Below are 57,671 nucleotides of genomic sequence, written 5' to 3' on the forward strand. Positions count from 1 at the left end.
AAGCTTAAAGATCACTCCCGACTTTTGTATTGTCGATGCGATGAAATTACCGATTGATATACCGCAAAGTTCCATTATAAAGGGAGATGCGAAAAGTTTAAGCATAGCAGCAGCATCCATTTTGGCGAAACATGCCAGGGATGAGTATATGGAACAACTACATGTCAAATTTCCTGTATACGGATTTGACCAAAATGCCGGTTATGGGACAAAACAGCATTTAACGGCACTCGAAGAATTTGGTTATATTGAAGAACACCGAAAAAGTTTTGAACCGATTAAATCAATGGTTGAAGCAAAGGGGCGGGCATTAGTATGACATCCACATCTTTTAATCCGATACAATTACAACAATCAACAATTGAACAAAGTCAACCTTTAGCATTAAAGCAAGGTCAAGTATTTCATGGGACAATCAAAAAACTCTATCCTGATCAGATGGCAGAAATACAAGTCGGACAGAACAAACTATTCGCCAAGCTGGAAACCCCATTAAAAGCCGGAGATTCGCATTTTTTTCAAGTAACGAACATGAACCCTCAAGCGGAGCTGAAAGTTGTCACAGGGCCAATGCAAAACTCTCAAACGACGGTTGTGCAGCTTAATCAGTTATTGGAAACAATGAATCTGCCGAAAACTGTGGAGATGCAGCAATTGATTGGTCACTTTGTGAAAAATCAAATCCCTCTATCAAAAGAAACCTTATTACAAGCTGAAAACTGGCTTAAAAGTTTACCGGATTCCATTACGAAGCAAGAAGCATTACAGGTGATACAAAAAATGGCGGAGTTGAAACTGCCCTTTACAAACGAAGTGTTCAAGGGCTTAATATTTGGCGGTAAACATAGCGGAATGTCGACATCAATTTCCCATTTAATGACGTTATTAACGAACGATACAAGCATTGACTCCCAAACAAGATCAACTATTTTACATCAATTGCAGATGATCTCAAAACCGTTCGGTCAAGAAATAGCCGGTACAATGCTGTCAAAGGCAGTCCATAGCCTGCTTGGTAATAGTGAAACAGCTGTTAGTAAATCGGAAATACTCAATCTATTAAAAAGTGCGGATATAGTACCAAAAAATGCTACAGCCGAAAATTGGCTATCCCAGAGTTTCAAGCAGCATCAAAATCTATCGAATGCGGCAACAACACAACCTGCTCGCCAGCATCTGCAAACTGCAATGCCTTCAAAACCATCTGATTCACCACAAGTTGGCCAGCTTTTGCAGGCTGTACTAGCCTCAAGATTTTCCAATCCACAACCGGTTATCCAGCAGGTACAAACTTGGATTGGTGAACAACCAAATTTAACGCAGGAGCAAAAAGCACAGCTGCTGCAGCTCGTTAGTCGTTTTGATGGATTACCTAAAAATCCTGCGACAATCGAAATGTTTGCAAAACAGATGCATGAGCAACTAGTAAAGGCTTTTTCAACACAAACCCATCAGCAGCAATCTTCTACTGGTCAAGTAAATACCTCCCAGAATGAACATTTACTTTCATTGCTAAAGCCTGAAGCTGCTAATTCTCAGGCTGCTCAGTCGACTCTTCTGAATTTAGTAAGAGCAGCTGGGGAGTCAAGCGCATCAACCGTGCAGACATTACTGCAGCAAGCGGATGCGGAGGTTTTATCGGCCCTCGATGGGAAAATGATGAAGCAGGCAATCACAACTGTTCTGAAGGGGTTAGGGATGAGCTATGAAGCGGCATTGAATAGTAGAATGTCGGATATACAGGAATTAGCCCAATCTTTAAAACCGCAGTTATTAACGCTTATTCAAGATTCCCAAATTCCGTCTACCGTTAGAGAGGCTGCCGACAATATTCTTGGAAGACTAAATGGGATGCAGTTAACTTCGGGAGAAAATGGACATCAACATCAATTGATCATGCAAATTCCATTGCAGTTTTTAGGCAAGAAGACCGAAGCCACACTTCAATGGAATGGCCGCATGAAGGAAAATGGCAAAATCGATGCAAATTATGCCCGAGTTTTATTTTATTTGGATATGGAGGCATTGGAAGAAACGATGGTGGATATGCAGGTGCAAAACCGTATTATCACGATTCATTTGTATAATAATCAACCACATCTTGAAGTATTGGCCGAACCCCTGAAAGCAACCTTGAAAAAAGGACTATCAGAAAAAAATTACCAACTATCTGGTTTATTTGTGAAACCGTTTGAGGAAAATGGAGCTCCACATAATGCCGCAAAGTTAAAATCCGATGAATACAAGCTTAAGAGTGGGGTAGATATTCGAATATGAACGGTAAAAAATATGTCCGAAAAGAAGCAATTGCATTAAATTACAATCCAGAAAATAATAGCAGCCCGAAAGTTATCGCCAAAGGAAAAGGAAAAATTGCCGACAATATCATAGAAAAAGCAGCTCAAAGTGATATACCTGTTTATGAAGATAAAAACCTTGTGGAACTATTGGGGAAACTGGATTTGAATGAAGCGATTCCAGAAGAATTATATGAAGTTGTCGCTGAAGTTTTTGCATTTATCTACCGACTTGATCGAAATTATGACACCAGTACAAAATAAATCTAAGAGAAAACTATAGACGTGAATGCATAAAATAGATAATATTGTAATAAAATAATCTATTTTTATACATGTAGTACAACGATAGACTTTGTCAGAAAATTTGTATAGAATGGGTTATGTCAAGAAAATAAGTTCTTAAAGGTTGGATTGGAGGATGTATCATGAATATCCATGAGTATCAAGGGAAAGAAATCCTAAGAAAGTATGGCGTAACTGTTCCAAATGGAAAAGTTGCATTTTCACCAGAAGAAGCAGTAAAGGTGGCAAAAGAGCTGGGTTCAAATGTAATTGTTGTTAAGGCTCAAATTCACGCTGGTGGACGTGGTAAAGCTGGGGGTGTAAAAATCGCGAAAAATTTGGAGGAAGTCCGAACTTACGCGAAAGAGTTGCTAGGGAAAATCCTGGTAACTCACCAAACCGGTCCCGAAGGTAAGGAAGTCAAGCGTCTTTACATCGAAGAGGGCTCGGATATTAGTAAAGAATATTATTTGAGCTTTGTTTTGGATAGAGCAACATCCCGTGTTACTCTAATGGGTTCGGAAGAAGGCGGAATGGACATTGAGGAAGTAGCAGAACATTCTCCGGAAAAGATCTTCAAAGAAGTGATTGATCCGGTAACGGGGCTACTGCCATTCCAAGCACGCCGGATGGCATTTAACATGAATATCCCAGCGAAGCTTGTAAATAAAGCGGCAAAATTAATGTTAGGATTATATGAAGCGTTTGTTGATAAAGATGCATCGATTCTGGAAATCAACCCGCTTGTTGTAACAGGAAGTGAAGAGGTTGTAGCTCTTGATGCGAAATTTAACTTTGATGCAAACGGATTATATCGTCATAAAGATATTGTTGAACTGAGAGATTATGACGAAGAGGATCCAAAAGAAATCGAAGCTTCCAAATACGACCTCAGTTATATCTCATTAGATGGCAACATCGGCTGCATGGTAAATGGGGCGGGTCTTGCTATGGCCACAATGGATACGATTAGTTACTACGGCGGTAAACCCGCAAACTTCCTTGACGTAGGGGGCGGTGCCACTGCAGAGAAAGTAACAGAAGCATTTAAAATTATTTTATCAGATCCAAATGTGAAAGGGATCTTCGTCAATATTTTCGGAGGCATTATGAAATGTGATGTCATCGCACAAGGGGTAATTACTGCTGCGAAGGAAGTAGGATTGGAAGTTCCTTTAGTTGTTCGCCTAGAGGGGACAAACGTAGGACTGGGCAAGGAATTACTAAATGCGTCTGGTTTAAATATTGTAGCGGCCGACTCAATGGCAGATGGCGCTGAAAAAATTGTGGAGCTCGTAGGTTAAGGAGGCTAATGACGATTCATGAGTGTTTATATTAATGAGGATACAAAGGTTATTGTACAAGGTATTACAGGGGAAACAGCATTATTCCATACAAAGCAGATGCTGGAATACGGCACGAAAATTGTAGCGGGTGTTACACCCGGAAAAGGTGGCCAAGTAATTGAAGGCGTTCCGGTATTCAATACTGTTGAGGATGCGGTGAAGGTAACAGGTGCAAATGTTTCGGTAATTTATGTTCCTGCTCCATTTGCAGCGGACGCGATTATGGAAGCGGTGGACGCTGAATTAGATCTGACAATTTGTATTACGGAACATATTCCGGTGTTGGACATGGTTAAAGTGAAACGTTATATGGAAGGCAAGAAAACACGTTTGGTTGGTCCAAACTGTCCAGGTGTGATTAGTGCGGACGAATGTAAAATTGGAATTATGCCTGGATATATCCACACGAAAGGTCATGTAGGTGTAGTATCCCGTTCAGGTACTTTAACTTATGAAGCGGTACACCAGTTAACGCAAGCGGGGATCGGTCAATCGACAGCTGTCGGTATTGGTGGGGATCCAGTAAACGGTACTAATTTTATCGATGTCCTTAGTGAATTCAACAATGATCCAGAGACATATGCCGTTGTCATGATTGGTGAAATTGGCGGTACAGCAGAAGAAGAAGCGGCTGAATGGATTAAAGCGAATATGACGAAGCCTGTCGTTGGGTTTATCGGAGGCCAAACTGCACCTCCAGGCAAACGTATGGGCCATGCCGGAGCAATCATTTCCGGCGGTAAAGGAACAGCGAAGGATAAAATTAAAGCGATGAATGAAGCGGGTATCGAAGTAGCACCAACGCCTTCTGTCATTGGAGAAACTTTAATTAAAGTCATTAAAGAAAAAGGTCTATACGAACAGTGTAAAACTCATTAAAATATAGGGTGTAGCAAAGTTATTGCTGCATCCTTCCTTTTTTTGCGGTCACTTTTTATACCAAGGCCTGTGCTTTGGGTGATGAAGAAAATTTCTTCTATTTAATAAGGAGTGATATGTTGAACAATTTAAAAGAAATCCTCTCGTTTCATTACGTTTATCCGCTTCCCCTTAACAAATTCCATATTCTGATGAAATCTATCGAATCCATGCATAATCTAGTAAATACTTCACCCGCAAAATTGGCTAAAATTCTATCGATTTCAACAAAAAATGCAGACAGCATTTTATTGAAATATCAAAAAGTATTGGACATAGATCTTGTAGACGTATATCATTCGAATTCGATAAGAGCCATTCCGTACAATAGTGAATTTTATCCGGAAAGCCTGCTTGATTTGATAGACCCCCCGACATTCCTTTACGCGAAAGGGAACATTTCATTACTGAAGCAACCTAGAAAAATTGCCATCATTGGTTCAAGAAAAGCAACAAAATATTCGGGCTTGGCATTGGAATATATCGTTCCACCGCTAGTTGAACAAAACATCGTCATCGTAAGCGGTCTTGCGAAAGGGGCAGATAGTTTGGCTCATCGATCAACAATACAGCACGGCGGCAAAACGATTGCAGTGCTGGGTCATGGTTTTAATCATCTATATCCACAAGAAAATAAGGAACTTGCTAATGAAATAGGACAGGGTCATTTGCTTTTAACAGAATATCCTCCATATTTTGGGGTCCAGAAATGGCAATTTCCAATGAGAAATCGTATTATAAGCGGTATCAGCAATGCGATTGTTGTAACCGAAGCATCTTTGAAAAGTGGGACACTAATAACAACTGAACATGCATTGGAACATGGTAAAGATATTTTTGTAGTTCCCGGCCCCATTCAAAAAGAGCAGTCAAAAGGAACAAATAGTTTACTGCGGGAAGGGGCTATACCAATCTGGAACGGTTATCAAATCATAGAGGAATTAAAATTGTTTTGAAGGTAAATATTGAAAAAAAGTTGCATTCTCGTAAAAACTGTTATACATTTTGCAACAGATACATTTTTTAGGGTGCTCACCATAGCACGACTAAACAAGATAAACAATTAACCTCTACAAGGGGGAAGAATATAGATGGCAGATTATTTAGTGATAGTAGAGTCACCGGCAAAAGCAAAAACAATCGAGAGGTATTTAGGGAAGAAATATAAAGTAAAAGCTTCCATCGGCCATGTCCGTGATCTACCGAAGAGCCAAACAGGCATAGATACGGAGAATAATTATGAACCGAAGTATATTACCATACGGGGCAAAGGACCTGTATTGCAGGATTTAAAGTCAGCAGCGAAAAAGGCAAAGAAAATTTATCTCGCAGCCGATCCCGATCGCGAAGGAGAAGCGATTGCATGGCATTTGGCGCAAGCATTGAATATCGAAACAACTTCAGATTGCCGTGTAGTTTTTAACGAAATTACCAAGGATGCAATTTTGGAATCCTTTAAACATCCCCGTCCAATCAATATGGATTTGGTGGACGCACAGCAAGCAAGGCGTATTCTGGATAGGCTTGTAGGTTATAACATCAGCCCTATTTTATGGAAAAAAGTGAAAAAGGGATTATCTGCAGGACGCGTTCAATCGATTGCTCTTCGGTTTATCATTGATCGTGAAGAAGAAATTAAAAACTTTGTCCCGGAAGAATATTGGTCTATTGAAGCCAATTTTGAAAAAGGGAAGAAGCAATTTGAAGCTTATTATTACGGCAATGGCGAAGAAAAGGTAAAACTTACTAATGAAGAGCAGGTAAAGGCGATTTTGGGTGGTCTTAAGAGCGATGAATTCAGCGTTGCTAAAGTTGTAAAGAAAGAACGGAAACGTAATGCTGCACCTGCCTTCACAACATCATCGCTACAACAGGAAGCAGCTCGAAAACTGAATTTCCGCGCAAAGAAAACAATGATGCTTGCCCAACAATTATATGAAGGTATTGATATCGGTAAAAAAGAAGGTACTGTCGGGTTAATTACATATATGCGTACAGATTCTACCCGAATATCCGATAGTGCCAAAGCGGAAGCGATCAATTATATAAGCGAAAAATACGGTAAAGATTATGTAGTGGGAGAAACAAAGCAAGCTAAAAAATCCGCTAATGCACAGGATGCCCATGAAGCGATACGTCCGACAAGCACAATGAGGACTCCTGAAGAGCTAAAAGCCGTATTAAGCAGAGATCAGCTGCGCCTTTACCGACTAATTTGGGAACGTTTTATAGCAAGCCAAATGTCACCAGCGATTTTAGATACAGTCACGGTCGATTTAATAAATGGAGATGTTCAATTCCGTGCGAATGGTTCTCATGTAAAGTTCCCTGGTTTTATGAAGCTTTATATTGAAGGAACGGATGACCAAACGGAAGAAACAACGAAACTACTTCCGGAAATGGAAGTCGGAGATATCGTGAAGTCATTAGAAATCGAACCGAAACAACACTTTACACAACCGCCGCCACGATTCACGGAAGCGCGTCTTGTAAAAGAGCTTGAAGAAAGAGGCATTGGCCGCCCTTCAACGTATGCGCCAACTCTGGATGTCATTCAAAGACGTGGCTATGTTCAATTGGATGCAAAACGATTTGTCCCTACTGAGTTAGGGGAAATCGTACATCAAGCAACTTTGGAGTTCTTCCCGGAAATCATCAATATCGAGTTTACGGCACAAATGGAACATGATTTAGATGCTATCGAGGAAGGCCAGAGAAGATGGGTGGAAGTCATTGATGCTTTCTACAAAGATTTTGAACCACGTGTGAAATATGCAGACGAGGCGATGGAGAAAATAGAAATCAAAGACGAGCCGGCTGGGGAAGATTGCGAGAAATGCGGTTCTCCAATGGTATTCAAGCTAGGCAGATACGGCAAGTTCATGGCGTGTTCGAACTTCCCGGAATGCCGGAATACAAAAGCGATTATGAAGCCGATCGGCGTAAAATGTCCAAGTTGTGATACAGGTGAAATTGTAGAAAGAAAAAGTAAAACAAAACGATTATTCTATGGGTGCAACACATATCCGGAGTGTGACTTTGTTTCCTGGGATAAGCCGATAAGCAGACCATGTCCAAAATGTAGCTCGCTTTTGGTTGAGAAGAAAATTAAAAAAGGTGTTCAAATACAGTGTACAAAATGTGATTACGAGGAAGCGCCTTCTCAATGATCCTCATCTGCTGTAATATGGTTGCTAACAGCGATTTAACAATAATTCGAAATTTTACGAATTCTCAAACGATATAATTGCCTTATGCCTCATTGAATTGTTATAATTTATGAGGCATTTTCTTTTGTACTAATTACCGTATATGTGGAAAATGTGTGAAAAAAAGTATGATTTTATGCTAAATGTTATAGGAGTAGTAGTGGTTTACACATTTTTTACAAATTTTATTTAATAAAGGCTTGATATCTGTTCAAGATAGGTTTAGTGTCATAATGTATGTTTTCTATATTCTATAATTAATTAGAGATATTGTTGAAAATGAGATAAGATTCATCTTCCTCATAAGAGCATGAAAATTCGCCTTATTTTCTTCTCATGTAATTTCATTGGAGGTGTTTTGCTATGTTTCTGACATTTGCAGAAAGCCTAGATAAGTTTCTCAAGTATATTCAGCTCGAAAAAAACTTCTCAGTACATACTGTAAGAGAATATGAATTTGATTTAAATGATTTTTTAAACTTTCTAAAATCTGAAGGTATTTCAAATCTGGCTGATGTTGAATATATTCATGCAAGGGTATACGTAACAAAACTTTATGATGAGAAGAAAGCAAGAAATTCAATTTCAAGAAAAATTTCTTCCATCCGCTCATTTTTTAAATACTTAAACCGTGAATTTAACTTGGATGATTCGTCCTTTCGTTCACTTTATCACCCAAAAAAGGAGAAACGGCTGCCAAATTTCTTCTATGAAGAAGAACTCTCACAATTATTCGAAAGAAATGTCGGACAGGATGACAAGTCGGTTCGAAATATGGCTTTATTGGAATTATTGTATGCAACAGGCATCCGGGTAAGCGAGTGCACGTCGATAGAAATAGAAGACATCGATTTTCACTATTCCATTATCCGAGTAATGGGGAAAGGTAGAAAAGAGCGGATTATTCCTTTTGGACAGTATGCACATGAGGCGTTAAGTAATTATATAGAAGTTCGTGTGAAGTTGATGAAAAATCAAAGTCATAAGAAACTGTTTGTGAATATGCGCGGGGGAGAACTTACTCCACGCGGTGTACGTTATATACTTGACGAGATGATTAAAAACGCGTCGATGCACACAAAAATCTATCCACATATGTTGAGGCATTCTTTTGCGACGCATTTACTCAACCAGGGAGCCGATTTAAGGACTGTTCAAGAACTCCTTGGCCATGCAAATTTGTCTTCAACACAGGTCTATACACATGTTACGAAAGAACATCTTCGAAATACTTATATGAATACTCATCCACGAGCGTGATTTAGGAGGAATGAAAATAATGGAACAATTCCATGCAACAACGATATTTGCCATACATCATAATGGGAAATGTGCGATGGCAGGTGATGGGCAAGTTACATTGGGCAATTCGGTTGTCATGAAACATACTGCTAGAAAGGTCAGACGTCTATTCAATGGAAAAGTATTGGCTGGATTTGCAGGCTCAGTAGCTGACGCATTCACGTTATTTGAAATGTTTGAATCCAAGCTGAATGAATATGGTGGGAACCTGCAGCGGGCGGCAGTTGAAGTTGCAAAGCAATGGCGGGGAGATAAAATGCTTCGCCAGTTGGAAGCACTGCTTTTGGTAATGGATCAGTCAACGCTATTGCTGGTATCTGGTACAGGGGAAGTGATTGAACCTGATGATGGCATCTTGGCAATCGGGTCAGGCGGCAATTATGCATTATCCGCAGGAAGAGCATTGAAACAATATTCTGGGGAACATCTCACAGCAAGTCAGATTGCAAAAGCTGCTCTTACAATAGCTGCTGATATTTGTGTCTATACGAACCATAATATTGTAGTGGAGGCGCTTGAAGAATGACAAAACAAAATTTAACGCCAAGACAGATTACTGAACAATTAAACCGTCACATTGTTGGGCAAAATAATGCAAAGCGTGCAGTAGCAATTGCTTTGAGAAATCGATATAGACGTTCCCTGTTAAGCGAAGAGTTGCAAAATGAAATCATTCCAAAAAATATCTTGATGATAGGTCCAACTGGTGTAGGGAAGACGGAAATTGCACGAAGAATTGCAAAATTAACGAATGCACCATTTATCAAGGTGGAGGCTACCAAGTTTACAGAAGTAGGCTATGTAGGCCGTGATGTTGAATCAATGGTGCGTGATCTAGTAGAAAGCTCGCAACGGCTTGTAAAAGACGAAATGATGGAGTCTGTAAAAGATGCTGCAGAACTGAATGCTAATGAAAAATTAGTAAAATTGCTTGTTCCATCAAAAGGCAAGACAAAAATGGCCCAAAACCCATTGGAAATGCTTTTTGGGCAAAATAATAGCAGTGTGGACGAGGATCGGACGGAAGATGAAACGGCAACGCGTTCAAAGCGTTCTCAAGTTGCCCAAGATCTAAAAGCGGGTAAACTTGAAGATGAATGGGTAACGGTTGAAGTTACTGAACAAAATACGCAGATTTTTGATTTAATGCCTGGTATGGGCATGGATATGGGATCTTCGGGAATGCAGGATATGCTTTCCAGTCTAATGCCAAAGAAAACGAAGAAACGTAAAATGAAAGTCAAGGATGCTCGGCGAGTACTGATTATAGAAGAAGCCAATAAGTTGATCGATTCAGACGAATTAGCTCAGGAGGCCATCCGTCGTGCGGAACAATCGGGTATTATCTTTATCGACGAAATCGATAAAATTGCTAGTCGTGGCTCAAGTTCGGCAGATGTGTCGCGTGAAGGCGTACAAAGAGATATTTTGCCTATTGTAGAAGGTTCAACTGTTACCACAAAATATGGCCCGGTAAAAACCGACTTTATGCTCTTTATTGCAGCTGGTGCCTTTCATATGTCTAAACCAAGTGACTTAATTCCTGAATTGCAAGGGCGCTTCCCGATTCGCGTCGAACTGGAAAAGTTGACGAAAGAAGACTTCATACGAATTTTGAAAGAGCCTGATCAATCACTCATTTTGCAGTATAAAGCTTTGTTGGAAACAGAAGGCGTGACCATCGAGTTTACGGATGATGCCATTGAAAGAATTGCTGAAATCGCTACGGAAGTAAATCAAGAGACGGACAATATCGGGGCGAGAAGATTGCATACAATATTGGAGCGTCTATTGGAAGAGTTATCATTCGAAGCATCTGAAATATCACCTGCACATATTGAAATAACACCAGCATATGTCGACAAAAAACTCGAAAAAATTTCAAAAAACAAAGATTTGTCACAATTTATCTTATAATTCGAGTTGAATTAGTTACAATAAATTGTAGAAACCTTTAGAATATTAAGTGAATTATTATAAGCACCCTTTAGGAGGATATTTTTAAAATGAATTTATTAGCAAAAACACGTAAGATCAACTCGATGCTACAAGCATCGGCAGGGAAGCCAGTTAACTTTAAAGAAATGGCTGACACTCTTGGTGATATTATAGATAGCAATGTATTTATCGTAAGTCGTAAAGGGAAACTGCTGGGTATTTCAATCCACCAACAAATTGAAAATGCTCGAATCCAAAAAATGGTTGAAGAGCGACAGTTCCCTGAAGATTACGCACAGCACTTATTCGAAATCACGGAAACTTCACCAAATATTGATATCAACAGTGAACATACAATTTTCCCAACTGAAAACCGTGACCTATTCAAAAATGGTTTGACGACAATCGTACCAATCATTGGCGGTGGTGAGCGTTTAGGCACGTTAATCTTGGGAAGATTAACAGATAGCTTTGAGGATGATGATTTAATCTTGGCTGAGTATGGAGCGACAGTTGTCGGCATGGAAATTCTTCGTGAAAAATCTGAAGAAATCGAAGAGGAAGCACGCAGCAGAGCTGTGGTTCAAATGGCGATCAATTCATTATCGTATAGTGAATTGGAAGCAATCGAACATATCTTTGAAGAGCTGGATGGCAATGAAGGCTTACTGGTTGCGTCGAAAATTGCAGACCGCGTGGGAATTACCCGTTCGGTAATCGTCAATGCTTTACGTAAACTGGAATCGGCTGGGGTTATCGAATCTAGATCTTTAGGGATGAAAGGTACTTACATTAAAGTGTTGAATGATAAATTCTTAACAGCATTAGCTGAAATTAAGATGAAATAAACCTGAAACAAAAATAAAGGTTCTGTCATATGACTGACGGAATCTTATTTTTTTGTCCCAAAAATATACAAAATTTACTGGTCGCAATTTACTAGATTATATTAGATAATAAGTCTACACTTGAAATTTTAGTAGTTTGTCCTGTCAAAATAGTGGAAATTGTGAAGAATTGTGAATGTTTATAAGACTATAATACGAAAAAATAGGTAATATTGACTATTAAAAAACAACAAATGCCAATAGACACTTTGTAGTATTATACTTTAAAATTAAGTTATCGAAATGAAATATAATGTAATATAAAAATAGATTTTGAGGTGAATAGTTTGAACTTGTTCGGAGGAACAATCAGTAAACTTGAAAGTGGACTGAATTATGCATCATTGAAAAATAAAACAATCGCTCAGAACATAGCGAATGTAGATACTCCTAATTATAAGGCGAAAAATGTCAGTTTTGAGAAAATGTTGTCAGATGCAAAGAAATCAACAATTTCTGCGGCTCGAACAGATATCCGTCACTATGATTTTGAAATCACACAATCCACGCCGGGTGTTTACAGTTATGAAAACTTCAACTACCGCAGCAATGGGAATGGTGTTGATATGGATGCAGAGCAAGCGAGTTTGGCAGAAAATTCAATTTACTATAATGCTCTAATCGAACGCATTTCCAGTAAATTCAATAGTTTGAACACAGTCATTAAAGGAGGCAGATAAATATGTCTATTTTTTCTAGCATGAATACAACTGCCTCTGCGTTAACGGCACAGCGGTTAAGAATGGACGTTATTTCATCAAATATCGCAAATGTCGATACGACTCGGGCTAAACAGGTGAATGGCGAATGGGAACCGTATCGCCGGAAATCCGTAACATTGACCGAAGACAATGGTCAATTCTCAGGTTTCTTGAACCGTGCGATGAGAAAAGAAGAAAACGCCGGCAATGGTGTTAAGGTAACAAAGATTAACGACGATACACAGACGCCTTTCAAATTAGTCTTCAACCCTTCTCATCCTGATGCTAACGAAGATGGATATGTAGAAATGCCCAATGTAGATTTGCTTACTGAGATGGTGGATTTGGTCTCTGCAACTCGTTCTTATGAAGCGAATATAACAGTATTGAACGCAAGTAAATCGATGTTAACAAAAGCATTGGAAATTGGTAAATAATTTATAAGTGGAAGGAATGAGTCAACTTGGCAATAACTCCAATAACATTATCTGTTGCAAATACTCAAACGATGGATGAAACAAATAGATTGAAAGTGGCTGCTACGCCATTTGAGGCACAGCAATCTTTTGCTAGTACATTAAAAGATGCAATTGCTTCTGTGAATAATCAACAAATTCAATCAGATGCAATGACACAAAAGTTAATCAATGGTGAAGATGTTGATTTACATGAAGTCATGATTACTGCTCAAAAAGCGGGTGTAACTTTAAATGCAACATTGGAAGTTCGCAATAAGGCAATTGAAGCATACCAGGAAATAATGAGAATGAGTATTTAACTTCATTTAGCAACTCTTTATCTGCACCATTAGATTGCCATAGGTGACAAGTTCAGATGCACCTAGGTGGGTTTGTTTGTAAGGTGTATTCACAAAAATCGGGGGATAGCTAATGAATGAACGTTTTACAAAAGTGAAAAGCGACTCAACACAATTTTGGAAGAGTCGGACGAAAAATCAAAAAGTTGCAATTGTTGGAACATTAATAGGTGTAATTGCACTTGCAACTATACTTACATATTTCTCAACGAGAACAAAAATGGCGCCGTTATTTACTGAACTTTCTGCCACAGAGGCTGGACAAATTGCTGAAGTACTAACTGCACAAGGCGTTACATATGAAATTGCTCCTGGGGGGACGAATATCCTGGTGCCGGAAGAACAAGTGGATTCTTTGACAGTATCCCTTGCTGCACAAGGATACCCTGAATCCGGAGAGATTAACAATTCCTTCTTTACATCAAATGCGGGATTCGGAATGACGGACAATGAATTTAATGTCATCAAGCTTGCTGCTACGCAAACAGAGCTGGCGAAGCTGATTAAACAAATAGATGGTGTGAAAAATGCGAATGTCATGATCAATATGCCTCAACAAGGTGTATTTGTAAATGACACAGGGCTAGAGGCGAGTGCATCCATCGTCCTGGATACAGAACCTGGCCATCAGTTTTCAAACGAACAAATCTCAACGTTATATAATCTGGTTTCTAAAAGTATTCCAAACTTGAGTACGGACAACATAGTTATTACCAATCAATACTCCGAATATTACGATTTAGAATCGGCATCGGGATCCAATTCGGTTGACTCGGTAGAAGGTCAGATGGCGGTAAAGAAAACGATTGAGCGCGACTTGCAAAGACAAGTGCAACAAATGCTCGGCACTTTAATGGGGAATGATAAGGTTGTTGTTTCGGTAACAACAGATATCGATTTCAAAAAAGAGAACCGTCAGGAAAATCTGGTAGTGCCTGTAGATGAGGAAAATATGGAAGGAATCGAAATCAGTGCCCAACGTATCACTGAATCGTATTCCGGAATGGATGCTGCTTCAGGAACACCGGAAGCAGGATCGGAAACAGATAATTTTGTGGATTATAACTCAGTAACGAGCGGTGATGGCGACTACGAAAAAGTAGAAGAGACGATTAACAAAGATGTCAATCGCATCACAAAAGAAATCCAAGAAAGTCCGTATAAAGTGCGCGATATCGGAATTCAAGTGATGGTTGAGCCGCCAAATCCGGATGATGCAGCGTCTCTTTCAGATGATGTAAGAAGCGATATAGAACAAATTCTATCTACGATTGTTCGTACAACAATAGATAAAGAATCGGCAGGGGACTTAACGAACGAACAAATTAGCGAAAAAGTAGTCGTTTCAGTTCAACCTTTCTATGGCAATGATGCGCCAATAGGTGAAGAAACAACAACCATTCCTTGGTGGGTTTGGGTAATCGGTGGAATCTTGGTTGCAGTCATTTTATTGCTCGTATTCTTCATCATACGTTCTAGAAAACGAAAAGAAGTTGAAGATGAGCTTACAATTATCGAAGAACAAGAAGCATTAAGAGTAAATGATATTAATGAAGAAAAAGAAACAGAAGGAACAATACGCCGTAAACAGCTTGAAAAAATGGCGAAGGAAAAACCTGAGGATTTTGCAAAGCTACTACGCAGTTGGATTACTGAAGATTAATGGGGGTGTCTTAACATGTCCAAAAAAGAAAAAGAATTAACGGGAAAGCAAAAGGCAGCCTTACTCTTAATTTCTTTAGGGCCAGAAGTTTCTGCTTCTGTATACAAACATTTAAATGAAGAGGAAATCGAACGTCTTACGTTGGAAATCTCAAGTGTCAAAAAGGTTGAACCAGGTATAAAGGAAGATATCATCGAAGAATTCCACCATATCGCTTTAGCGCAAGATTATATTTCGCAAGGTGGAATTGGATACGCCAAGACCGTTTTAGAAAAAGCATTGGGGCAGGATCAAGCACAAGCGATTATTAATCGCCTAACTTCTTCCCTGCAAGTACGTCCATTTGACTTTGCAAGAAAAGCGGATCCCGGCCAAATCTTTAATTTTATCCAAAACGAACACCCTCAGACGATCGCATTGATTTTATCTTATTTGGATCCTGGACAAGCCGGCGTCATCTTGTCATCTTTGCCTCAAGAGGTTCAGGCCGATATTGCAAAGCGAATTGCCGTGATGGATTCGACTTCTCCTGAAGTCATCAGTGAAATCGAATCGATTCTGGAACGCAAATTATCATCCACAGTTACACAGGATTACACTGAAACTGGTGGCGTGGATGCAGTTGTCGATGTATTGAATGGTGTAGACCGTCAAACAGAAAAAACAATTCTCGATGCACTCGAGATCCAAGACCCGGAACTGGCAGAAGAAATCAAGAAGAGAATGTTCGTATTCGAAGATATTGTTACACTGGACAATCGTTCGATTCAGCGTGTTATACGTGATTGTGAAAACGAAGATCTACTTCTTTCCATGAAGGTAAGTAGTGAAGAAGTGAAGGATATATTATTCCGAAATATGTCACAGCGTATGGCTGACACATTTAAGGAAGAAATGGAAATCATGGGTCCTGTACGCTTACGCGATGTTGAAGAAGCCCAATCCAGAATTGTCGGGGTTATTCGACGACTGGAAGATGCTGGGGAAATCATCATAGCTCGTGGTGGAGGAGATGACGTCATTGTCTAGAATCATCCGCTCGAGCAGAACGGTTCAGCAGCAAGAAAAACAAGTGGAAATACAACTTCGAAATTTGTTTAAGGCTGATTTTGATGGAGTAGAAAGTAACCAAAATACAGCATTTTCCAAGGAAGAAATCTATGCTGAGAGGGACCGTATTTTATCAAGTGCGGCATCAGAAATTGAATCGCAAAAGCAAGAGTTTGAACAATATAGACAAGAACAGTTGGATATTCTGGAGCAGCTAAAAAAGATGTGGGAAGAGGAAAAACTTGTTTTGGAGCAAAATGCGTACGAACAAGGCTTTCAACTAGGCTATGAAGAAGGCATCAAAAAAGCCCATGTAGATATGGCTGACTCCTTGGCTGTCGCCAACAAAGTTATTGAGGATTCACGTCTTATAGCACAAGACTACATCCAAGAACAAGAACAAGTCATATTGGAACTAGCAATGACGGCTTCTGAACGAATTATAGGTGCCTCTCTAGAACGAGATGATGAAGTTTTTCTTTCAATTGTTAAAAGAGGGCTCAAGGAAGCCAGAGAAATGAAAGAAATCAAAATCTATGTATCACCTATTTACCATCATCTAATAACACAACATCGAAGCGAGCTAGTGGAGATGTTCCCAACGGATGTGCCGTTACTCGTTTTCGTTGATGAAGACTTGAACCAGACGGAAAGCTATATAGAAACAAACCATGGCCGGATTGTAGTATCGATAGACGAACAATTAAGTGAACTGCGTTTGAAACTGAGTGAAATATTAGATAGTAAGGAATGATAGGATGAAAGCGGCTCAATTAATAAATACAATACCATCTATTGAAACATTCAAGAAGTTTGGTAAGGTAAGTCGTGTTGTCGGTTTAATGATTGAGTCACAGGGTCCTGAAAGTTCAATTGGTGATGTATGCAAAATACATGTGAATTCACCGAAAAATGGTCATCAAGTAATTTTAGCGGAAGTGGTAGGATTTAATAATGAATTTGTCGTTTTAATGCCCTACACTTCCATCCGGGAAATATCAATCGGCTGTCTTGTTGAAGGAACAGGTAAACCTCTTGAAGTCAAAGTAGGACCTGAACTGATTGGAAAAGTGTTGGATTCAATGGGAAATCCTTTTGATGGTTCATCCCTTCCGAAAGGGTTGATGACCATTCAAACAGAGCAGGAACCTCCCAATCCTTTAAAACGGCCCCCTATCAAAGATCAACTCGAAGTGGGAGTAAAAGCAATTGATGGAATGTTAACCGTGGGCAATGGCCAACGGGTAGGCATATTTGCGGGATCTGGAGTTGGGAAAAGTACCTTGCTCGGCATGATTGCTCGAAATACAAAAGCCGACTTAAACGTAATTGCGTTAATCGGTGAGCGTGGACGCGAAGTGCTGGAATTCATCGAAAGGGATTTAGGTGAAGAAGGTTTAAAACGTTCCATCGTTGTTGCAGCAACCGGCGATCAACCGGCATTAATGCGTATTAAAGGAGCTTTCACGGCTACTGCCATTGCCGAATACTTTAGAGATCGTGGCTTGAATGTCATGTTAATGATGGATTCTGTCACCCGGGTCGCCATGGCACAAAGGGAAATTGGACTGGCAACTGGTGAACCACCGGCACAAAAAGGGTATACCCCTTCAGTGTTCTCAATCTTGCCTAAATTGCTTGAAAGAACAGGTACAAATCAACATGGTTCCATTACAGCATTCTATACAGTGTTGGTCGATGGAGATGATATGAATGAGCCAATTGCCGATACTGTTCGGGGAATACTCGATGGACATATCGTTTTGGACCGTACATTGGCAAATAAAGGTCAGTATCCTGCAATCAATGTACTCAAGAGTGTTAGCCGTCTAATGAACCACATCTCTTTGCCGGAACATGTAAAAGCAGCTGAAAGACTTCGGGAGCTTTATTATACGTATGCAAAATCGGAAGATCTAATTAATATCGGTGCATATAAAAGAGGGACATCAAATGAAATTGATGAAGCAATTCAATATGAGCCTCTTATCACGAACTTTTTAAAACAAGGGTACAAAGATAAGGTCTCACTGGAGAACACAGTGAACGAAATAATCGCGTTATCAAATGGTGGAGGAAGATAATGGTTCAGTATACATATCGATTTGAGAAGATATTGACGATTCGTGAGCAGGAAAAACAGCAGACAGAACAAGCTTATAAAGAATCGGTACGTTCATTTGAAGAAGTTGCGACAAAGCTATATGACCTTCTAAAGAAAAAAGAAGATTTGATTACTTATCAAAACGATCGATTGGCAATTGGTTCTTCCATCGATCAAATCCACCACTTTGCGACGTTTATTGATAGTCTGGAACGTTCAATCACGGAAGTGCAAAAAAAAGTTGTACAAGCCCGTGCAAAAATGAACTGGCACGAACAGAAACTATTAGAAAAAAACTTGGAGATTCGTAAATTTGAAAAAATGCGAGAAAAAGATTTCGCGATCTTCAAGAGTGAGCAAGACAGAGAAGAAACGCTTTATTTAGATGAACTTTCTACTCTTATGTATACAAAGAAGGAATTTAGGTGATTTCATGGCAAAAGGGAAACAAAAAAAAGAAAATATAGGCACACATGAAGTAAAGTCACCAGGAATTTTTCAAAAGCTATTTTTTTGGTTTATCATTCCATTGCTGTTTGGACTAGCTATCCTTCTTGTAATAGCTACCGTTTTCAACTTTAATGTTTTTGAAAAAGCAGCCGAGTTTACAAACCTAAAAAGCACTGAAGAAGTTTCCGTTAGTGATGTAACAGAGCAGTTTAATAAAAAAATTGTTGGTTTGGAAGCAGAAGTGAAAGAAAAAGAAGCGGAAATCGAAAAGTTGCAATCAGAATTGGAAAAGGCGCAAGCCGAAAACCAGGAAAATATAACTGAACAAGAGCAACTCCAGTACGAGATAGAAAAATTGCAACGCGATCAAGCCGCCGCACAACAGGAATTCGAGAGTATATTGCAATCTTTTGAACAAATGTCGGCAAAGTCCGCAGCTCCGATCCTAGTAGCGATGAGTGACGAGGAGGCTGTAAAGATTCTGGCAAGCATGAAACCAGATATCCTATCAGCCATATTGGCGAAAATGAGTCCTGAAGATGCTGCCCGTTACACCGAATTATTATCGCAATAATGAAACGTTTTTGTCGAAGGAGGTGAAAATGTGAATATAGGATTAATGCAAATTTCAAATTTGGGCATCAACACAAAGCCGGTTGTTAAAAACCAATCACCATCAGCAGCTTCAACACAGACAACACAGAAACCAGATAGCTTTGGCGACGTATTGAATCAAGCAGTTGCTGCTGCAACTCAAAGTGAACCTCCCAACACGTCGGAAGTAGGGAAAGAGTCGATTAATCTCGAACAGTTGGTAGAATTACTATCGGCCAACACTATGGAAGAAGTTGTCGATCTACTGGAAATTCCACATGATGAAGGTTTGTTGGCAATACAGGTTGGAGAAGAAGGCCAATTGTTATCCTTCGATGAAATGATGAATTTGGATAATTTGCTTTCGGTACTTGGCATCGAGCCTGCTCAGTTGGCGGATACATTGGAGCAATTGACGGGTGTCAAAGTTGAAGCGACAAATGACGTATGGCAACTAATCAACTCGGCTTTAATTCAGGATACTGAGATTGTCCAGCAATTAGTTACTGCTCTGCAAGGCGAACATAAAGTAACACCGAAACAAGCAGAACAGCTAGTTCAATTCATGAAGTTAGCCCAAGTGTCGGGTAAAAATACAGATCTGTTATCAAATCAATTATCAGCTCTGGAACAAATCGACCAGATGTTAAGAAGTATTGCAAAGCTGGTTCCTTCACAAAGCATTGTTCCAACGAACCAGATAGCCGAAACGCCAACAGGGAAAGTTAATTTGCAAGGCTTTGAACAAATAGTTCAAAAAATAATGAAAACGACAGAAACAGTCGAAATCACAGATACAACCGAAACAAGCAAAACAACTCATAACTCGGTTGCAATAACATCCAGTATAACAAATACGCCCAAGACGATAACAATTACACTTCCAGCACAAAAGGGAGCACAATCCGAAGCACTTGCTAAAGAGATACAAAATTTGCTGAACCGCAGTCAAATTTCCAGCTCACCTGGAACGACAAAGCTTCTACTAAAGCTTTATCCTGAGAATTTAGGTTCTATTCGAATAGAAATTATGCAACAGGATGGTGTACTATCTGCTCGAATGCTGACAACAACCGCTATTGGGAAAGAACTCTTGGATAGTCAGTTGCACCAATTGAAAAATGCCTTTGCGAATGCGAACATCCAAATGGACCGAATCGATATTGCGCAAAGTCTGCAGGAAACTGACCGCAACTTAAAGGACCAAAGCCAGTTTGGACAGCAGTTCAAACAACAATCAGGCAAAAAAGAAAATGAACAAGATGACACAGAGGATGAGTCAGAAAAAATGTCCTTTAATGACTATTTAATAAATGAGGAGGTGTAGACAATGGCAACAACAGGGATTTCCAATGATTATTTTCTAGCTTCAACAAAAGGGCCGAAAATCAGTAAAACTGGTGACAACTCCAGCCTTGGAAAAGATGCATTTTTAAATATCTTGATTACCCAATTGCAAAACCAGGATCCGACACAACCAATGGATGATAAAGAATTCATCTCTCAAATGGCTCAATTCTCTTCTTTAGAACAAATGCAAAATATGACGACAGCCATGCAAGACTTGCTGGCTTCGCAAAATGAAACACAACTGATGTCATATACTTCATTCATCGGAAAAGAAGTTAAATGGCATGAGATAACTGAAGAAGTGGATGAAGCAGGGAAAAATATAATCAATGAAGGTTCTGGTGTCATTAATGAACTGAAGTTTAAAGATGGTGAACCTATCTTTGTTTTAGGAGATGGAAAAGAGATTTCTCCAGGTCATATTTCATCCATTTTAAATAATGGAACAGCTTCGGGTTCTGAAGCTGCCGAAAATCCACTCGTAACAGCAAGCAAAATAATTGGGCAAATGGTCCGTTATCAATTGGATGGCGAAGAACTATCGGCGAAAATTGAATCAGTCACAACAAATGGCAGTTTGATAGAATACATTCTAAATAATGGTACACGTTTGCAAAAGGATCAATTCGAATTGATAAGTGAATAGGTTGGTGACCGAGATGAATCGTATCTCAATTCAGCACTTGCCGCTGCAACTGACCATACAGACACAAAAGACGAAGATTGGCTCTGTTCAGTCCAAACAATCTTTCTTTGATCATTTACAAGAAGTTACCAGTAATCAACCGCTAAAGATTAGTAAACATGCGAACGATAGAATAATGGAACGAAATATTTCTATCTCTGAACAAGAGTGGCAACGTGTGTCGGAAAAAGTAGTGGAAGCACGTTCAAAAGGCGTGAATCAACCACTGGTGTTAATGGATCAAGCGGCATTAATCGTAAGTGCAAAAAACGAAACGGTTATTACAGCAATGGAACGCTCTGAAACAAAAAATCAATTGTTCACCAATATCGACGGAACAATCGTCCTATAAAGGCAGGACCAATAACAAGTCTAACAACTGACTGTATATGGATGCCTATATGCTGCCGACTGACAGACGCAGCACAGAAAACAAAAAATTAACGGATAAACGAGAGGAGAACGACTAACAATGTTACGTTCAATGTATTCAGGTATTTCCGGGTTAAAAAACTTCCAAACGAAGCTTGATGTAATCGGGAACAACATTTCAAATGTAAATACATACGGATTCAAAAAAGGGCGAGTTGTATTTAAAGATCTAATTTCGCAAACGACTGCTGGTTCAACCGCCCCTTCTGCTACACGTGGTGGGGTTAACGCAAAACAAGTAGGTTTGGGATCACAAATTGCTGCAATCGATACAATTTCGACAACAGGGGCATTGCAATCTACGGGTCGTGTATTGGACTTAGCAGTTTCTGGTGATGGTTATTTCCGAGTAGCGCCACAATCGGGATCAACTGATATTTCTTATACGAGAGCCGGTAATTTTTACATGGATGCAATGGGAGATATCGTAACGGCAGATGGTATGTACTTGCTGGATGCAAGTGGGGCGAAAATTAATGTTCCTACTACATCACAAAGTATGTCAATTGGTCAAGATGGTACAGTAAACATTGTTGCTGCTGATGGCACTTTATCTTCTGCTCAAAAAATAAGCTTAGCGAAATTCCCGAATAGCGAAGGGTTAGAAAAAGTAGGCTCTAACTATTTCAAACAATCTCCAGCATCAGGGGCTCCTAATGCTGACGTAACAGCCCAAACAGGCGGTAAGGGTGCCATCCAATCAGGTTTCCTTGAAATGTCGAACGTTGACCTTTCGGAAGAGTTCACGGACATGATTGTAGCACAACGTGGATTCCAAGCAAACTCCCGTATTATCACAACATCAGATGAGATTTTACAAGAGTTGGTAAACTTAAAACGATAATATTCTAGTTTGATAGTAAATTTCATTGCAAAGGAGGGTCGGGCCGGCTTTCCATACGTGACCCGGCCCCATTTCAATGATCGAATTAACACGATTGAATGGCAAATCTTTTTCATTAAATGCACTATACATAGAATTAGTTGAGTCATTTCCGGACACAACAATTACATTGACCAATGGCAAGAAATTTATTGTTACGGAAAGTGAAGAAGAAGTTCGAAAAAAAGTAGCGCAATTCTATAAAAGTATTCAAGTTTTATCCAACCCGCATTTAAGAGGTGATGACGATGAAAAACAATAAATTATTAACGGTAATGCTCATCATTTTAGTGTCCATTACATTAATTGGGGTTGTAATTTTTGTTTTATTAACACAATTTAATAAACAATCAACCGCTGAAACACATGAACCGTCAATAGATGAGATAATAGAGGCTTCAGTTGATGTGACTGAAATTACGACTAATTTGGCTGATAATCGAATTATCATGCTTTCATTAAAAATACAAACAGATAGTGTAGAAGCTGCCGAAGAATTAACGAAAAGAGATTTCCAAACAAAAAATCTTGTGATTACTCAGCTTTCCGAAATGGCGGAAGATGATTTAAAAGGGAAAGAAGGCAAAACAACCTTTGAATCAACGGTAAAATCACAATTAAACGAACTGATGCAAGAGGGTAAAGTACAGCAAGTTTATATTACCTCCTACATCATCCAGTAATCTAAATGTCAAACATCTTGAAATGGAGGTGGGCAAATGGCGGGAGATGTATTATCCCAATCCGAAATTGATGCGCTGCTCTCTGCAATATCAACCGGTGAAATGTCAGCGGATGACATGAAAAAAGAAGAGGAAACAAAGAAAGTCAAAATCTATGACTTCAAACGGGCTCTTCGTTTTTCAAAAGATCAAATCCGTAGTTTGACCCGTATACATGAAAATTTTGCAAGGTTATTAACAACATTTTTCTCGGCCCAGCTACGAACATATGTCCAAATTACAGTAGCATCAGTCGATCAAATACCTTTTGAAGAGTTTGTCCGTTCGATTCCAAATATGACATTAATAAATGTGTTTGAAGTGCCGCCTTTAGATGGTAATATCTTAATGGAGATCAATCCGAATATCGCGTACTCCATGCTAGACCGTATGATGGGTGGCGCTGGTTCTAGCTATAGTAATGTGGCAAATTTAACTGAAATTGAACAAAAAATAATGACGAATTTATTCGAACGTTCTTTCGATAATCTACGTGAAGCTTGGGATACAATCGCAGAAATCGATCCCATCTTGGTGGAATTGGAAGTGAATCCGCAGTTTTTACAAATGATTTCACCGAATGAAACGGTCATCGTTATTTCCTTGAATACAATTATAGGCGAGACAACCGGGATGATTAATATCTGTATACCTCATGTTGTTTTAGAGCCGATTATTCAGAATTTATCTGTTCAATATTGGATGCAATCCAACACAAAAGAAGCTTCGCCGGAACAAGCGCAAATGTTAGAAAGACGAGTGAAGCAAGCAGAATTACCTTTAGTTGCGGAACTCGGCACGACCAATATTTCTATCGAAGATTTCCTTTATATGAATATTGGCGATGTCATAGAATTGGAGCAAAATATTGAGGAACCGCTGCTCTTAAAAGTAGGTAGTATACCGAAATTCACTGCACAGCCAGGAAAACGAAATAAAAAAATGGCAATCCAGATTATTGCACCCATAGAAGGAGGAGACGAAGATGAGTGATGGTATGCTCTCCCAAGAAGAAATTGAAGCGCTATTAAGGGGCGAATCGTTGGACAACAAGCTTGACGATTTAGCATCTGAATCTTCTACAGATAACGAACCACTGCGTGTCGAAGACTATTTAGACCCAATGGAACAAGATGCACTAGGTGAAGTAGGAAATATCTCATTTGGTAGTTCAGCAACCGCCCTTTCTACACTATTAGGTCAAAAAGTAGATATTACGACACCGATCGTTTCGATTCTGAACAGAAATTATTTAGAAGAAGAGTTTCCGCATCCTTATGTAGCAGTACAAGTGGAATACACTACAGGCTTATCCGGAGCAAATTTATTAGTTATTAAACAGGAAGATGCTGCAATTATTGCTGACTTAATGCTTGGTGGAGATGGTTTAAATCCAAGCATAGACCTAAGTGAAATCCAACTGAGCGCTGTACAGGAAGCGATGAACCAAATGATGGGGTCTGCTGCTACATCCATGTCCACAGTATTCAATAAAAAGGTGGATATTTCACCACCATCGATTGATTTAATGAATATCTCGGCAAATGAAGGAACGGATCAAATTCCTGAAGACGATTTGTTGGTGAAAGTTTCATTCCGCTTAAAAATCGGAACGTTAATTGACTCTAATTTAATGCAACTTTTCCCACTTCAATTTGGGAAGAAATTAGTCAAGTCATTGCTCGGTGAAGAGGAAGTGTCTAAACCAGCTGAAGTGCAGCAGCCTGCAGCTAGTCAACAACCTTCTGCGCCTGCACAGGCCGTTCAACAACCTGTACAACAACCGATGCAGCAACAACCTGTTTATCAGCAGCCGCCTGTTTATCAGCAACAAGCTGCTACGACTTATCAAGAGATGCCGCAAAGCTATGCGATGCCTACCTATCAGCATCCACAGCAGCCTGTAAATGTACAGCAAGCTCAATTTGCATCCTTTGAAAGTGCACGAATAACACAGGATGAAGCACGCAATCTAAATATGTTGCTCGATATTCCGTTACAGGTGACGGTTGAATTAGGGCGAACTAAGCATTCGGTAAAAGAAATATTGCAATTGGCATCAGGATCCATTATTGAATTGGACAAGTTGGCCGGTGAACCAGTCGATATTTTAGTGAATAGCCGTTTAATCGCAAAAGGTGAAGTAGTCGTTATCGATGAAAACTTTGGAGTACGAATTACAGATATTATGAGTCAAGCAGAACGATTAAACAATTTGAAATAGAACTATTTGGAGGGAATTACATGTCTAAGAAGATTTTGATAGTAGACGATGCGGCATTCATGCGCATGATGATAAAAGATATTTTAACAAAAAATGGTTACGATGTAGTTGGAGAAGCTGCAGATGGCCTACAAGCTGTTGAAAAATATAATGAATTAAATCCCGATCTAGTGACAATGGATATTACGATGCCGGAAATGGACGGAATCGCTGCATTGAAAGCAATTAAATCAACAGATCCAAGTGCTACAATCATCATGTGTTCGGCAATGGGACAACAAGCCATGGTAATCGATGCAATCCAGGCTGGAGCCAAGGACTTTATTGTAAAACCATTCCAAGCTGATCGTGTAATTGAAGCAATTCAAAAAGCACTAGGTTGATAAAATGAACGGAAAAGGTTCTGCAATAGTTCAACTTTGTTTGGCAATCGTGATCGCATTAACTTTTCTGGCACCAATGAATTACGCTTATGCAGCACAAGGTAATCAATCTGTCTCAGATTGTTGGCAAAATCCTGAAGCTGAAGGCTGTGAAGATTCAGACACGTCTGTTGAAGAAGAAAAATCAACTTCGCCAGACGTGGGACTGGGTATTTGGGATTACATGAAAATGTTGATTTCCCTTGTATTCGTACTTGCACTTTTACTATTTGTTCTTAAGTTTTTAAATAAAAAGAGTGGGAACTATCAACAAAACAGTGTGGTCCGCAATATTGGCGGTATATCCGTAGGTGCTCAAAAATCTGTCCAGCTCCTTCATATAGGCGACAGATTATATATTGTCGGTGTCGGTGATGATGTCCAACTGATTAGAGAAATAAATGATCCGGAAGAAGTAGAGCGATTATTGGAGTTTTATAAAGAAAAACAAACGATCGCCAGCAGTACAACACCTTATATTTTGGATTTAGTTAGAAAGCTAAAAGGCACCAACTCACAGGAAGAAGCAGAAGTTAAACAGGCAAATCAAGACTTTGGCGTAATGTTCAATAAACGACTTACGGAACTTACGAAAACCCGTAAAAGTGAATTGGACAAATGGAAGGAAAAGGAGAAGGATAAGTAATGGAAGATTTTATCTCACTCTTTTCTGAAAACGATCCGGCCAATGTTTCAACTTCTGTACAGTTACTTCTGTTATTAACGGTTTTATCTTTAGCACCCAGTATTTTAATTTTGATGACATCTTTTGCACGTATCATGATTGTGCTTTCTTTTACGAGAACAGCTTTGGCGACGAACACATCGCCGCCAAACCAAGTATTGATCGGGTTGGCCCTATTCTTGACATTTTTCATAATGGCACCGACATTCCAGGAAGTGAATGAACAAGCACTACAGCCATTATTTAACGAAGAGATAAGCTTGGAAGAGGCGTATGATCGCGCTTCTCTGCCTTTTAAGGAATTTATGGCACAGCATACGAGACAAAAGGATTTAGAGTTGTTTTTGGATTACAATCAAGCGGAAAGACCAGCCTCAGTGGAAGAGATTCCACTAACTATGCTCGTTCCAGCTTTTGCTTTAAGTGAAATAAAAACAGCGTTTCAAATTGGTTTTATGATTTTTATTCCATTCCTGGTAATTGATATGGTTGTGGCAAGTGTCCTTATGTCCATGGGGATGATGATGTTGCCGCCCGTGATGATATCATTACCATTTAAAATCTTATTATTTATATTAGTAGACGGATGGTACTTAGTGATAAAATCTTTACTTCAGAGTTTTTAGGGGATGATATAGATGACGCAAGAAATGGTCATTGCAATTGCAGAGAGAGCGATATGGATTGTCCTCATTGTTTCGGGACCGTTGCTGCTAATTGCTCTTATAGTGGGTTTACTTGTCAGTATCTTTCAGGCGACTACATCAATTCAAGAGCAAACCTTAGCATTCGTACCGAAAATAGTTGCTGTATTAGTGGGAATTATTTTTTTTGGACCGTGGATGATTTCGCAACTGACTTCATATGTAGCTGACATTTTAGATAATCTAACGCGGTATATAGGGTGATCAAATGACAGAAATCATTCCTGAAATTTCCGTTTTATTGCTGATTATCGTCAGAGTCTCTGCTTTTTTTGTATCAGTCCCTTTTTTTTCATACAGTCGAATTCCTCCTCAATTGCGGATTGCTCTATCTGTCGTCTTTGCATGGATGATGTATTATACGATAAATGTAGAAGCAATTCCCATTGATGGGAATTATCTATTACTCGTTTTAAAAGAAGCAATTATCGGTGTTCTGATTGGGCTTGTCGCCTATATGGTCATGACTGCTGTTCAAATAGCCGGCGGATTTATTGACTTTGAAATGGGTTTTGCCATGGCAAATGTGATAGACCCGCAAACAGGGACTCAGACCCCTTTGATGGGTCAGTTTTTTAATTTCTTAATCCTGTTTGTATTGTTGGCTATCAACGGCCATCACCTAATTTTGGATGGAATCTATTATAGCTATCAATTTTTGCCAATCGATCAGGTTTTTCCTGATTTCGGTAATGATAATATAGCAGAGTTTGTTATTAGAACCTTTGGCTCCGTCTTTATTATTGCTTTTCAAATGTCGGCGCCGGTAGTAGCAACTTTATTTTTAGTAACAATGGCTTTGGGGATCACAGCCAAAACTGTACCCCAACTGAATATCTTTGTTGTGGGCTTCCCTATCAAGATAGCTGTCGGATTCCTCGTTTTGATTATATCGATGGGCGTCATGATTGAAGTAATGGAAAAAGTGATAGAAATGATGATACTTTCAATGAGAGATTTCATGCAAATGCTAGGTGGTGCTTAAAGCTTGAAACTATTAATTAGATTAGATCTACAGTTTTTTGCCGGTGAAAAAACCGAAAAAGCAACACCTAAAAAGAGACAAGATGCCAGAAAAAAAGGACAAGTTCTAAAAAGCCAGGATGTAACAGCTGCCATTGTCTTGTTGTTACTGTTTTTATTTTTGTACTTTACTGGTCCGATGATGGTTAAAGGGCTATTTGGCTTCTTGCATCAGGCATTCGAGAGGAATATATTGATTGAAACCGTCAACGAGGAAACCGTCATGCAAATGTATACGGATTCCTTAAAAGAAATGGCCCTGATTATCTTACCTTTTATGGCAATCGCAGTTGTGGCAGGAGTTGCGGCAAACTTCCTGCAATTTGGTTTTCTTTTCACAACGGAAACGATGAAATTAGATTTAAAGAAGATGGATCCCATCAAAGGCATCAAAAAAATTGTCTCAGTTCGAGCAATTGTCAACTTGATTAAATCTATATTGAAAATATCATTTATAGGAACCGTGACAGTGGTTATTGTCTGGATGAACCTGGAGGAAGTTTTATCGTTATCATTCCAAAGCCCTTGGGATACATTAACTACTGTAGCAAAGCTTACGGGGTTAATGGGGATAGCTGCCTCGTTAACATTGGTCGTTATTGCATTGATCGATTACATATATGAAAAATATGAGTTTGAAAAACAATTGAAAATGTCGAAGCAAGACATAAAAGATGAATATAAAAATGCTGAAGGTGACCCGAAAATCAAGTCGAAAATCAAGCAGCGTCAAAGGGAAATGGCTATGCGCAGAATGATGCAGGAAATACCGAATGCGGATGTGGTCATCACCAATCCGACTCACTATGCCATTGCCCTGAAATATGATGATCAAAATATGGAAGCACCAAAGGTTGTTGCAAAAGGAACAGACTATGTGGCTCAGAAAATTAAATTGATCGCAAAAGAAAATGACGTTGTAATGGTGGAGAATCGGCCACTTGCCCGGGCGATGTACGACCAAGTGGAAATTGGTCAACAGGTACCTGAAGAATTTTTTAAAGCGATAGCAGAAATATTAGCTTATGTTTATCGTATAAAGCGCAAAATTTAGACCATAGTAGGAGGGAAAAACATGAAAATTCGTGACTTAGGTGTTTTGGCTGCAGTAATTATGATTGTAGCGATGCTCATTATCCCTCTACCGACATGGTTATTAAGCTTTTTAATTATTATCAATATTACATTGTCATTATTGGTTTTGTTAGTGGCGATGAATATGAGGGAAGCATTAGATTTCGCCATTTTCCCTTCAGTCATTTTGTTATTGACTTTATTCCGGCTGGGGTTAAGTATCTCTACAACTCGTGCTATTTTAGCTCAGGGTGATGCCGGTGATGTTGTTGAAACGTTTGGTGAATTCGTAACTGGTGGAAATATTTTAGTCGGTTTAGTAATTTTCATGTTATTAGTTATTATTAACTTTATCGTTATCACAAAAGGTTCCGAACGTGTAGCAGAAGTTGCGGCACGTTTTACATTGGATGCAATGCCGGGGAAACAAATGAGTATTGATGCAGATTTGAATGCCGGGATGATATCGGAAAAGGAAGCAAGGGAAAGACGCGATAAAGTTTCGAAAGAGTCCGATTTCTATGGAGCCATGGATGGTGCTACAAAATTTGTTAAAGGTGACGCCATCGCCTCGATTATCATGGTGTTCATCAATTTGCTCTTTGGTATTATCATTGGCATGGTGCAGCTTGGCTATGAAATGGCTGATGCTGCTACCCATTTCTCAACTTTAACGGTAGGGGATGGATTGGTAGCCCAAATTCCTGCACTTCTTATTTCTACAGCAACAGGGATTGTTGTGACACGAGCTGCATCCGATGGAAACTTGGGAGAAGATATTGCCAATCAACTGTTTGCGCAGTCGAAATTACTTTATATTGCTGGAGGGGCGATTCTTCTATTAGGTCTTTTCACTCCACTACCTGAATGGATCACAATGCCTATTGCTGCTGTACTGATTGGTGGAGCTTATTTCATCAATAATAAGCAAAAGAAATCGGATGATCCGGAGGAATTACTGGAAATTGAAGAAGAAGTGGCAGCCGATACAATGAAAAGTCCAGAAAATGTCGTCAATCTTCTGAATGTGGATCCAATTGAGTTTGAATTTGGCTATGGTTTAATCCCTTTAGTCGATGCTACTCAAGGTGGGGACTTATTAGACCGCGTTGTGATGATTCGAAGACAATTGGCACTGGAACTCGGTATTGTCATACCGGTGGTGCGTATCCGGGATAATATTCAATTACAACCGAATGAGTATCGAATTAAAGTTAAGGGTAATGAGATGGCGAGAGGGGAACTTCTTCTTGATCATTATTTATCCATGAGTCCAGGGGATGATGATTCAATTGAAGGAATCGATACAATTGAACCTTCCTTTGGTTTGCCTGCAAAATGGATTACGGAAAAAGTGAAAGAGGATGCCGAAATGCTCGGTTACACCGTCGTGGATCCACCTAGTGTCGTTTCTACTCACTTGACTGAAATTATCCGTGCCAATGCCCATGATTTATTGGGACGCCAAGAAACAAAACAATTAATCGATCACTTAAGGGAAAATTACCCAATATTAGTGGAAGAACTAACACCTACACCTTTATCAATCGGTGAAATTCAGAAAGTTTTGGCTAGACTATTAAGAGAGAATGTTTCTATCCGTAACTTGCCAATTATTTTTGAAACTTTAGCGGATTATGCAAAGGTAACTAGTGATACAGATGTTCTGACAGAATATGTACGCCAAGGATTAGCAAGACAAATAACGTCTCAGTATGTCTCTGGTGGAGATAGTTTAAAAGTAATAACGATTCCCGGAAAAATAGAGAAGCTTATCGCTGATAGTGTCCAGCAAACAGATCATGGCAACTATCTTGCAATGAATCCTCAGGATTCCCAAAATGTATTGGAAGCAATTGCGAAGGAAGTAGAGAAAGTATCCTTTATGGAGCAATCTCCAATCATTCTATGTTCACCAGGAATACGAATGTATTTAAGACAATTAACCGAGCGATACTTCTCACAAATCCCGATTTTGTCCTATAACGAATTAGATGCAAATGTTGAAATTCAAAGTGTTGGAGTGGTGAATGTAGAATGAAAATGAAAAAATATACAGCACCTTCAATCTCGGAAGCAATGAAATTAGTTCGAGCAGAATTAGGCGAAGATGCTGTTATTATAAATTCTAAAGTAATCGTTACGAAAAAGTTGTTCGGTCTTATAAAACAAAAGAATTTTGAAGTACTGGCTGGAGTAGATCAAGTGGAGACAAAAACAATGTCTCCACAGCTTCCAGATTTACAATCAAATACAAAGACGATTCAATACAAAGAACCCGAAGAACAGCCGAAATTACATATCGACGATACATTATCGAAAGAGTTGAAAAGTGAAATCGCTGACTTGAAGTTGATGATGAAATCGATGCAAAAGCATACAATTCAATCCGAATTGCCAGAGAATTTTCTGCCTTATATTGACTTCTTGAAACGTCAAGAACTTAGTGAAGAGCTCATCACGGCAATAAGTGATGAGCTTTTTGTGCATCAAAAACAAAAAAATGCGCCACTAACCGAAGTAGAGATGAAGGAAATTACGAAAGAAGTGCTTAGGGAGTTACTGAAAGAACTTCCGATGGGTGGTCTTTCCTATCAGAAAAAATATATTAATGTTTTTGGGCCGACGGGCGTTGGGAAAACAACAACCATTGCAAAAATGGCCGCAAGATCTGTATTGGAGAAAAAGAAAAAGATTGGTTTTATTACAACCGATACGTATCGAATAGCAGCAATCGAACAATTAAAAACGTACGCGAATCTATTACAGGCGCCTGTTGAAATTGTCTATAATGCGAATGATTACAAGAAAGCCATCGAAAATTTTGCGCATCTTGATTTAGTTTTCATTGACACGGCCGGACGTAATTACAAGGAAGCTAAATATGTAGATGACCTGAAGAAAATGATTAATTTCGATGAAGAAGTTGAATCATACTTGGTATTGGCGTTGACTGCGAAAGAACAGGATATGGAGTCGATAATTCAGCAATTTGGTGAAATCCCTATAGGTAAATATATCTTTACGAAAATAGATGAAACAAATTCTATTGGCACTATGTATAATTTAATGATTAAATATAATAAAGGACTTGCTTACTATACGAATGGACAAGAAGTACCAGAAGACATTGAAGTAGCCGATTTGGATGCAGTTCTTGAACTGTTCTTTCAAGGAGAATATGAATGAGAGACCAAGCTGAAAACTTAAGATTGAAAATGCTGCAAAGTCAAGGTGCTTTAGGGAGATCAATTGCGATAGTCAGTGGGAAAGGCGGCGTAGGAAAGAGTAATTTTTCTACTAACTTTGCCATTAATCTTTTGAAATTAGGCAAGAAAGTTGTCGTATTAGATATGGATATCGGTATGGGAAATGTTAATATATTAATAGGTAAAACGGCTCAGTACAATTTGAAGCATTATCTATTAGGTGAAGTATCTTTGGATCAAGTGGTATATGAAGGTCCACATGACCTAAAATATATATCCGGTGGTTCAGGCATGTCTTCTGTGATGGAATGGTCGAGAGAAATGATCGATGCATTACTTAACGCATTTGCTGAACTACAAAAGACCTATGATTATATTCTATTTGATATGGGTGCTGGTGCAACAAATTGGTCATTGGACTTAATTAGCGCTATCGAAGAAATAATTGTCGTAACTACGGAAGAACCAACCGCCATCACAGATGCTTATTCCATGATGAAATACATTCATGTGCGTGATGAAAATAAAACCATTTACTTATTATGCAATCGTGCCTATTCAAAAGAGGATGGTCAAGAAACGCTGAATCGATTGGAAAGTACAATGAAACACTTCCTAAATAAAGAGGTGATTCTTCTCGGTTCTTTACCGGAAGACCCTGCTGTTAGAAAAGCCGTTCGTGAACAAGTACCATTTTCCATTGCTTATCCCGACAGTAATATTTCAAAGACATTGAAGGTAATGGTTCAGCAATTTGTGAATCGTAATTTGGTTGAAGTTCATGGCCGAAATAAGCAGAACACTTTTTTATCAAAATTAAGAAATATTTTCTCGAAAGGGCGTGATTAATTGGGATTCTCGAATAAAAGCAAACTTTTGGTAGTTGATGACTCCGCTTTTATGAGAAAGCTGATTAGCGACTTTTTTGTAGGCAACACGAAGGTTGAAGTTGTTGGCACTGCCCGGAATGGAAAAGATGCAATTAAAAAAATCCAAAGCTTAATGCCCGATGTTGTCACAATGGATGTTGAGATGCCGGAGTTAAACGGGTTGGATGCATTAAAGGAAATTATGCGGGAATCACCCGTACCTGTAATTATGCTGTCCAGTACAACTCTTCAAGGTGCGGAAAATGCCCTCAAGGCGATGGAATATGGTGCAGTTGATTTTGTTGCTAAACCAAGCGGGACCATTTCGCTTGATTTACACAAAATTAAAGCAGAATTAGTGCAAAAAGTTGAACATGCAGCACATGTCTCAGTAACCAAGCTTCAAAAAACTAATTTTACTCCTGCGCCAATCCCGAAAAATCAAGATATTCGATTCGTCAATAACCCTATAACCCAAGTTGCACCTATTGTAAATAAAGATGTGCTTAAAAAGAATGGTTGGAATCAACTAGCAAAAAAGATTGTATTAATCGGTACCTCTACTGGGGGACCCAGAGCTTTACAGGAAGTCATAACAAAGTTACCGAGTAACATCAAGGCACCTATACTGATTGTTCAACATATGCCTGCAGGTTTTACGAAATCTCTTTCAGATCGGTTGAATCAATTAAGTCAAGTAAAAGTGAAGGAAGCGGAAGATGGCGATCTACTACAAAACGGGGTTGCCTATGTAGCACCAGGTGGCAAACATCTGAAGCTGGTGAAACGAGCATCTTCCTACCAAGTCGTTTTAGATCAAACAGAGCCTCCTAGATCTGGGCATCGGCCAAGTGTTGACGTTATGTTTGAGAGTGTTAGTAAAATCACTGACATGGATAAAGTAGCAGTCATCATGACGGGAATGGGGTCAGATGGATCAAAAGGTCTAATGCAATTAAAACAAAATGGCAATGTAATGGCGATTGCAGAGTCTGAAAAAACGTGTATTGTTTATGGGATGCCTAAAGCAGCCGTAGAAACACAGCTTGTCAATGAGATTGTAGATGTTGACAATATTGCCGAAGCGATTATGAAATATTTGCCCTAAGAGGAGTGTTTTCTAGTGGAACTTAATCAATATTTAGAAATGTTCATTGAAGAAAGTAAAGAACATTTACAGTCATGTAGCGACAATTTGTTGGAACTTGAAAAGAACCCGACAGACTTGGCGATTGTAAATGAAATATTCCGTTCGGCACATACATTAAAAGGTATGTCTGCAACAATGGGATATGAAGATTTAGCAGATTTGACTCATAAAATGGAAAATGTACTGGATGCCATCCGTAATGAAAAAATTAAAGTAACTGCGGATATTTTGGATGTGGTATTTGAATCCGTCGATCACTTGGAAGCAATGGTAATGGATATTGCTAATGGCGGCGATGGAAAAAAGGACGTCTCTCAGACTGTTGAAAAGTTAAAACGCATCGAATTAGGTGAATCACCTTTACAAAACAGCACTGTTTCAAATCCACCTGAGGGCTCTGCTGCTGCAGAATTTGCAGCTACAACTGCCATTTTAGATAACGCCCCTCAATTAGAGTATGATGATTTTGAAAAGACGGTCTTGCTGCAATCGACAGAGCAAGGGTACAATGCTTTTGAAATTGTTGTCACGTTGAATGATAGCTGTCTTTTAAAGGCGGCACGTGTTTATATGGTATTTGACATCCTAGAGAAAAATGGAGATGTAGTAAAATCATCTCCTACAGTGGATAGACTTGAAGAAGAACAATTTGACCAAGAGTTCAAAGTGGCTCTGATTTCCCAAACCGATGCCGAGGAATTGCGCAGTAAAATCCTGAAAGTTTCAGAGGTTGATAAAGTTTCGATCACACAATTATCGGAAGATTTATTTGTTCAATCGGTAGTCAATCAGTCAGAAGTAGTTGCCCAGCCTACAACTGAGGAATTGACGGTTGTTTCGCCAGTTGAAGTTAAAAAAGATGAAGTTGCCCAAAAAAACGGGCCAAAGCATGCTGCCAGCAAAACAATCCGCGTAAGCATCGAGCGTCTGGACATATTAATGAATCTATTCGAAGAATTGGTTATTGATAGAGGGCGACTTCAATCAATCGCCACGGAAGTGAACCATTCGGAATTAAATGAAACAGTCGAACGCATGAGCAGAACGATGGGAGATTTGCAAAATATCGTATTAACAATGCGTATGATTCCGATTGAAACAGTATTTAACCGATTCCCTAAAATGGTGCGTACGCTATCCCGTGACTTAAAGAAAAAAATCAACCTTGAAGTTATAGGGGCTGAAACTGAATTAGATCGTACTGTCATCGATGAAATCGGAGATCCACTAGTTCACTTAATCCGCAATTCAGTCGATCATGGTATTGAAAGTCCGGAAATTCGTCGTGCCAACGGAAAACCTGAAGAAGGTAATGTTACGTTACGTGCTTATCACAGTGGTAATTATGTATTTATAGAAATTGAGGACGATGGTGCCGGAATAAACCGCGAGAGAGTATTGAAAAAAGCAATTTCGAAAGGAATTGTAACGAAAGAATCTGCACTATCCATGTCCGATAAACAAATAAATGAATTAATCTTGGCGTCTGGCTTCTCAACTGCCGAGGTGATTTCGGATATTTCGGGACGTGGAGTAGGTCTTGATGTTGTAAAAACAACAATTGAATCATTGGGTGGTAATATCTCAATCGAATCGACAGAAGGTGTTGGCTCTATCTTCTCGATCCAACTTCCATTGACACTATCCATTATCTCCGTAATGCTGGTTGAAATCGAACAAGAAATTTATGCTATACCTTTATCATCAATCATTGAAACATCAATTATTAAAAATAGCGATATTCTCAATGCGCATAATCAAAAAGTGATTGATTTCCGCGGTAAAGTTGTTCCATTGATCTTCCTGGATGAGATATTTGATGTTCCAAGAACGGAACAAGCAGAGGATGGCTATCACTCGGTTGTCATTGTCCGAAAAGGGGACAAGCTTGCCGGCCTTGTAGTGGACACATTTATCGGCCAACAAGAGATTGTGTTGAAATCACTAGGTAACTACCTATCAAATATCTTTGCAATTTCAGGTGCCACGATCTTAGGAAACGGAAAAGTTGCTTTGATAGTAGATTGCAATGCTTTGATGAAGTAACGAATGGAATGAGAGAGGTGTAGGTTATGACCGCTGTAGAACAAGAATATTTAAAAGTAATTGTTTTTCAACTTGCTGATAAAGAATATGCAATTCCGGTATCAAATGTACAAGGTATCGAAAAACTAATGCATATTACACGTGTACCTAAAACGAGCAGCTTCGTAAAAGGTGTCATTAATTTGCGCGGAGTTGTCACGCCGCTGATTGATTTGCGGGAACGTTTCGGTCTCCCGGTATCAAATAATGAAGAGACGACAAGAATTATTATTATCACACTCGAAGAAATGGAAGTCGGCTTTATTGTCGACTCAGCAAACGATGTGCTGGATATTCCTTTAAACGCGATTGAAGCCCAACCGGAGGTAGTTGGATCCAATGAAGAAGATTTCATATCCGGTGTGGCAAAATTAGAAAATCGCTTATTAATTTTATTGCATCTGGACAAAGTGCTAAACCCATAGATAAACGTGGTGAATCTGTCATAAAGTAGGGATCTTTGAGCTATGAGCGAAATTCAAAAAATAACATCGTTGCATTTGGATGTTTTAAAAGAAATTGGAAATATAGGTGCTGCGCATGCCGCGACGGCACTTTCCAGTTTGCTTTCCAGAAAAATTGATATGCGTGTTCCAAAGGTTGAGATGGTCTCTTTCAATGATATGATGGAACTTGCCGGTGGAGCGGAAACTGTTGTTGTGGGTATCTATCTTCGCATCGAAGGGGACTCGGAAGGAAGCATGTTCTTTATATTGCCAATCGAACAGGCAGACCGTTTCATACGGCGGTTAATAGGAGATGACCTATTTAGCTTCAGTAATACCAAGCTATCGGAGCTGGGTGTTTCAGCAATGCAGGAATTAGGAAATATTCTTTCGGGTTCGTACTTATCGGCTTTGTCGGACTTTACAGGTATGAAGATATTTCCAACTGTACCTGGATTAAGCGTGGATATGTTTGGTGCGATTATTAGTACCGGACTAATCGAAATATCGGAGGTTAGTGACCAAGTCATTGTCATTAATACATCCATTTTTGAAGAAGGTTTTGATAATCGTAATGAAGTTCATGGGCATTTCTTCTTACTACCAGATCCTGATTCATTCACTAATATCTTTAAGGCGTTGGGTGTTGGATAAAATGATCACGTCACATACTAGTCAAGTCATAAAGGTTGGTATCGCACAATTGGATGTTGTCAAAATGCCGGATACAATACGTACTTCAGGTTTAGGCTCCTGCGTAGGTGTTGTATTATATGATGAAACAAAAAACATAGCTGGACTAGTTCATATAATGTTGCCCGATTCAAGTTTAGCGAGAACGGAAACGATAAACGCTGCAAAATTTGCAAACACTGGTATTAAAGCACTTATAGATATGCTGAAATTAGCCGGGGTTCAACCGTTCCGCCTGAAGGCAAAAATTGCTGGTGGTGCACAAATGTTTAAATTTTCATCCGACAATGATTCAATGCGGATTGGCCCCCGAAATGTAGAAGCGGTGAAAAGAGAGCTCGTCAAAAATAGCATACCACTGATCGCTGAAGATACGGGTGGCAATAGTGGAAGAACGATTGAGTTCAACCCTGGGACTTGTCTATTGAGTATACGAACAGTAAATCAGGGAGTGAATGAAATATAATGTTTGGATCGATATTTTATAACTTTTGGGCGGCTATATTAGGCTTTTCAATTTATTTCTTTAGCACACTCACGGACTCCACGATTCCACTGAATAGTCTTGTTGGCTCCTTTATAGCTGCTGTTTGTTCATTTTTAGTTATGTATGCTATTCGTTTATTATTGGGGTATATATTCTATACACCGAAAGATGAATTGTTCAAGGGCTTGAATAAAGAAAATGAGCAAATACGGCAGCAAATGGAAGCTCGCATGAACGCTGAGGCGTCCGCTTCTGGAGGCAGCAATTCTACCTTGGAATTTAAAGACCAAAGTTCAGAAGAAATAGCAAAAGTTGTTCAAACGATGATGCTTCAAGATGAGTCAATAAAAAAGTAATTACTTATCAATTTTAGTATATTGTTATGAGCAAAATTCAATCTTTAAAGAGTCGAGAATACGGCTCTTTTTTTTGTTCCAATGACTTCGGCAACTTACCATTTTTCTTTCCTCTATATTAAATCTTGGATTGGGAGGGAATAAATTAAGTTTTATAGAAATGTGTGTTTTTTTTCTATCATTTGATATAATATTGAATAGTAAGGAAATTACAATGAAGGATCAAATTATAGGTTAAAAATACCTATTCAATAATAGGGTTATACAATTCGAATGAATTGATTTTTGTGTAGGCTAAAAGTATTGGTCGTCTAATTATCATGGAGAAGTTTGCCTTGAAATGGGTTGATAGGGCGCTACTCTCAGAATTGTGTATTCTAGTAAATGATTTTAGTGTGAGGTGGATTATATGGTACAACTTCAAGCAGACAATGAACAATCTCTTTGGAATTGCTGGATCAATGATCGAGATCCAGATGCAGGTAATATGCTTATAAAAAAATATCAATCCTTAGTATCCTATCATGTCCAGCGAATTGGTGCGAGTGTTCCCAAAAATGTATCACGTGATGATTTAATGAGTTTGGGCATGATGGGGCTATTTGATGCTTTAAATAAGTTTGATATAAATAGGGATCTAAAATTCGATACATATGCTTCCTTCCGTGTTCGGGGAGCCATTATAGATGGACTAAGAAAAGAAGATTGGCTACCGCGTTCAGCGCGTGAAAAGGCAAAAAAAATGGAAGCTCAAATTGAGAAGTTGGAGCAGCAGTTAATGCGCAGCGTGTCGCCTGATGAGCTGGCGCAGCATATGGAACTGTCGGTCGAAGAGGTATACCAAACAGTACAAGAGCATTTCTTCTCAAGTGTGTTATCCATTAATGAACAACAAGATCAGGAAGAATCAGAAGGTATGGCTTTTGTCATCAAAGATGAGCGAACAAAAACTCCTGAACAAGAAGCAGTGCACATGGAACTAATCAAGGATCTTTCCGAAAATATTAAAAACCTTAGTGAAAAAGAACAACTTGTTTTAAGTTTGTTTTACACAGAGGAATTGACATTGACTGAAATTGGTGAAATGCTCAGTTTATCGACATCCCGAATATCACAAATCCATTCTAAAGCATTATTTAAATTAAGAAAGCTTCTTTCTGATGAAGTAATAAGCTAAATGGATGAAAATTGAGGTGAGGAGTAGTGAGTCTAAAAGCGCTTGAACTTCAAATTGCCCTACCGAAGACCTTTGATGCAGGAAAAATGGCTGATCAGCATCAGCAAAATGTGGTTGGCCAACAAATAGATGCGAACGAAGCGTTAAAAAGGGAAATTAAGAAAAAACAACTACAGGTTAATGACACTGAAAAGTCAGATAAAATCACTGAAAATAAACAACGACAAAATCATGAAGAACATTTACCTGAAGAAAAAGAGCATGAAAAAGAAGAAAAAGAGGCACAACATCCTTTTAAAGGTAATTTTATTGATTTTAGTGGATAGGAGAGCGGTATGGTCGCAAGTCTTGTTATCATTTTGATTATTTCGCAGCTCATTTGTTATTATTTCATCGTTATTTTAAATACAAAAATAGCTAAATTTAAGGATTTGGAAAAACGGCAAGATCAGCTGATCCGTGAAATGGACGACGCAATAAGTATATATCTAGTGGAAATGAAGGAAGAAAATGATCGGCTCATTGAAGAACTTTCACTAATCAAACAAAATGAGCGCAATCATGAAAGAAAAGATCAAAACATGGCAATGATGAATTCGGAAGAAAGGAAGACGATTTCCGAAGTTACCCGAAATGATATGGAGGGTAAAGTAGGTGTATTACAGTCCAATGCACCAAAAGCAACCATTTCAAAAAAAATGGCGACAAATGCTTATAAACAACAAAGATTAAGCGAGGTTCCTTCTGAAGCTAGACAGGAACATAATGAGGAAGTGGAAAAAGATAATTCCTCCCTGCCTTCTTTCGAACAAAAGGTACTTAACCTTCATAAGCAAGGAAAGTCAATTGACGAAATTGCAAAATTAACGCAAAAAGGTAAAACAGAAATAGAACTGTTAATTAAGTTCCATGCATAAAATTGTTGCATGAAAAAAGTTAGTGTGATATATTATCAATTGGTGTTAATTACACACGCATTTTGATGTAGTAAGTGGTGCTTTTTGAATAAAAAGTTGCTTGTTATAGATGAAAAATGCGGAGGAAAAAAACCAAAACATTAGGAGGAAACACACATGTCAGTAATTTCAATGAAACAATTACTTGAAGCTGGTGTACATTTCGGTCACCAAACTCGCCGTTGGAATCCAAAAATGAAAAAATACATTTTTGTTGAACGTAACGGTATCTACATTATCGATTTACAAAAAACGGTTAAAAAATTAGAAGAAGCTTACGACTTCATGCGCCAAGTTGGCCAAGATGGCGGTAAAGTACTTTTCGTAGGTACTAAAAAACAAGCTCAAGAAGCTATCAAAGACGAAGCTGAACGTTCTGGTAACTACTACATCAACCAACGTTGGTTGGGTGGTACATTAACTAACTTCGGTACGATCCAAAAACGTGTTGCTCGTATGAAAGCAATCGAAAAAATGGAAGAAGACGGTACTTTCGAAGTCCTTCCTAAAAAAGAAGTTATTCAACTTAAAAAAGAACACGAACGTCTTGTTAAATTCTTAGGCGGTATCCGTGATATGGCTGGTATTCCAGACGTTATGTTCGTGGTTGACCCACGTAAAGAGCGTATCGCTGTTGCTGAAGCTCGTAAATTAAATATTCCTATCGTAGGAATTGTTGATACAAACTGTGATCCAGATGAAATCGACTATGTAATTCCTGCAAACGATGATGCTATCCGCGCTGTTAAATTATTAACTGCTAAAATGGCTGACGCTCTAATCGAGTCTAAACAAGGTGAAACAGAAGCTCCAGCTGAAGAAGTAGTAGCTGCTGAGTAATTCACTACAAGAAAACTTGGCGAGTAGCTAAGCTTTTCTTGATGACAAGCCTTAGTTGCTCTTTTGCGGCTAGGGAAGTGATAAACTTTCTTAGCTGCCTACAAAAGGTGATAAGTGGATGAACCCTCTTATCACCTTTTTTTAGAAAGAAAAGCCGGAGGTGCTGTTCAGCTTCAATGACAACTCGGATTATTGACAAAAGGACTCTGTCTTATAGAGCAATATAGTTGGACGAGGGGCTGGCACCTTAAGCTGGACAATTTACCCGATTAAAAAAATTAAATAACTGAAACCCAAGGAGGAAACTTCAAATGGCAATTACTGCACAATTAGTAAAAGAACTTCGCGAAAAAACTGGCGCAGGTATGATGGATTGTAAAAAAGCTTTAGTACAAACAGATGGTGATATCGACGCTGCCGTTGATTTCTTACGTGAAAAAGGTCTATCTTCAGCTGCTAAAAAAGCTGACCGTATCGCTGCAGAAGGGACAACTTATATCCTTGCTGAAGGAAATGAGGCTGTAATCTTAGAAGTTAACGCTGAAACTGACTTCGTAGCAAAAAATGAAAAATTCCAAGTACTTGTTTCTGAATTGGCAAAACAAATCTTGGCTGCAAAACCGGAATCAGTAGAAGCTGCATTAGAACTTACAAACGCTGAAGGTGTTAAAATTGAAGATCAAATTTCAACAGCTGTAGCAACAATCGGAGAAAAAATCACTCTTCGCCGTTTCGAAGTGAAAACTAAAACTGATGCAGATGCTTACGGTTCTTACCTGCACATGGGTGGACGCATTGGTGTATTAGTAGTTCTAGAAGGTTCTACGGATGAGTCAGCTGCTAAAGATGTAGCTATGCACATCGCTGCTATCAATCCTCAATATGTATCACGTGACGAAGTTTCAGAAGAAGTAGTTGACCGTGAGCGTAAAGTGTTAACAGAACAAGCTCTAAATGAAGGTAAACCAGAAAATATCGTTGCTAAAATGGTAGAAGGCCGTCTTGGTAAATTCTTCGAAGACATTTGCTTGCTTGATCAAACTTTCGTTAAAAACTCAGATCAAAAAGTGCGTGATTTCGTGAAATCAACTGGTGGTAACATTACTTCATTCGTACGCTTTGCTGTTGGTGAAGGTATCGAAAAACGCGAAGACAACTTTGCTGAAGAAGTTATGAACCAAGTTAAAGGTAACTAATATAAATAATAAGTATAATTAGGGGACACACCAGTGTTCCCTATTTTTCAAGGGATTGAAAAAACGCATATATTTTGAAGAATAAATTGAATTACGGAGGTTTACTATGAGTGTGCCACAATATGAACGTGTAGTTATAAAAATTAGCGGTGAGGCATTAGCAGGAGAAGCAGGCTACGGTTTATCACCAAAAATTATTAAGTCAGTTGCAGAAGATATAAAAGAGGTCGTGGAACTAGGGGTAGAAGTTGCAGTAGTAGTTGGTGGAGGAAATATCTGGCGCGGAAAAATCGGCAGCGAAATGGGTATGGACCGCGCATCTGCCGATTACATGGGAATGCTAGCCACGGTTATGAATTCATTAGCTCTTCAAGATGCTCTTGAAAAACTTGAAATTGAAACACGTGTTCAATCTTCCATTGTTATGACACAAGTAGCAGAGCCTTACATACGCAGAAAGGCAGTTCGTCATCTTGAAAAGAAACGTGTTGTGATTTTTGCTGCTGGTACAGGTAACCCATTCTTCTCTACAGACACGACAGCAGCTTTGCGTGCTGCGGAAATTGATGCAGATGCAATTCTGATGGCAAAAAATAATGTAGATGGTGTTTACTCTGCTGATCCAAAAACTGATTCAACTGCTGTTAAATATGACACACTCACATATTTAGACGTAATTCAACAAGGATTACAGGTAATGGATTCAACTGCTTCCACTTTATGTATGGACAACGATATCCCATTAATAGTATTCTCTATTATGAATAAAGGAAATATTAAACGAGCAGTACTCGGTGATAAAATCGGTACAGTTGTTAGGAGGAACTTTTAATGCCTAAACAAGTATTAGCACAAGCAAAAGAAAGAATGGAAAAATCAATCTCTGCATTTTCTCGTGAATTAGCTTCAATTCGTGCAGGCCGTGCAAATGCGTCACTTTTAGACAGAATTTCAGTTGATTACTACGGCGCTCCGACACCTGTAAATCAATTAGCAGGTATTTCTGTACCTGAAGCACGACTTTTAGTGATTCAACCTTACGACAAGTCAATCCTAGGTGAAATTGAAAAAGCGATTATGAAATCGGATATCGGAATCACTCCGACAAATGATGGAAATGTTATTCGCTTAACAATCCCGGCTTTAACGGAAGAACGTCGTAAAGAGCTAGTAAAAGTTGTGAATAAAGAAGCAGAAAATGCAAAAGTAGCCATCCGTAACGTTCGCCGTGATGGTAATGATGATTTGAAAAAATTAGAGAAAAACGGCGAAATTACAGAAGATGATTTACGCGGTTTTGGTGATGATATTCAAAAATTAACGGATGATTATATCGTTAAAGTGGACCAATTAGCAAAAGATAAAGAAAAAGAAATCTTATCTGTATAAGAAACGTGCTTGAGTTGTGTTTATATTTATCATTTGCAAAACTTTTGTAAATCTAAATGAATGATGAACTAATTCAAGAGTAGGGCGTCCTATTAGTTGGGACGTCTTTTTTCAATGCAGGACACTTATTTTGCCTAAGATTTAATTCATCAGTCAAGATAACCGATGTGTTTTAGATGGACCAATACATAATCAAGTTGAAAATATTGGGGAATTATACGAGAGAACGTAAGACACAATCATTAGTTTTTGTTATGATTAGAAAAATACAGTTTTCGCTAATTTACACGAAAAAGGATATTGAAGATAACCTTGGAATACTGGGATCGCAGTTTTGAAAAGAAAAACGTCCAAAAAGTTGTCAGGTGGGGGAATTGCTGATGTTAAAAAAGCTATTTAGTAAGTCAAAAAAAGGAAAGCACTCTTTGGAGGTTGAGGAATCTCTTGTAAATAATGAATGTTTACCTTCCCATATCGCAATCATAATGGATGGCAACGGACGTTGGGCAAAAAAAAGAGCCATGCCAAGAATTGCTGGACATCATGAAGGCATGCAAACTGTTCGTAGAATTGCTCGCATCGCGGACGATGTAGGCATAAAAGTGTTAACGTTGTATGCATTTTCGACTGAAAACTGGAAAAGGCCGAAATCGGAAGTCGAGTATTTAATGAGCCTTCCCCAAATGTTCTTAAATTCGTTCATGCCGGAGTTAATGGAACGAAACATTCGGGTTGAGATGATTGGCGACAAGGATGGTCTGCCAACGAATACAAAAACCGCTTTAAATGAAGCGATTGAAAAAACAAAAAATAATACCGGACTTATATTAAATTTTGCCATGAATTATGGAAGCCGTGCTGAAATAGTTAAAGCAATGAAGGATATAATGGTAGAAGTGAATAATGGAAATTTGACTTTGGATCATGTTGACGAAAAAACAATCAATCAATTTTTGTTGACTTCATCTCTACCAGAGCCTGATTTACTGATTCGTACAAGTGGGGAAGTCCGTCTTAGCAACTTTATGCTATGGCAGCTTGCGTATACGGAGTTCTGGTTTACGGACATCCTATGGCCGGACTTTAATAAAGATACCTTCATGGAAGCGATACAAGCCTATCAACAGCGCAACAGGCGTTATGGTGGACTGAAAGGAGAATAATTACATTGAAGCAAAGAATTATAACGGGGGTAGTGGCCGGAGCACTATTTATTCTATTTGTGCTTCTAGGGAATCTACCCTTTACGTTATTAGTATATGCCCTAGCAGCTGTGGGAATTTACGAACTACTAAAAATGAAAAATATTCAAATCTTTTCTATCCCGGGTATTCTTGGATTGCTCGTTACATTTAGCTTATTATTGCCTCCTTCGGTTAACCTCGAAGAAATTGCAGTAACGAAGCTGGAGTTATTAATAATTGGTGCAATTCTTCTACTCATTTATTCCGTTCTTGTTAAAAATCATTTTAATTTTGATGATGTAGGATTTACCTTACTTAGCACCATTTATGTCGGGATGGGCTTTTATTATTTGATTGAAACGCGTAATGGTGGTTTAGAATTTATTATATTTGCTCTATTAATTGTTTGGTCAACTGATTCGGGTGCGTATTTTATTGGCCGAAAAATTGGAAAGAAGAAATTATGGCCTGAAATCTCCCCCAATAAAACGGTGGAAGGCTTTGTTGGAGGAATTATTGCCGCTGTAGTATTCGCTTGCATCATGCAAATGATCTATCCGATTTCTTCCTCATATATAGCGATTATCATTATAGCGATTATTGCTTCCATTTTCGGTCAGATGGGCGACCTGGTTGAATCTGCAATTAAACGCCACTATGGAGTAAAAGACTCGGGAAACCTGTTGCCAGGACATGGAGGCATATTAGACCGTTTTGATAGTCTCTTATTTGTTTTACCTCTATTGCATTTCCTGCACTTTGTTAATTGATAAATAATCTGCATCCATAAGCTGCAATAGCTTTATCAATAGTTATAACAATGTGCTGGCAGGGGAGCAATAATAGTATTAGAAGGGAAGATAAAACATGAAGAAAATTAGCTTACTAGGAGCAACAGGTTCAATTGGGATACAAACTGTCGATATCTTGTTGAACAATCAAGATAATTTCCAACTTGTCGCGTTATCTTCAGGAAAGAATATTGAAAAAACCCGGGAAATTATCTCGCAATTGAATCCAGAGCTAGTTTCTGTACAAGAGGAACAAGATGCAATTGAGCTTTCCAAAGAATTTCCGCGTACATCTTTTACTTTTGGTGCAAAGGGACTAGTAGAAGTTGCGACACATCCAGGCTCGACAGTACTTGTGAATGCAGTTTTAGGAAGTGTCGGCCTAGAATCAACTTTGGCTGCGATTAGAATGGGGAAAACGATTGCGATTGCCAATAAAGAAACGTTGGTAACAGCGGGCCACCTAGTGATGGCGGAGGCCAAGAAGTACAATGTAACCATTCTACCTGTTGATAGTGAACATTCCGCGATTTTCCAGTCGATGAATGGTGAAAACCCTAAACAAATTGAAAGATTAATCCTGACAGCTTCAGGTGGTTCTTTCCGCGATAAAACGCGTGAAGAACTAAAAAATGTAACGGTAAAAGATGCATTGAATCATCCGAATTGGTCAATGGGGGCCAAGATAACCATCGATTCGGCGACGATGATGAATAAAGGGCTGGAAGTAATAGAAGCCCATGTTTTGTTCGGTATGCCATTCGAAAAAATTGACGTTTTATTACATAAAGAAAGTATTATCCACTCGTTAGTTGAGTATCATGATACGAGTGTCATCGCCCAATTGGGTACCCCTGATATGCGCGTACCGATACAATATGCCTTAAGCTATCCCGACCGTTTCCCATTGAAAAGCGGCACGCGATTGGATCTAGCGAAAATTGGACAACTAAGGTTCCAAGAAGTTGACTTTGAGCGCTTCCGTGCCTTGAAATTAGCATACGATGCAGGACGAGCGGGCGGGACCTTGCTAACCGCGATGAATGCGGCAAATGAAGCAGCAGTAGGGTTATTCCTGCAAGGAAAAATAACTTTCCTGCAAATCGAAGAAATGATAGAACAAATTATGATCAATCATCATAATACTCTACTTCCAGATTTAGAAACTATTTTATATGTAGATAACGAAACAAGAAAATCGGTAGAGAGCATGGTAAAATAGAGAGAACTAGCATAGTATAAGTAAACATGCACTTTTGAAGGTGGGATGATATGCAAACAGTTATAGCATTTATCGTTGTTTTTGGATCCCTGGTATTCTTCCATGAGCTTGGACATTTTATTTTTGCAAAACGGGCTGGCATTTTAGTACGTGAATTTGCAATCGGAATGGGACCGAAAATTTTTGGGATGATGAAAGGTGAGACGTTATATACACTACGATTATTGCCTATAGGCGGCTATGTCCGAATGGCGGGGGAAGATACTGATTCCGTGGAACTTCAACCTGGATTCCGGGTAGGATTGATACTCAATCAGGATAACGTAGCTGAAAAAATTTATTTGAACCAAAATGTACAAAATCCGAATGTTTTATTTCTGGAAGTGGAAAGGGCAGACCTTGAAAAGGGACTTTGGATTGAAGGTTATGATGAAGACGATCAATTTACTAAAATAAATGTATCAAGAACAGCAACAATCGTTGAGAATGGTACTGAAACAATGATTGCGCCATTTGATCGTCAGTTTAACTCTAAAACTGTAGGACAGCGAGCAATGGCTATCTTTGCTGGTCCGCTTTTTAATTTCATTTTGGCGTTCGTTGTTTTTTCGATTATTGCCATCATGGCAGGAGTTCCAACCTATGAACCAATAATTTATGATGTCGTGGAGGACGGGCCTGCAGCAGCAGCTGGTATGGAAGCTGGAGACTATGTAAAGGCGATTGATGGACAACCCATTGATGATTGGAAAGATCTATCAGGAACTGTCCAGGATAAACCTGGTGAAGAACTAACCATTATAGTGGAACGTGACGGCCAGAATATAGAACTGAAAATGACGCCGGATACATTTGAGGAAAGTGGCAAGGAGTATGGGCAAATTGGGGTTATGTATCAAAGTCCTGTAGAGAAAAACCCTTTGAAAGCGATAGTTTTCGGTGTCACACAAACTTATGATTATACAATACTGATACTAGGCCTCTTAGGAGACTTAATCACTGGCCAATTTACGATCGATGCTTTATCTGGTCCAGTCGGTATTTATAAAGCAACTGAAACCGTTGCAAAAGATGGTATCTATAATCTAATGAACTGGGCCGCGGTCCTGAGCATTAACCTCGGTATCATGAACCTGCTGCCGCTTCCTGCTTTGGACGGTGGAAGATTGTTATTCTTCGGTATTGAAGCATTGCGCGGTAAACCAGTCGACCGCCAAAAAGAAGGAATGGTTCACTTTGTAGGAATCGTCTTGCTTATGATCCTGATGGTGGTCGTAACATGGAACGATATACAAAGGTTCTTCTTCTAAGTTTCCAACAACAACTGCTCGACAAAAATTGATTAATGTGTAATCGATCATTGGCATATCTGTAAAGATGGATTAGTTGGACAATGATTCCTCACAACATTAGACAGGGTCAAATGTCTTTTCTAAAAGCTAAAGTGTGTCGAGTGACAGGCGCTAAAGTGCAAATTCTCGTACTTTGAGCCAAAGAAAAACCTGAATCTTTATAAAATCAAAACACAATCAACAAACTACTTAACCTTATTCATTTATGGTAAAATCCATAGTGAATAAGGTTATACTTTTTTAAATCCCCTTTTAGTACAATCTTGAAGACATGGGTATTCCAGGATTTAAAATCTTTAGAAAGTTGAACTTTCAACGAAGTACGTAATTGTACATACGAAGTGACTTCGGTGTATGATATGCTAAATAAGTGACTGATGAAGAGAAAAGGTGGAGCGAAATGAAACAAAGTTCTACGTTAATTCCTACACTGCGGGATGTACCTTCAGAAATTGAAGCAAAATCTCATGAAATGCTGCTTCGCGCTGGATTCATAAGGGAAAGTACAAGTGGCGTCTTTTCCTATTTACCCTTAGCGAAACGTATATTAAATAAAATAGAGAAAATGATTCATCTAGAAATGGAGTCTTTTGGGGCAGTAGAAATAAGTTTGCCGACCTTGCAAGCCCAAGAAGTCATGGAGCAATCTTCAAACTACGTGGTTCTTCGAGATGAACTGCTTCATATTAAAAAGGGGAGCAAGCAAAAATTAATCCTTGCACCCACCCATGAGGAAGCAATGAAGGCGTTGATTCGCGAAGAAATCCAATCCTTTAAAAGTTTTCCAATTACTTTATATCAAATTCAAACAAATTACCGCAATGAAACCCAGCCAAATTATGGTTTGTTGAGAAGTAAGGAATTTATGATGAAAGATGCTTATTCTTTTCATGCAAGCAAGGAAAGCCAAGATTTAGCTTTTAATGAGATGCTACAAGTTTATTCCAACATATTTAGCAAACTTGGATTGCATTACGAAATCATTGAAGCAAACCCGGGATTGGGCAAGGACGCAAAAGCGAAAGAATTTGTAGTTTCATCTGAATTGGGGGAGTCTACTGTTGTCTATTCAGATGAATCCAAGTATCTTGGAAACATTAAAGTTGCGCCGGTAATCGGTGAATTTGTTCCCTCAACATCTGATACAAAGGCTTTAGAAAAAGTGGCAACACCAAATTTGAACACGCTAGATGAAGTGTGTACATTTTTCAATATAGAAGAAAAAGATTGCATAAAGTCGGAATTGTTTAAGGTGGATGGTGAATATGTCGTCGTATTAGTGCGGGGCGATCATAACATTAATCCTTATAAGTTAAAAAATGTGCTGCAAGCGACATCGATTCATGTGGCGAAAGATCAAGATGTGCAAGAGCTATTGGGTGCACACGTTGGGTTGATCGGTCCAATCAAGTTGCCGATTGATGTAAAAGTAGTTGCTGACAATGCTATTCAATCGATTGGCAGCGGAGTAACTGGCGCTAACGAAGCGGGCTATCACTACATCAATGTGTGCCCTGGCCGGGATTTCGCCATTAGCATATATGATGATATCAGATATATACAGGAAGGGGATCCTTCGCCTGATGGTCAAGGTACCATTCTTTTTAAAAAAGCGATTGAGGTAGGCAAGATAAGCAAGTTAGATGAGTCTGTTGCCGATTTTGCAAATGAAAACTTAATAGCTGACAATGAACAAGCCCAAGCTCTTCTTATGAACAGTTACCATTTAGGGATTTCAAGGCTCCTAGCCATAATTGCTGAAAACTTTCAGGATGAAAAAGGGTTTGTTTGGCCAAAGCAATTTTCTCCTTATGAACTGCACTTGATTCCGGTTGATGAAGAGGATGAAATACAGTTTAATTTAGCAACGGAGTTATATAACATTTTGACCTTCTACCAATTTGAAGTATTGTTCGATGATCGGCACACAGAGCCAGAAGTCAAATTTACGGACGCAGATTTAATCGGGCTCCCGGTACGTATCACCGTAGGTAGAAGAGCAAGTGAAGGCATTGTTGAAGTGAAAATCAGAAAGACCGGTGAAACTTTCGAGTGGGCCAAGGAAGAACTTATCGACCACTTAAATGAAATTTTCCGTTCACATTAACTTCATAGTCCCATAAGTAAAGCATCGATTTTCGCCAATTTGTGAAAATCGTTTCTTTCTGTTATCAGTCGAATTCAAATAATTAATACATTAATACAATAATAACAGGTGGTGAGTAAATGGTAGACAACCAAGAAGCAAGACAACGATTTTTGACACTACTACAACAATTGCAGCTAACCGAAGATGTCTACATGTCTTTTTTTGAGAAAGGTGAGCTCACTCGACTAACCGTGCATAAAAAAGATCGAATATGGTGTTTTGCCATTCAGTTAGAAAATATATTGCCCTTCCAGTTGTATCAATTGTTTCGAACAAGAATGGCAGAGCAATTTTCGCATATTGCCCAGGCCATGATTACGATAGAAGCAAGAAATCCAGTAGTAAGCGAACAGTTAATAAGTGATTATTGGTTATCGGCTGTTGAACAGTTGGATGCCTCCCCTCCTGTTAAAAATCGTTTGTTGACACAAATGCCGACTTGGACAGGAAATAAATTGGTTGTTTCTTGTATGGCGGAAATGGAACAGCTGACATTAAAGTCCAAATACGGACAAAAAATTGTCGAAGCGTATGAAAGCTTGGGATTCCCGCAGTTTTCGGTAGATTTTCAATTAGTTGAAGCGACCGATGAGATGAAAGAAGCACAGCAGCAATATATCGAAAAACGCCAATTAGAGGAAGCGGAACTTGCCCGCAAGGCAATGGAAGACTTCCAAAGTCGTGAAAAAGCAAAATCGGACAATCCTGATGCGGTTGCATCCAGCGGGCCATTCCAGCTCGGAAATCTGATCAAAGATACAGAAATCATGGAAATCCGTCGTGTTGTAGAAGAAGAACGTCGGGTTGTTTTAGAAGGATTTGTATTTGCTGTAGAAATCAAGGAATTGAGAAGTGGACGTTCCCTTTTAGAACTAAAAATGACCGATTATACGGACTCCATCCTTGTGAAAATGTTTTCACGCGATAAGGAAGATGCAGAACGTATGACGCAATTGAAAAAAGGCATGTGGGTGAAAGTGCGTGGTGCCGTTCAAAATGATACATTCGTTCGAGATTTAGTTGTGATGGCGCAAGATATCAATGAGGTATTTAAAGAATCACGCAAGGATACCGCACCTGAAGGACAAAAACGAGTAGAGCTACATTTACATACGCCAATGAGTCAAATGGATGCTGTCACGCCCATTGATCAGTTAGTGGGGCAAGCGGCCAAATGGGGGCATCCTGCCATAGCCATAACAGATCATGCTGTAGCGCAAGGCTTTCCAGATGCATATGCTGCAGGAAAAAAACATGGCATTAAAATTATCTATGGAATCGAAGCCAATCTAGTAGATGATGGTTCTCCAATTGCATATGCGGAACAACACATAGAGCTAGACGATGCAACTTTTGTTGTATTCGACGTCGAAACAACGGGACTGTCGACTGCATACGATACAATTATAGAGCTGGCGGCAGTGAAAATTAAAGAAGGAAAAGTAATCGATAAATTCGAACGCTTTGCAAATCCCCATAAACCATTAACTGCAAAAATTATTGAACTAACGCATATCACGGATGATATGCTGCAAGATGCACCAGAAGTCGATCAAGTCGTAACAGAATTCAGGGAATTTATCGGCGATTCAATCGTTGTTGCCCATAACGCATCGTTCGATATGGGATTCCTCTATACGGCCTATGAAAAAGCAGGGATCAATGATATCACGCATCCAGTAATTGATACATTGGAGTTATCAAGATTCCTGAATCCGACTTTAAAAAGCCATCGTTTAAATACTCTATGTAAACGATATGGCATTGAATTAACACAACATCACCGTGCCATCTATGATACAGAGGCGACCGGCGAATTAATGCTTCATCTACTTAAAGATGCTAAAGAGGAGCATGGCATCTACTTCCATGATGACTTTAACAACCAAATCAATAGAGATGAGAGCTATAAACAATCCAGACCGTATCATTGTACAATCCTGGCTGTTGATAATGATGGTTTAAAGAATCTTTTTAAGTTGATTTCTATTGCCCATACGAAAACATATTACCGTGTTCCACGTATACGCAGGTCGGATTTAATAAAGCACCGGCAAGGGCTGATAATTGGTTCTGGATGTAATAACGGTGAATTATTCGAAACGATGATGAACAAATCGAGTGATGAAGCAGAAAAAGTAGCAAAATTCTATGATTATATCGAGGTTCAACCAAAACCTGTATATGCACCTTTAATTGAAGGAGGTGTCATTCACGACGAGTGGAACCTGGAGGATATCATCCGGAAATTGGTGAAGCTTGGGAAGCGTTTGGACAAACCGGTTGTGGCAACAGGGAATGTTCACTATCTAAATGAAAATGATGCGGTGTTCCGCCAAATTTTAGTTGGCTCCCAAGGAGGGGCAAACCCATTAAATCGCTATAAATTACCGGCAGTTCATTTCCGGACAACGAATGAGATGCTGGCTGAATTCGATTTCCTCGGACCCGATCTTGCTAAAGAGATAGTAGTGACGAACTCACAAAAAATTGCGGATATGATTGGCGATGTTAAACCTATCAAGGATGACCTTTATACACCGAAAATTGAGGGTTCCGATGAGGAAGTTACAAATTTAACTTACGAAATGGCACATCAAATTTACGGAGACGAGCTTCCTGAAATTGTGAAGGCCCGCATCGAAAAAGAACTTACATCGATTCTAGGTAATGGTTTCGGGGTAATTTACTTAATCTCCGCAAAGCTTGTAAAAAAATCACTTGCAGATGGATATTTAGTTGGATCGCGTGGATCGGTAGGTTCTTCGCTTGTAGCCACCTTCATGGAAATTACAGAGGTAAATCCACTGCCTCCACACTACATATGTCCAAACTGTAAAAATGTAGAGTTTTTTGATGATGGTTCTGTCGGCAGCGGCTTTGACTTGCCAAATAAGGAATGTCCTCAATGTGGAACACAATACAAAAAAGATGGTCAAGATATTCCCTTTGAAACTTTCTTGGGATTCAAAGGAGATAAAGTTCCGGATATCGACTTGAACTTCTCGGGTGAATACCAGCCTCAAGCGCATAACTATACAAAAGTTCTTTTCGGAGAGGATTATGTATTTCGTGCTGGAACGATTGGCACAGTTGCCGAAAAAACTGCCTACGGCTATGTGAAGGGCTATTCGAATGATCATAACCTTTCATTCCGAGGAGCAGAGGTGGATCGCCTTGTGCAAGGATGTACCGGGGTTAAACGTACTACTGGTCAACATCCAGGGGGGATTATTGTAGTACCGGATTATATGGAGATTTACGACTTTACACCGGTTCAATTCCCGGCAGATGCCCAAGATGCAGAATGGAAAACAACCCATTTCGACTTCCACTCGATCCACGATAACGTGTTGAAGCTTGATATACTGGGTCACGATGATCCGACTGTTATTCGGATGTTGCAGGATTTGTCCGGAATAGATCCGAAAACAGTCCCTACTGATGACCCCGAAGTAATGAAAATCTTCTCTACACCGGAATCCCTTGGTGTAACAGTAGAGCAAATAGGCACGAAAACTGGTACTCTAGGTATCCCTGAATTTGGTACAAGATTTGTCCGGCAAATGCTGGAAGACACGAAGCCTTCAACGTTTAGCGAGCTTGTACAGATTTCGGGTTTATCCCACGGTACAGATGTTTGGTTGGGAAATGCCCAGGAATTGATTCATAACGGTACTTGTGTACTTTCCGAAGTAATCGGATGTCGTGACGATATAATGGTTTACTTAATTTATCAAGGGTTGGAACCGAGCTTTGCCTTCAAGATTATGGAGTCCGTGCGTAAAGGGAAAGGCTTGACGGAAGAAATGGAAGCAGAAATGCGGGCTCAAAGTGTGCCGGAATGGTATATCGATTCTTGCAAAAAAATAAAGTACATGTTCCCGAAAGCCCATGCCGCAGCATATGTTTTAATGGCAGTGCGTATAGCTTGGTTCAAAGTGCATCATCCTATTTTATATTACGCGGCCTATTTTACCGTCCGTGCAAGTGACTTCGACTTAATTGCGATGACTCAAGGATCCGCGATGATCCGCTCACGGATCGATGATATAAATGCAAAAGGTTTGGATGCTTCGAAAAAGGAAAAGGATTTAATGACGGTATTGGAACTTGCATTAGAAATGTGCGAACGCGGAATGAGTTTCCAAAAAGTAGACTTATACCGTTCCCAAGCAAGTGAATTTGTCATCGAAGGCAACACGTTAATCCCTCCATTCGATGCAATTCCAGGTCTCGGTACAAATGTTGCCAAAGCAATCGTTGCGGCAAGGCAAGACGGAGAGTTTTTATCAAAAGAAGACTTACAACAACGCGGAAGAGTATCCAAATCCCTGATCGAGTATATGGATACCTTAGGGTGCTTGGAAGGGTTGCCTGACGCAAACCAACTGTCATTGTTCTAGAACAACCCCTTATTGCAACTGCCATTTTGGTAACAGATTTCCGTAAATTTGCATTTAGTTATAAATTGTGCTATTGTTATGGTAATAATTTGTTGATAGTTTTGCAGCAAAAGAGTGGGGCTTTTCCCGCTCTTTTCTGTTGTTACGCTTATCCAAATTTTCTTACAGCATCATTCGGTCCGTCTTAAATTTCACCAAAATGGTGGAATTTCTGTTTTTATACTGATTGCAAGTTAATTAATAGTATAAAAAAAGCATAAAATCTCGCGTTTTAGTGAAATTTTAGTTTATATAAACCGATAATTTGTGAAAAAAAGGCAAGAGACAATTACGTTGGGAGGATACTATGAGCAAAGTAACGTCAGTAATTGAAGAACTTGTTACGCCAATTGTTGAAGAGTTGAACCTTGAACTTGTCGAAATTGAGTTTTTAAAAGAAGGACGCAATTGGTTCCTTCGTGTATATATTGATACACCAGAAGGCGGCATTGATATTGAACAATGTGCGCTCGTCAGCGAGCGTCTAAGTGAGATTCTGGATGAAAAGGATCCAATCGAGCAAAACTACTATTTAGAAGTTTCTTCTCCAGGTGCTGAACGACCGTTGAAAAAGGAATCTGATTTTGAAAAATCAGTAGGCAAATTTATCTATGTAAAATCATATGAGCCAATAAAAGATATGAAAGAATTTCAAGGTTACTTAAGATCATATACTGAAGAAGGCTTAGAACTTGAAGTTCGGATTAAAACTCGTAAATTAACTGTTTTTATCGAAAAAGAAAAAATCGCAAAAGCACGACTTGCTATCGATTTTTCATCATAACTGAATATTAGGAGTGAACAAAATGAGTAGTGATTTACTGGATGCTTTAACTGCTCTGGAGCAACAAAAAGGTATTTCGAGAGAAGTAATAGTTGAAGCAATTGAAGCGGCATTAGTAACGGCCTATAAAAGAAACTTTAATCAAGCACAGAATGTGCGTGTTGATTTGAATTTGGAAAATGGTTCAATGCTGGTTTATTCGCGTAAAGATGTAGTAGAAGAAGTGGAAGATGATCGCCTTCAAATAGCGCTTGAGGATGCTAAAGACATCAACCCGGCCTACGAGATCGGAGACGTTTTGGAACAAGAGGTAACACCTCGCAATTTTGGACGCATCGCTGCTCAAACAGCAAAGCAAGTTGTAACCCAAAGAGTTCGTGAAGCAGAACGTGGTATTATATACGAAGAATACGTAGATCGTACAGATGATATTGTGAACGGTACAATCGAACGTCAAGATGCCCGCAACATTTATGTAAGCTTAGGTAAAGTGGAAGCAGCATTGCCTGTAAACGAGCAAATCCAGGGTGAAGTATATAAACCACAAAGCCGCATTCGCGTGTATATTACTAAAGTTGAGCGTACTACAAGAGGACCTCAAGTCATCGTTTCCCGTACACACCCAGGATTACTTCGTAGACTGTTCGAAATGGAAGTTCCGGAGATTTTTGAAGGTATCGTGGAAATTAAATCAATCGCTCGCGAAGCGGGAGATCGTTCTAAAATTTCCGTACATGCCCATAATCCAGAGATTGATGCAGTAGGTGCATGTGTAGGTGCGAAAGGTGCCCGTGTACAAAACATTGTAAACGAGCTAAATGGAGAAAAAATCGATATTGTCGAATGGTCAGAAGATCCAGTCATTTTTGTTGCAAATGCTCTAAGCCCTTCAAAAGTGCTGGATGTCATCGTCAACGAAGAAGAAAAATCAACAACTGTAGTCGTACCTGATTATCAGTTATCACTAGCTATCGGGAAACGTGGACAAAATGCACGTCTTGCAGCAAAATTAACGGGCTGGAAAATCGATATCAAGAGTGAAACGGATGCACGGGAAGCGGGAATTTATCCAAATGAATCAAGCCGTTTTGTTCCAGCCGATGACGCAAATCATGATAGTGATTTC

The 57,671-nt window shown here is 39.1% G+C and carries 58 protein-coding genes (2 of these 58 running past the window's edge); all 58 read left to right on the forward strand.

Annotation, left to right across the window (positions count from 1 at the left end):
- Positions 1–319: the 3' portion of a ribonuclease HII gene (gene rnhB, locus CD33_RS17055; RefSeq protein ID WP_036202935.1), read on the forward strand. Its footprint begins 470 nt before the window's first position; the window shows 319 of its 789 coding nt (coding positions 471–789); its start codon lies off the left edge, out of view; its stop codon occupies positions 317–319.
- Positions 316–2,277, forward strand: a complete 1,962-nt coding sequence (locus CD33_RS17060) for a TP0910 N-terminal domain-containing protein (RefSeq protein ID WP_036202937.1) — start codon at positions 316–318, stop codon at positions 2,275–2,277. The genes rnhB and CD33_RS17060 overlap by 4 nt, the downstream gene beginning before the upstream one ends.
- Positions 2,274–2,561 (forward strand): EscU/YscU/HrcU family type III secretion system export apparatus switch protein, encoded by a 288-nt coding sequence (locus CD33_RS17065; protein WP_036202939.1) that lies wholly within the window; start codon positions 2,274–2,276, stop codon positions 2,559–2,561. The genes CD33_RS17060 and CD33_RS17065 overlap by 4 nt, the downstream gene beginning before the upstream one ends.
- Positions 2,562–2,725: 164 nt before the next feature.
- Complete coding sequence (gene sucC, locus CD33_RS17070; RefSeq protein WP_036202940.1) at positions 2,726–3,886, forward strand: ADP-forming succinate--CoA ligase subunit beta; 1,161 nt, start codon at positions 2,726–2,728, stop codon at positions 3,884–3,886.
- 18 nt (positions 3,887–3,904) lie between these two features.
- Complete coding sequence (gene sucD / locus CD33_RS17075; protein ID WP_036202943.1) at positions 3,905–4,807, forward strand: succinate--CoA ligase subunit alpha; 903 nt, start codon at positions 3,905–3,907, stop codon at positions 4,805–4,807.
- 116 nt (positions 4,808–4,923) lie between these two features.
- A complete protein-coding gene (dprA, locus tag CD33_RS17080; RefSeq protein ID WP_036202946.1) occupies positions 4,924–5,802 on the forward strand; it encodes a DNA-processing protein DprA in 879 nt (292 codons plus the stop codon).
- A gap of 135 nt (positions 5,803–5,937) precedes the next feature.
- Entirely contained in the window at positions 5,938–8,016 is a 2,079-nt protein-coding gene (topA, locus tag CD33_RS17085; RefSeq protein ID WP_036202949.1) for a type I DNA topoisomerase, read from the forward strand.
- A gap of 402 nt (positions 8,017–8,418) precedes the next feature.
- Positions 8,419–9,315 (forward strand): tyrosine recombinase XerC, encoded by an 897-nt coding sequence (gene xerC / locus CD33_RS17090; protein WP_036202953.1) that lies wholly within the window; start codon positions 8,419–8,421, stop codon positions 9,313–9,315.
- A 19-nt stretch (positions 9,316–9,334) separates the two neighbouring features.
- Entirely contained in the window at positions 9,335–9,883 is a 549-nt protein-coding gene (hslV, locus tag CD33_RS17095) for an ATP-dependent protease subunit HslV (RefSeq protein WP_036202956.1), read from the forward strand.
- Entirely contained in the window at positions 9,880–11,274 is a 1,395-nt protein-coding gene (gene hslU / locus CD33_RS17100) for an ATP-dependent protease ATPase subunit HslU (protein WP_036202958.1), read from the forward strand. Before hslV ends, hslU begins: the two co-directional genes overlap by 4 nt.
- Positions 11,275–11,363: 89 nt before the next feature.
- Positions 11,364–12,143 (forward strand): GTP-sensing pleiotropic transcriptional regulator CodY, encoded by a 780-nt coding sequence (gene codY / locus CD33_RS17105; RefSeq protein WP_036202962.1) that lies wholly within the window; start codon positions 11,364–11,366, stop codon positions 12,141–12,143.
- Between the two features lie 326 nt (positions 12,144–12,469).
- Positions 12,470–12,862 (forward strand): flagellar basal body rod protein FlgB, encoded by a 393-nt coding sequence (flgB, locus tag CD33_RS17110; RefSeq protein ID WP_036202965.1) that lies wholly within the window; start codon positions 12,470–12,472, stop codon positions 12,860–12,862.
- A 2-nt stretch (positions 12,863–12,864) separates the two neighbouring features.
- On the forward strand, positions 12,865–13,320 hold the full coding sequence (gene flgC, locus CD33_RS17115) for a flagellar basal body rod protein FlgC (RefSeq protein WP_036202967.1): 456 nt from the start codon (positions 12,865–12,867) through the stop codon (positions 13,318–13,320).
- A gap of 71 nt (positions 13,321–13,391) precedes the next feature.
- Complete coding sequence (fliE, locus tag CD33_RS17120; protein ID WP_176400054.1) at positions 13,392–13,661, forward strand: flagellar hook-basal body complex protein FliE; 270 nt, start codon at positions 13,392–13,394, stop codon at positions 13,659–13,661.
- Between the two features lie 112 nt (positions 13,662–13,773).
- The gene (gene fliF / locus CD33_RS17125; RefSeq protein ID WP_036202973.1) at positions 13,774–15,363 is read left to right on the forward strand and encodes a flagellar basal-body MS-ring/collar protein FliF; all 1,590 of its coding nucleotides are present in this window, start codon (positions 13,774–13,776) and stop codon (positions 15,361–15,363) included.
- Positions 15,364–15,378: 15 nt separating this feature from the next.
- Positions 15,379–16,392 (forward strand): flagellar motor switch protein FliG, encoded by a 1,014-nt coding sequence (gene fliG / locus CD33_RS17130; protein WP_036202975.1) that lies wholly within the window; start codon positions 15,379–15,381, stop codon positions 16,390–16,392.
- Entirely contained in the window at positions 16,376–17,167 is a 792-nt protein-coding gene (gene fliH / locus CD33_RS17135; protein WP_309299213.1) for a flagellar assembly protein FliH, read from the forward strand. The genes fliG and fliH overlap by 17 nt, the downstream gene beginning before the upstream one ends.
- Before the next feature lie 4 nt (positions 17,168–17,171).
- Complete coding sequence (fliI, locus tag CD33_RS17140; protein WP_036202980.1) at positions 17,172–18,497, forward strand: flagellar protein export ATPase FliI; 1,326 nt, start codon at positions 17,172–17,174, stop codon at positions 18,495–18,497.
- On the forward strand, positions 18,497–18,946 hold the full coding sequence (fliJ, locus tag CD33_RS17145) for a flagellar export protein FliJ (protein ID WP_036202984.1): 450 nt from the start codon (positions 18,497–18,499) through the stop codon (positions 18,944–18,946). The genes fliI and fliJ overlap by 1 nt, the downstream gene beginning before the upstream one ends.
- 4 nt (positions 18,947–18,950) lie before the next feature.
- A complete protein-coding gene (locus CD33_RS17150) occupies positions 18,951–19,541 on the forward strand; it encodes a MotE family protein (RefSeq protein ID WP_036202986.1) in 591 nt (196 codons plus the stop codon).
- A gap of 30 nt (positions 19,542–19,571) precedes the next feature.
- Positions 19,572–20,888: a flagellar hook-length control protein FliK gene (locus CD33_RS17155; RefSeq protein ID WP_052130318.1), complete on the forward strand. Its 1,317-nt coding sequence runs from the start codon at positions 19,572–19,574 to the stop codon at positions 20,886–20,888.
- Positions 20,889–20,891: 3 nt separating this feature from the next.
- Entirely contained in the window at positions 20,892–21,557 is a 666-nt protein-coding gene (gene flgD, locus CD33_RS17160) for a flagellar hook assembly protein FlgD (protein ID WP_036202989.1), read from the forward strand.
- Positions 21,558–21,570: 13 nt separating this feature from the next.
- On the forward strand, positions 21,571–21,948 hold the full coding sequence (locus tag CD33_RS17165; protein WP_036202991.1) for a TIGR02530 family flagellar biosynthesis protein: 378 nt from the start codon (positions 21,571–21,573) through the stop codon (positions 21,946–21,948).
- A gap of 120 nt (positions 21,949–22,068) precedes the next feature.
- Complete coding sequence (flgG, locus tag CD33_RS17170; protein ID WP_036202994.1) at positions 22,069–22,872, forward strand: flagellar basal body rod protein FlgG; 804 nt, start codon at positions 22,069–22,071, stop codon at positions 22,870–22,872.
- Between the two features lie 76 nt (positions 22,873–22,948).
- Positions 22,949–23,173: a flagellar FlbD family protein gene (locus CD33_RS17175; RefSeq protein ID WP_036202997.1), complete on the forward strand. Its 225-nt coding sequence runs from the start codon at positions 22,949–22,951 to the stop codon at positions 23,171–23,173.
- Positions 23,160–23,594: a flagellar basal body-associated protein FliL gene (gene fliL, locus CD33_RS17180; protein WP_036203001.1), complete on the forward strand. Its 435-nt coding sequence runs from the start codon at positions 23,160–23,162 to the stop codon at positions 23,592–23,594. Before CD33_RS17175 ends, fliL begins: the two co-directional genes overlap by 14 nt.
- A gap of 36 nt (positions 23,595–23,630) precedes the next feature.
- Positions 23,631–24,626 carry a flagellar motor switch protein FliM gene (fliM, locus tag CD33_RS17185; RefSeq protein ID WP_036203004.1) on the forward strand — a complete coding sequence of 332 codons (996 nt, stop codon included), beginning with the start codon at positions 23,631–23,633 and terminating at the stop codon, positions 24,624–24,626.
- On the forward strand, positions 24,619–25,857 hold the full coding sequence (gene fliY / locus CD33_RS17190) for a flagellar motor switch phosphatase FliY (protein ID WP_036203007.1): 1,239 nt from the start codon (positions 24,619–24,621) through the stop codon (positions 25,855–25,857). Before fliM ends, fliY begins: the two co-directional genes overlap by 8 nt.
- A 20-nt stretch (positions 25,858–25,877) precedes the next feature.
- On the forward strand, positions 25,878–26,240 hold the full coding sequence (locus CD33_RS17195; protein WP_036203010.1) for a response regulator: 363 nt from the start codon (positions 25,878–25,880) through the stop codon (positions 26,238–26,240).
- 4 nt (positions 26,241–26,244) lie between these two features.
- Positions 26,245–26,925, forward strand: a complete 681-nt coding sequence (locus CD33_RS17200; RefSeq protein ID WP_036203013.1) for a flagellar biosynthetic protein FliO — start codon at positions 26,245–26,247, stop codon at positions 26,923–26,925.
- Positions 26,925–27,590: a flagellar type III secretion system pore protein FliP gene (fliP, locus tag CD33_RS17205; protein WP_036203016.1), complete on the forward strand. Its 666-nt coding sequence runs from the start codon at positions 26,925–26,927 to the stop codon at positions 27,588–27,590. The genes CD33_RS17200 and fliP overlap by 1 nt, the downstream gene beginning before the upstream one ends.
- Before the next feature lie 12 nt (positions 27,591–27,602).
- Positions 27,603–27,872 carry a flagellar biosynthesis protein FliQ gene (fliQ, locus tag CD33_RS17210; protein ID WP_036203018.1) on the forward strand — a complete coding sequence of 90 codons (270 nt, stop codon included), beginning with the start codon at positions 27,603–27,605 and terminating at the stop codon, positions 27,870–27,872.
- A 4-nt stretch (positions 27,873–27,876) separates the two neighbouring features.
- Positions 27,877–28,653 (forward strand): flagellar biosynthetic protein FliR, encoded by a 777-nt coding sequence (gene fliR, locus CD33_RS17215; protein ID WP_036203021.1) that lies wholly within the window; start codon positions 27,877–27,879, stop codon positions 28,651–28,653.
- A 3-nt stretch (positions 28,654–28,656) separates the two neighbouring features.
- On the forward strand, positions 28,657–29,745 hold the full coding sequence (gene flhB, locus CD33_RS17220) for a flagellar biosynthesis protein FlhB (protein WP_036203023.1): 1,089 nt from the start codon (positions 28,657–28,659) through the stop codon (positions 29,743–29,745).
- A 21-nt stretch (positions 29,746–29,766) separates the two neighbouring features.
- On the forward strand, positions 29,767–31,806 hold the full coding sequence (gene flhA / locus CD33_RS17225; RefSeq protein WP_036203026.1) for a flagellar biosynthesis protein FlhA: 2,040 nt from the start codon (positions 29,767–29,769) through the stop codon (positions 31,804–31,806).
- A complete protein-coding gene (gene flhF, locus CD33_RS17230) occupies positions 31,803–32,954 on the forward strand; it encodes a flagellar biosynthesis GTPase FlhF (protein ID WP_036203028.1) in 1,152 nt (383 codons plus the stop codon). Before flhA ends, flhF begins: the two co-directional genes overlap by 4 nt.
- Positions 32,951–33,823: a MinD/ParA family protein gene (locus CD33_RS17235; RefSeq protein WP_036203031.1), complete on the forward strand. Its 873-nt coding sequence runs from the start codon at positions 32,951–32,953 to the stop codon at positions 33,821–33,823. Before flhF ends, CD33_RS17235 begins: the two co-directional genes overlap by 4 nt.
- The gene (locus CD33_RS17240; protein ID WP_036203034.1) at positions 33,824–34,951 is read left to right on the forward strand and encodes a protein-glutamate methylesterase/protein-glutamine glutaminase; all 1,128 of its coding nucleotides are present in this window, start codon (positions 33,824–33,826) and stop codon (positions 34,949–34,951) included.
- A 15-nt stretch (positions 34,952–34,966) separates the two neighbouring features.
- A complete protein-coding gene (locus CD33_RS17245) occupies positions 34,967–37,039 on the forward strand; it encodes a chemotaxis protein CheA (protein WP_036203037.1) in 2,073 nt (690 codons plus the stop codon).
- 26 nt (positions 37,040–37,065) lie between these two features.
- The gene (locus tag CD33_RS17250) at positions 37,066–37,503 is read left to right on the forward strand and encodes a chemotaxis protein CheW (protein ID WP_036203040.1); all 438 of its coding nucleotides are present in this window, start codon (positions 37,066–37,068) and stop codon (positions 37,501–37,503) included.
- A gap of 42 nt (positions 37,504–37,545) precedes the next feature.
- Positions 37,546–38,178, forward strand: a complete 633-nt coding sequence (locus tag CD33_RS17255) for a chemotaxis protein CheC (RefSeq protein ID WP_036203044.1) — start codon at positions 37,546–37,548, stop codon at positions 38,176–38,178.
- 1 nt (position 38,179) lies between these two features.
- Positions 38,180–38,683: a chemotaxis protein CheD gene (locus CD33_RS17260; protein WP_036203047.1), complete on the forward strand. Its 504-nt coding sequence runs from the start codon at positions 38,180–38,182 to the stop codon at positions 38,681–38,683.
- The gene (locus tag CD33_RS17265) at positions 38,683–39,060 is read left to right on the forward strand and encodes a hypothetical protein (RefSeq protein ID WP_036203049.1); all 378 of its coding nucleotides are present in this window, start codon (positions 38,683–38,685) and stop codon (positions 39,058–39,060) included. Before CD33_RS17260 ends, CD33_RS17265 begins: the two co-directional genes overlap by 1 nt.
- 409 nt (positions 39,061–39,469) lie before the next feature.
- Entirely contained in the window at positions 39,470–40,237 is a 768-nt protein-coding gene (locus tag CD33_RS17270; RefSeq protein WP_036203052.1) for a FliA/WhiG family RNA polymerase sigma factor, read from the forward strand.
- Between the two features lie 26 nt (positions 40,238–40,263).
- Positions 40,264–40,563: a hypothetical protein gene (locus tag CD33_RS17275; protein WP_036203054.1), complete on the forward strand. Its 300-nt coding sequence runs from the start codon at positions 40,264–40,266 to the stop codon at positions 40,561–40,563.
- Positions 40,564–40,572: 9 nt separating this feature from the next.
- Positions 40,573–41,154, forward strand: a complete 582-nt coding sequence (locus CD33_RS17280) for a DUF6115 domain-containing protein (protein ID WP_036203057.1) — start codon at positions 40,573–40,575, stop codon at positions 41,152–41,154.
- 156 nt (positions 41,155–41,310) lie between these two features.
- Positions 41,311–42,033: a 30S ribosomal protein S2 gene (gene rpsB, locus CD33_RS17285; protein WP_036203059.1), complete on the forward strand. Its 723-nt coding sequence runs from the start codon at positions 41,311–41,313 to the stop codon at positions 42,031–42,033.
- A 311-nt stretch (positions 42,034–42,344) separates the two neighbouring features.
- Positions 42,345–43,229 (forward strand): translation elongation factor Ts, encoded by an 885-nt coding sequence (tsf, locus tag CD33_RS17290; RefSeq protein WP_036203062.1) that lies wholly within the window; start codon positions 42,345–42,347, stop codon positions 43,227–43,229.
- A 106-nt stretch (positions 43,230–43,335) separates the two neighbouring features.
- On the forward strand, positions 43,336–44,061 hold the full coding sequence (gene pyrH, locus CD33_RS17295) for a UMP kinase (RefSeq protein WP_036203065.1): 726 nt from the start codon (positions 43,336–43,338) through the stop codon (positions 44,059–44,061).
- Positions 44,061–44,618 carry a ribosome recycling factor gene (gene frr, locus CD33_RS17300; protein ID WP_036203068.1) on the forward strand — a complete coding sequence of 186 codons (558 nt, stop codon included), beginning with the start codon at positions 44,061–44,063 and terminating at the stop codon, positions 44,616–44,618. Before pyrH ends, frr begins: the two co-directional genes overlap by 1 nt.
- A 380-nt stretch (positions 44,619–44,998) precedes the next feature.
- Positions 44,999–45,781: an undecaprenyl pyrophosphate synthase gene (gene uppS / locus CD33_RS17305; RefSeq protein ID WP_036203072.1), complete on the forward strand. Its 783-nt coding sequence runs from the start codon at positions 44,999–45,001 to the stop codon at positions 45,779–45,781.
- 5 nt (positions 45,782–45,786) lie between these two features.
- A complete protein-coding gene (locus CD33_RS17310; RefSeq protein WP_036203074.1) occupies positions 45,787–46,572 on the forward strand; it encodes a phosphatidate cytidylyltransferase in 786 nt (261 codons plus the stop codon).
- 97 nt (positions 46,573–46,669) lie between these two features.
- The gene (gene dxr / locus CD33_RS17315) at positions 46,670–47,815 is read left to right on the forward strand and encodes a 1-deoxy-D-xylulose-5-phosphate reductoisomerase (protein ID WP_036203077.1); all 1,146 of its coding nucleotides are present in this window, start codon (positions 46,670–46,672) and stop codon (positions 47,813–47,815) included.
- A gap of 50 nt (positions 47,816–47,865) precedes the next feature.
- Positions 47,866–49,125, forward strand: a complete 1,260-nt coding sequence (gene rseP / locus CD33_RS17320; RefSeq protein WP_036203080.1) for an RIP metalloprotease RseP — start codon at positions 47,866–47,868, stop codon at positions 49,123–49,125.
- Positions 49,126–49,567: 442 nt separating this feature from the next.
- Entirely contained in the window at positions 49,568–51,274 is a 1,707-nt protein-coding gene (locus CD33_RS17325; protein ID WP_036203081.1) for a proline--tRNA ligase, read from the forward strand.
- 119 nt (positions 51,275–51,393) lie between these two features.
- Positions 51,394–55,722, forward strand: a complete 4,329-nt coding sequence (locus CD33_RS17330; protein WP_036203085.1) for a PolC-type DNA polymerase III — start codon at positions 51,394–51,396, stop codon at positions 55,720–55,722.
- Between the two features lie 346 nt (positions 55,723–56,068).
- Positions 56,069–56,545, forward strand: coding sequence for a ribosome maturation factor RimP (gene rimP / locus CD33_RS17335; protein ID WP_036203088.1), 477 nt, complete (start codon positions 56,069–56,071; stop codon positions 56,543–56,545).
- A 22-nt stretch (positions 56,546–56,567) separates the two neighbouring features.
- Positions 56,568–57,671: the 5' portion of a transcription termination factor NusA gene (gene nusA / locus CD33_RS17340; RefSeq protein WP_036203091.1), read on the forward strand. 48 nt of this gene lie beyond the right edge of the window; 1,104 of the gene's 1,152 nt are visible here — the first part of the coding sequence; the start codon lies at positions 56,568–56,570; its stop codon lies off the right edge, out of view.

This window comes from Ureibacillus sinduriensis BLB-1 = JCM 15800 (assembly GCF_000772955.1).
Classification (GTDB): Bacteria; Bacillota; Bacilli; order Bacillales_A; family Planococcaceae; genus Ureibacillus; species Ureibacillus sinduriensis.

Excerpts from the sequence above, each read along its gene's own strand:
- codY (WP_036202962.1), top strand. The coding sequence starts at position 11,364 with ATGAATTTATTAGCAAAAACACGTAAGATCAACTCGATGCTACAAGCA.
- CD33_RS17270 (WP_036203052.1), top strand. The coding sequence starts at position 39,470 with ATGGTACAACTTCAAGCAGACAATGAACAATCTCTTTGGAATTGCTGG.
- dprA (WP_036202946.1), top strand. The coding sequence starts at position 4,924 with ATGTTGAACAATTTAAAAGAAATCCTCTCGTTTCATTACGTTTATCCG.
- fliJ (WP_036202984.1), top strand. The coding sequence starts at position 18,497 with ATGGTTCAGTATACATATCGATTTGAGAAGATATTGACGATTCGTGAG.
- fliP (WP_036203016.1), top strand. The coding sequence starts at position 26,925 with ATGGAAGATTTTATCTCACTCTTTTCTGAAAACGATCCGGCCAATGTT.
- topA (WP_036202949.1), top strand. The coding sequence starts at position 5,938 with ATGGCAGATTATTTAGTGATAGTAGAGTCACCGGCAAAAGCAAAAACA.
- CD33_RS17175 (WP_036202997.1), top strand. The coding sequence starts at position 22,949 with ATGATCGAATTAACACGATTGAATGGCAAATCTTTTTCATTAAATGCA.
- CD33_RS17150 (WP_036202986.1), top strand. The coding sequence starts at position 18,951 with ATGGCAAAAGGGAAACAAAAAAAAGAAAATATAGGCACACATGAAGTA.
- CD33_RS17195 (WP_036203010.1), top strand. The coding sequence starts at position 25,878 with ATGTCTAAGAAGATTTTGATAGTAGACGATGCGGCATTCATGCGCATG.
- fliI (WP_036202980.1), top strand. The coding sequence starts at position 17,172 with ATGAAAGCGGCTCAATTAATAAATACAATACCATCTATTGAAACATTC.
- fliR (WP_036203021.1), top strand. The coding sequence starts at position 27,877 with ATGACAGAAATCATTCCTGAAATTTCCGTTTTATTGCTGATTATCGTC.
- CD33_RS17330 (WP_036203085.1), top strand. The coding sequence starts at position 51,394 with ATGGTAGACAACCAAGAAGCAAGACAACGATTTTTGACACTACTACAA.
- fliE (WP_176400054.1), top strand. The coding sequence starts at position 13,392 with ATGGATGAAACAAATAGATTGAAAGTGGCTGCTACGCCATTTGAGGCA.
- rimP (WP_036203088.1), top strand. The coding sequence starts at position 56,069 with ATGAGCAAAGTAACGTCAGTAATTGAAGAACTTGTTACGCCAATTGTT.
- fliY (WP_036203007.1), top strand. The coding sequence starts at position 24,619 with ATGAGTGATGGTATGCTCTCCCAAGAAGAAATTGAAGCGCTATTAAGG.
- CD33_RS17260 (WP_036203047.1), top strand. The coding sequence starts at position 38,180 with ATGATCACGTCACATACTAGTCAAGTCATAAAGGTTGGTATCGCACAA.
- tsf (WP_036203062.1), top strand. The coding sequence starts at position 42,345 with ATGGCAATTACTGCACAATTAGTAAAAGAACTTCGCGAAAAAACTGGC.
- fliG (WP_036202975.1), top strand. The coding sequence starts at position 15,379 with ATGTCCAAAAAAGAAAAAGAATTAACGGGAAAGCAAAAGGCAGCCTTA.
- sucD (WP_036202943.1), top strand. The coding sequence starts at position 3,905 with ATGAGTGTTTATATTAATGAGGATACAAAGGTTATTGTACAAGGTATT.
- CD33_RS17325 (WP_036203081.1), top strand. The coding sequence starts at position 49,568 with ATGAAACAAAGTTCTACGTTAATTCCTACACTGCGGGATGTACCTTCA.
- pyrH (WP_036203065.1), top strand. The coding sequence starts at position 43,336 with ATGAGTGTGCCACAATATGAACGTGTAGTTATAAAAATTAGCGGTGAG.
- CD33_RS17060 (WP_036202937.1), top strand. The coding sequence starts at position 316 with ATGACATCCACATCTTTTAATCCGATACAATTACAACAATCAACAATT.
- sucC (WP_036202940.1), top strand. The coding sequence starts at position 2,726 with ATGAATATCCATGAGTATCAAGGGAAAGAAATCCTAAGAAAGTATGGC.
- uppS (WP_036203072.1), top strand. The coding sequence starts at position 44,999 with ATGTTAAAAAAGCTATTTAGTAAGTCAAAAAAAGGAAAGCACTCTTTG.
- frr (WP_036203068.1), top strand. The coding sequence starts at position 44,061 with ATGCCTAAACAAGTATTAGCACAAGCAAAAGAAAGAATGGAAAAATCA.
- fliQ (WP_036203018.1), top strand. The coding sequence starts at position 27,603 with ATGACGCAAGAAATGGTCATTGCAATTGCAGAGAGAGCGATATGGATT.
- fliH (WP_309299213.1), top strand. The coding sequence starts at position 16,376 with ATGACGTCATTGTCTAGAATCATCCGCTCGAGCAGAACGGTTCAGCAG.
- hslU (WP_036202958.1), top strand. The coding sequence starts at position 9,880 with ATGACAAAACAAAATTTAACGCCAAGACAGATTACTGAACAATTAAAC.
- fliF (WP_036202973.1), top strand. The coding sequence starts at position 13,774 with ATGAATGAACGTTTTACAAAAGTGAAAAGCGACTCAACACAATTTTGG.
- flgC (WP_036202967.1), top strand. The coding sequence starts at position 12,865 with ATGTCTATTTTTTCTAGCATGAATACAACTGCCTCTGCGTTAACGGCA.
- CD33_RS17280 (WP_036203057.1), top strand. The coding sequence starts at position 40,573 with ATGGTCGCAAGTCTTGTTATCATTTTGATTATTTCGCAGCTCATTTGT.
- xerC (WP_036202953.1), top strand. The coding sequence starts at position 8,419 with ATGTTTCTGACATTTGCAGAAAGCCTAGATAAGTTTCTCAAGTATATT.
- flgD (WP_036202989.1), top strand. The coding sequence starts at position 20,892 with ATGGCAACAACAGGGATTTCCAATGATTATTTTCTAGCTTCAACAAAA.
- CD33_RS17200 (WP_036203013.1), top strand. The coding sequence starts at position 26,245 with ATGAACGGAAAAGGTTCTGCAATAGTTCAACTTTGTTTGGCAATCGTG.
- rpsB (WP_036203059.1), top strand. The coding sequence starts at position 41,311 with ATGTCAGTAATTTCAATGAAACAATTACTTGAAGCTGGTGTACATTTC.
- CD33_RS17250 (WP_036203040.1), top strand. The coding sequence starts at position 37,066 with ATGACCGCTGTAGAACAAGAATATTTAAAAGTAATTGTTTTTCAACTT.
- CD33_RS17165 (WP_036202991.1), top strand. The coding sequence starts at position 21,571 with ATGAATCGTATCTCAATTCAGCACTTGCCGCTGCAACTGACCATACAG.
- CD33_RS17265 (WP_036203049.1), top strand. The coding sequence starts at position 38,683 with ATGTTTGGATCGATATTTTATAACTTTTGGGCGGCTATATTAGGCTTT.
- fliL (WP_036203001.1), top strand. The coding sequence starts at position 23,160 with ATGAAAAACAATAAATTATTAACGGTAATGCTCATCATTTTAGTGTCC.
- dxr (WP_036203077.1), top strand. The coding sequence starts at position 46,670 with ATGAAGAAAATTAGCTTACTAGGAGCAACAGGTTCAATTGGGATACAA.
- CD33_RS17235 (WP_036203031.1), top strand. The coding sequence starts at position 32,951 with ATGAGAGACCAAGCTGAAAACTTAAGATTGAAAATGCTGCAAAGTCAA.
- flgG (WP_036202994.1), top strand. The coding sequence starts at position 22,069 with ATGTTACGTTCAATGTATTCAGGTATTTCCGGGTTAAAAAACTTCCAA.
- rseP (WP_036203080.1), top strand. The coding sequence starts at position 47,866 with ATGCAAACAGTTATAGCATTTATCGTTGTTTTTGGATCCCTGGTATTC.
- CD33_RS17065 (WP_036202939.1), top strand. The coding sequence starts at position 2,274 with ATGAACGGTAAAAAATATGTCCGAAAAGAAGCAATTGCATTAAATTAC.
- CD33_RS17255 (WP_036203044.1), top strand. The coding sequence starts at position 37,546 with ATGAGCGAAATTCAAAAAATAACATCGTTGCATTTGGATGTTTTAAAA.
- fliM (WP_036203004.1), top strand. The coding sequence starts at position 23,631 with ATGGCGGGAGATGTATTATCCCAATCCGAAATTGATGCGCTGCTCTCT.
- flhA (WP_036203026.1), top strand. The coding sequence starts at position 29,767 with ATGAAAATTCGTGACTTAGGTGTTTTGGCTGCAGTAATTATGATTGTA.
- flhF (WP_036203028.1), top strand. The coding sequence starts at position 31,803 with ATGAAAATGAAAAAATATACAGCACCTTCAATCTCGGAAGCAATGAAA.
- hslV (WP_036202956.1), top strand. The coding sequence starts at position 9,335 with ATGGAACAATTCCATGCAACAACGATATTTGCCATACATCATAATGGG.